Raw genomic sequence first — 46,031 nt, 5'->3', positions numbered from 1 at the left:
CGATGGACCACCGCCTTTGGCTGGCGCGTTTCCTTTGAACTCATCGGCGGCATCAGCCTGGGTATTGCCGCTCTGGTCTGGTTCGTGGTTCGAGACCGCCCCGAAGCCAAGGGCTGGGAACCTCTGACAGCTTCATCGCTGGTCCCCCAGGAAACACAAAATCCGGCTGCGGCCATCTCCCTTCGACAAGGCATCGGGCACGTGCTCCGATCCCCTCAGTTTTGGCTGTTTTCCCTCTGGTCTTTTGTCAACTACGGCATTTTCTTTGGCTTCGGTGCTCTGTGGAGCGGGCCTTATTTGATGCATGTTTACGGCATGAGTCGGGAACAGGCCGGATCCGTCCTGAGCCTCATCGCCTGGGGCACGATTTTTGGCAGCCCTGCCTTGGGATTTCTTTCCGACCGCGTCTTCGGCAGCCGCAAGAAACCGCTCATCGGCTGTGCTTTGGCCATGACGGTGGAACTGGGGTTTCTACGGATCTTTCCTTCAGGCCTTCCCACCTGGGCGCTGATGCTCTTTTTCTTGCTTTTTTCCATCAGCTCTTCATCCACGGTGGTCATCGCCTTTACGGCCGTCAAAGAACTCTTTCCCATCGAAATCGCCGGCACCGCCTTGGGTTCTCTCAACCTCTTTCCCTTTCTCGGAGGCGCCGTGGCCATGCCGCTGCTCGGCCGTCTACTGGACCGCCATGCCAGCACCTCCACGGCCTTCGGCTATCCTCCGGAGGCTTACACTGCGCTTCTATCCTGCCTTTTCTTTTCGTCTCTGCTGGTGCTCGGTTGCACGATGTTCGTCCGCGAAACCTACAAAAACTGAAGGCGGCGCGTTTTTGAGGGGGCGCTCTCAGCCGTTCCGTGCCCACGAGCCTGTTCACGAGCGGCGCTAAAAGGTGCTTTGGGATGGCATGTTTTGCAATCTCGAAGCCTTTTCTGCAAGATCGCACCCCATGAAGGTCGCCGTCGAGACAGTTTAAACCCTTTGTTGAGGATGCACCGTTCAGTCCAGGGAAGGCACTTGCATTCCGTCGCGGTTGGACACCCAAAGAACGCGATGCGTAAGAACAGGCCAACGGTTTTTTTCCTTGACTCAACGGCCGAAATTAGGTAAATGGGCCTTCGGTGAGCGATCAGGTGCCTGCCAAGGGCTTAAAAGGGAACCCCGTGAAAATCGGGGGCGGTCCCGCCGCTGTGACCCGTGCCGCCTTGTAAAGCCGAGCGGAACTTCGATGAGCAAAAGGCCACTGCCGCCACAAAGCGGTGGGAAGGCATCATCGAGGAAGGGGAGCCAGAAGACCTGCCTGATGCGCTGAGGTGACCGCACGGGCCATGCGGCATATCGCCTCATGTGAGGGATAAAAAACTGGGAGTCATCCCCCAAAGCCTTTATGAAGGGCCTTGGGGGATTTTTTTTACCCGATGCGGCGTGGTCGTCGGTCATTCATAGCTTGCGGACAACACACAAAGGAGGAGTCCATGCGCGTATCGGGGTTTTTGGCTGCGTGGTTTTTTTTGTCCATGTTCCTTTTAGTGGGACCTTCAGCGTATGCCCTAGATAATGCCTCCAAACTGGAAGAAATTGTCGTTACGGCAACTCGAACGGAGAAAGAAGTCGAAGGAGCCCCGGGCGCCGTTTCTGTCGTAACACAGGCGGAATTCTCTTATCGGAACGTGCAAAAACCAGATGACATCGTCGTCGAGCTACCGGGAGTGACCGTTCTTCGGTACCCGAACAGTATGGGCGCGCGCATTACTCTTCGAGGCTTTCCTGACCAAAAGAGAACGCTAGTGCTGCTGGACGGCATCACCTTGAACGACCCTTATTCGGGGGCCGTCTTGTTTGACGGGTTTTATCCCGAGGATCTGGACAGAGTCGAAGTGGTCAGAGGCCCCCTCTCGAATCTCTACGGCGGATACGCTATGGGTGGTGTCGTCCATTTTATAACCCGAATGCCGGAAAAACGAGAAATCACGGCAAAGGCCGGGTACGGATCAGGCTTTGAAAGCGGCGATGCTTACGATGACCTTTCAAGGTTTTATTTCAGCTACGGAGACAAGCTTGGGGAGCAATTCTCGTTTCTTGTTCGATACGCTTTTCAGGAATCCAACGGCTACCCTACGGCTTTTAACGTGACCACCAAACCGCCCCCTTCGGAAATTACCGGGTGGCAAAAAACAAAGACTCGCACGGGTGATCCAGCCTATCTCCTGGGAGATCTTGGGGACAACACACAGTGGAACGACGGTATCCTCGGCAAAATCCAATATCGGCTCACTCCCGAAACAATTTTTGGTTTTTCTTTTACGCGAAGCCGCACGGAATACGATTATGACACACCGCATACGTATCTTCGAGACTCCCTCGGAAATCCCGTTTGGTCCTACAAGGGGCGCCCGGAAAACACTTTTCTACCGGGAGGTGGCGGTAAGGTTTGCAATACGTATGCCTTCAATGTGGAATCGCCTCTTGTTGGGGAGTTGAAGACCAAGGCGCACGTGAGCTTTATGGACACAGAAAAAAGCTGGTATGTGAACACCTTTTCCGGAGCGACGCGGTCCGGAGGAGCGGGATCGGTCAGCGACACACCAAGCAGCAACTTTTTGGCGGATATTCAGTTCACGTTCCCCTTCACCCATGCGCCTGTTCCAGGTCTTGAACAGCACTTCGTGACCTTTGGCGGTGCCTTCAACAGAGCTTACGCCCACAGCACAGAAAAAAACCTTCCCAATTGGAAGAAAGAAGAACAAACCACCAGCCTGCGCTACGAATCCAAAGGAAAAGATCGCGGATGGGCCCTATTCTTCCAGGATGAAATTCCCTTGGGAAGCAAGGTGGTGGCTTACGTGGGAGCCCGCTACGACAACTGGCAGACTTTTGACGGCTTTGTCCTTGACATTGACTCAAAGACCGGAAACCCCAAGGACGGCTTCCCTAAAAAGTACGGTACACGATCTCATGGGACCTTATCACCTAAGGGCGCTTTGGTCTATCAACCCTTTCCTCAAACAACGCTTCGAAGCACTGTGGGAAAGTCCTTTCGCCCTCCGACAGTCTACGATCTCTACCGCACCTGGGTGGCCTCTTCAGGCATCACCTATGCTGCCAATCCTGAACTCAAACCGGAAACGGCTTTGTCCTGGGACCTGGGATGGCGACAAGAGCTATGGAACGGCGCCGCCTTTTCGATCACTTATTTTGAAAATTACCTTAAAGACATGATTTACCGAAAGACGGTCAGCCCCACTCTTCAAGAGCACGTCAATGTCGGCAAAGCGGAGTCCCGTGGCGTCGAGGCCGAAATCGAGCAAAAAATGAGCGCATGGTTGACCCTTTATGGAAACCTCACTTACACGGATTCTGAGGTTACCAAGAATGAAGCCAAACCGGAAAGCGAAGGAAAGCGGCTCAACAACCTCCCGCTTTGGCAAGGCAACGTGGGGGCACGAGCGACGAAAGGTCCGGTTCGGGCCTCCGTATCGGGACGTTATGTGGGCAAGCGTTACAACTACGACACGAATGCCGACAAGCAGAATCACGTCTATGGCTCCTACGATCCCTTTTGGGTCACCGATGTCAAAGTGGATTACGCCCTCAGGCCTTGGGCTACGGTTTCCTTAGCGGTCGATAACCTTTTTGATCGCGATTATTACTTATACTACAAAGCCCCAGGGCGCTCTTTTTACATGGAACTCACGATGAAATTCTAAGTCGGAGGAAATGAGATAGCCCTGCGGCCGAGACGGCCCTTGCTGTGGGCGGGCCTCATCGCTCTCATGATAGCGCACAGCCCTGGGGCGGCAACCATCACCGTGCCGGCCAAGCTCGGACGCAGCGTGCACGTGGCCCTGCCCGTGCAGAGAGCGGCGTTAGTAGCCACCGAAGAGCTGATCCGCGCTTTGAATCTTTGGGATCAGGTTGTGAGCGTTTCCCGATGGGCACAGGAAGGATGCGACATTGTCAAAGCCTGGGTGGAACGATACCGGCATCTCAAAAAGCCTGCCGTCGGACAGGGCACGGACGTCAACCTGATAGCCGTCCTGGGCGTTCGCCCTCAGCTGATGATCACCTGTGGGGGTGTATCCTTCCTCTGTTCGATTTCTTGAGAACGAGGGATTCCCACCATCGCCGTCCAGCCTGAAAGCCTTGGCGAACTCCATGAGACCATTCGCCTCCATGGAAAGCTCTTCGGCAAGGAACAGCGCGCTGAGGAAGTCTTAGCGGAAACGGATCGCGTTTTTACCCTGGTCCACAACCATCTTCAACAGTGTGCTGAGGGAGGGGATAAGCCTGTTATTCCAAGTTTGTCAGCCTTGGAGGCTCAAAAGGGGGTTTTCTTTGATCATGCTTATCTAACCATCTTGGAAAACAGATTCATCCCGCCAGCGAGCGGGAAACCTTTCAGTGGTTTCACCAAAGAAGCGCCCTTGAGGAGGTCATGGGCATTGAGCCCAAGCATGTGTCCCTTTCCAGTCTGTACCGGACCTGCGATCGACTGGTTGCCGAAAAGGAAGCCATTGAGCAGTCTTTGGTGCAAAAGGAAAGGGAGCTCTTCGGCCTGGGAGAAAAGATCATTCTTTACGATCTCACCAACACCTACTTTGAGGGCAATCCCTGTGCCCCAGAAGCCCAGCAAGGGGCTTCCAAGGAAAAACGCACCGATCGGCCTCTGGTGACCTTGGCCATGATCTTGGACGAGGAGGGATTTCCTAAAACCAGCAAGGTCTAGCCCGGAAATGTCTCGGAACCCAGCACCTTGGAATCTATCTTAGAGGAATCAAGAAATACGAAAGGGTCTTGGAACGCATCGCCCGTCTGAAGGAAAAGTGCCATCTTGTGGCCCGAACTGGACAACTCTACGAACACATCTCAGCGGCCAGGTCCGTGTCACCACCAGCATGATCAACGACAAGGGGCAAGTTATCCATCTTCGGCACACCTCAGAGCCCGACCCGGTTCACCTAGAAATTTACAATGCTCTCGCCGTCTGGCCTCGGCCCCTCAAAAGGCTGATGTCCATCAAGTGAAAAATTTGTAGTGAAGAACCGAAAATGCCCTTCCTACAGTATCAATACCTTACGCAAACAACAGACAAACTTGGGTTATGGTCACCTGGATGCCTCCGACGACAGTCAAGGGAAAACGGAGCATTATGCATGAAATCATGACGCGCTTGGGGGCGGTCAACCACGCCAAAAACATGGACGTCCGGACAATGGACGTGCCCTTCGAACGCATACTCGAATGGCGACCCGAGTTGATTTTAACGGGGGGATACGCGCATTACGGGCCTGAGTGGTTTCTCCAGCGACCACAGTGGCATGCCATTCCTGCCGTTCGCCATCGCCACGTTTACAAGCTTCCCACTTGGTCTACGGCATCACCGCGCGTCGCCTCGATGTCCCTCTTCATGGCCATGAAGATTTAGCCGTCGGCATTTGAGAATGTGAACTTTGAGAACGAAGTGGATGCCTTTTATCGAAAGGTTTTCGGCATTTCCCTTCAAGAAATGGGGACCAGGGCGCCGTGAGCTCTGAAAGGTTGTTCAAAAGCCTGTGCCGATTTTTCGCTTTTCTTGACAGAGAAATTGTTATAGTATATTTAAAATTCAATGGAGCCAAGAAGGCCGTCCAAGGAGGAAGGACCCTCTTTGGACGGCTTTTTTTTGACATTGGAGCACCCGTGAAAAACTTCAAGATCATGGTTTTGCTCTTCTCTCCGTTTCTCGTAGCGTGGGTCTCCATCTTTTTCGGGGCCTACGCAATGACTCCTGTCACGGTGCTCAAAGTCATTTTGAATCATTTTGTATCTATTGATCATTATGGAGATATACCTGAAAGGGCTATTATCGTGGATGTACGCCTTCCGCGCGTCATACTGGCCGGAGTCGTTGGGGCAGCCCTTTCGGGGTCGGGAACCGTCCTTCAGGGTATATTTCGTAACCCTCTTGTCGATCCCTTTATTTTGGGCATTTCTGCAGGTGCCGCTTTCGGCTGTGCTTTAAGCGTTGGTTTTCTCAGCGCCCTTCCCGTGCAGATCATGGCTTTTGCCTTTGCTTCCCTGGCTGTCTTGCTCGCCTATGTGACCGCTCGCACTCAAGGTGAAGTGTCCCGTTTGCCCCTTATTCTCTCTGGGGTGATTGTCTCGGCTTTCTTCACCGCGTTGGTGTCCATTGTGAAATTTGTTGTGGACCCGTACAAACTGCAAAGCATCGTCTACTGGCTCATGGGCAGTTTCTCTCTGGCTGACTGGAAGATGGTGCGCATTGCCGCCTCGGGTATTGCCATCGGTCTGACCCCCGTTGTTATCATGCGCTGGCGGCTCAACCTCATAAGTATGGGCGACGAGGAAGCCAAGGCGCTTGGCGTCAACATTCAACGAGATCGCCTTGTGTTTGTTTCCTGCACCACCCTCGCTGCAGCAACAGCCGTCTCCGTGTGTGGCATCATCGGGTGGGTGGGACTCATGGTCCCCCACCTCGTCCGCACCCTCGTCGGCCCGGATCATCGGATCCTGCTGCCTCTCAGCTTAACCGCCGGAGCCTCCTTTATGATTGCCGCGGACACGGTGGCCAGAACTTTGAGCTCCATTGACATCCCTGTGGGAATCATCACGGCCCTCACTGGTGCACCCTTTTTTATTTATCTTGTCAAAAAAGGAGTACGGGAGGCATGGGGCAAATGACTTTGGAGGTTCGAAATCTTTGCTTTCGACACAAGAACGCCAAAGAAGATGTTCTAAAAAATGTGAGCTTTTGTGCGGACGTCGGGCGAGTGACGGTCATTCTGGGTCCCAACGGGTCGGGAAAATCCACCCTTTTCAAATGCAGCATCGGGCTGTGGTCGGCGTCCCGCGGTGATGTCCTCACTGGAGGCGTAGACGCAAGAAAATTTTCAATCCAGGAACGGGCCAAAATTTTTTCCTTTGTACCGCAGGAACACGAGCCTCCCTTTCCCTACCGCGTCTTCGATGTCGTGCTCATGGGGCGCGCGCCTCGCATCGGCTTTTTGTCCTCCCCCCAAAAAAGAGACTACGATAAGGCCCGAGAGGCCATCAACTCCGTCGGCATCGGGCCCCTTGCAGACAGGCCCTACACGAAGATCAGCGGTGGAGAGCGACAACTGACCCTCATCGCGAGGGCGCTGGCGCAGGAAGCCCCCATCCTGGTGATGGATGAACCCACATCTCACTTAGATTTTCGAAACCAAATCGATGTGCTGTCGAAAATTCGGGCCATCGCTCGTCATAAAAATCTGACGATTTTGGTCACGCTTCATGATCCCAATATGGCAGCCCTTTTCGCGGACCATGCCGTGGTCCTCAAAGAGGGATCGGTCATTTGCTCCGGCTCGCCCCGCCGGATCATCAATGAGGAATTGATCCGCGAAGTTTATGGTGTCGAGGCCAAGACGATATCTGTCAACGGACACAGAGTCCTCTGCCCAGTGATCAAGGAGGACAGCCTATGAAAACGATCGGCATTCTTTGGCAGTCTCATTACAACTTACTGGTTCAAGCAGCTCCCAACGTGGCCGACTGGGTGGATGTGGAGCTGCACTCCGCCCGTGTGCTAGACAAAAACCCGGAACGGCTGCAGCAGGTTTTAGAGGCTGTGGCCGAAGCGGATTTGGTTTTACTTTACCGTTCCGCCGAATCTTTTTGGGACGTGGTGGATCAGCGGCTGGCCAAAGGGTTTCGTGGACACGTGGTCTACCTGAGTCACGACCCCGCCCACTGGACACTATCCACAGTCGACCCAGAGATTGTCAGTCGGGTCCATAAATATTTCGTCATCAACGGCCTCGACAATCTCATTCACATGTTGAGATTTTTGATGGCTGAAGTGTTGGGCATTCCTGTGGCCTACGACCAGCCCAAACCGGTTCCCTGGGAAGGCATCTACCATCCACGGGCTGGAAAAGTGTTCTGCGACATGGAGTCCTTTGTGTCATGGTATGACGCCTGTTGGGGAAATGGGCCCTCTAGAGGAACCGTCGGTATCCTTTTCTCTCGTCATCATTGGATTACTGGTGTCACGACCGTCGAAGATGCTCTCATTGACGAACTGGAACGCCGATCTTTGCGGGTTATTCCGGTTTTTGCTTATTCGGTCAAAGACGACTCACTGGGCAACAAAGGCAGCGGCGATGTGGTTCTCGAATGGTTTACAACCCATGACGGAAGGTCGCGCATCGACGCCATGGTGAAACTCACCCCTTTTTTTCTCGCTTCACGGCGAGATCACGCCCAGGTAGATCCGCTTCGCTCTCAAGTGGCGGCGGACAGCGTCGAGATTTTAAAAAAACTCAATGTTCCCTGTTTTTCGCCGGTGACTTCCTACTACAAGACCACGGAAGAATGGGAACATGAAGAATTGAATCTCGACATCGGTTGGGCCGTTGCGCTTCCTGAATTTGAGGGCGTCATTGAGCCGATCATCGTCGCCGCGCAAAAGGAAGGGGAGCAGGACATTCGAGAGCGCGAACCCATTGTGGATCGAGTGAAGAAATTGGCTGACCGCATTGAGCGATGGGTTGCCCTGGGTCGAGTTCCCCCGCACGAGCGCCGTGTCGCCTTTATCCTCCACAACAACCCATGTGCCTCGGTCGAAGCGACCGTGGGCGCCGCCGCGCATTTGGATACCTTGCAATCTGTCGCCGAGTTGCTCCACAAGATGCGCCACAGCGGCTATGGCGTCGAAGCCCCCGAAAACGGCAAGGCGCTGATTCATGACATTATGGCGAAAAAAGCCATTTCTGAATTTCGATGGACGACGGTTGAGGAGATTGTGGCCAAAGGAGGAGCACTGGCCTTTGTGGACACGGACACTTATTTGAATTGGTTTGATCAACTTCCGGAAAAGACGCAGCGACGCATGGTGGAAGCCTGGGGACATCCACCTGGTGAATGGAAAGAAGGTATTCCTCCGGCCATGGTCTACAACGGTGCCATGGTCATCACAGGGCTTCGTTACGGGAATGCGGTGGTGTGCGTACAACCTAAGCGCGGCTGTGCCGGGGCCCGTTGCGACGGCCAGGTCTGCAAGATTCTGCACGATCCGGACGTGCCACCCCCTCATCAATACCTGGCCACCTACTGGTGGCTATCGCGAGTTTTTCAAGCCCATGTTCTCGTTCACGTGGGAACCCATGGGAATTTGGAATTTCTGCCAGGAAAAGGCGTCGGCCTGTCCGCGGCCTGTTTTCCCGATATGGCCATTGATTCTGTGCCACACCTCTACATTTACAATGCGGACAACCCGCCGGAGGGCACCATAGCGAAACGTCGTTCCTACGCCACGCTGGTGGATCATATGCAAACGGTGATGACGGCCAGTGGGCTCTACGAAACGCTGAGCGAACTCGATCGTCTGCTGACCGAATACGAAGAAGTTCGAACGAAAGACAAGGGGCGGGCCCACGCGCTTCAACACGTCATTTTGCAGGAAGTGCGCCGATGCCATTTGGATAAAGAGATCCGAGTTCCAGTGGGAAACCGAAGGCGGCCTCTGCACGAACTCAGCCATGAAGAAATCCATGGGATTCCTTTTGAAGACGTGGTGCGTGCCACTCACGAAAAACTCTCGCTGATTCGTAACACGCAGATCCAGGACGGCATGCATGTTTTCGGGCGACGGCCGGAAGGGGAACGCCGTGTGGATTTTATCTATTCCATCCTGCGCTATGACGCTGTCGGCGATGTCTCGCTTCGCCGCGAAGTGGCCAAAAGGCTCGGCTTCGATCTTGCGGCGCTTGTCCAAAATCCGGCCCAAGTGGATGAGCACACTGGCAAATCCTATGGAAAGGTCCTTGAAGAAGTGGACCAAATCTCGAAAACGGTCATTCGATCCATACTGCAGGAACACCACAACGCGGCCGCGCATAGGCAGTCGATGACGGTCACGGTTTCATTTGCACAGGAGGATTAAACCATGGATCTGGACAAGTTCATCGACTGGAATGATCCCGTGTGGCAACACATCCGCCATCGAATCCTCGAAATCAACGAGCGCATTGAGGCTTCACAGGAAACCGAAGCGCTGTTGGAAGGCATGTCGGCCCGATATATTCCCGCGGGCCCCTCAGGGCTGATTACGAGAGGCCGCGACGACATTCTCCCTTCGGGAAGGAATTTCTATTCCATGGATCCTTATCGGGTCCCCTCCAAAGCAGCTTGGGAGGTGGGCCGAAAGCTCGCCGATGCTCTTCTCGACAAACATCTTCGAGAAGAGGGTCGCTTTCCGGAAAACGTGGCCATCTTTTGGATGTGCAACGACATCATGTGGGCCGACGGTGAAGGCTTAGCCCAAATGCTCTCCCTGATGGGTGTTCGACCTCTTTGGCTGTCCAACGGCCGAATCAAAGGTTTTGAAATTCTTCCTCTGACGGATCTTGGCCGTCCACGCGTGGACGTGACGGTGCGGGTTTCCGGCATCACTCGCGATAATTTTCCTAACTGCATCGAACTTCTGGACGAGGCGATTCAAGCGGTCGCGGCTTTAAACGAACCCGAAGAAATGAACTTCGTCCGCAAACATGCTCTCGAAGCCGTTCGTGCCAATGATGAAAATTGGCGAGATGCCACCTTGCGCATTTTTTGTTCCATGCCAGGCACTTACCAAGCCGGTACTCAACTGGCTGTTTACGCATCAGCTTGGAAAAACGAAAAAGACCTTGCTGATGTTTTCTTGTATTGGAACGGCTATGCTTATGGCAAAGGTATTTGGGGCAAAGAAAAACATAGGCAGTTTGGCCGCATACTTAAAAGTGTCGATGTATCCTACAACAAAGTGGTCAGCGACGAATATGATCTTTTCGGTTGTTGTTGCTATTTCGGAACCCACGGCGGCATGACGGCTGCGGCCAGGCACCTTTCAGGCCGGGATGTGAAAACCTACTACGGCGACACTCGAGAAGGAAGCCACGTGGAAGTTCGGGACTTAGCGGATGAGATTCGGCGCGTGGTGCGGACAAAACTCCTAAACCCTCGCTGGATTGAAGGAATGAAACGCCACGGCTACAAAGGTGCAGGGGACATTTCCAAGCGAGTTGGCAGAATCTACGGTTGGGAAGCCACGACGCAAGAGGTGGACGATTGGATTTTCGATGATATCGCAAAAACCTTTCTCATGGACGAAGAAAACAAAAGGTTTTTCGAGGAACACAACCCCTGGGCTCTGGAGGAAATCGGCAGAAGGCTGCTTGAGGCCAGCGAACGAGGGCTGTGGAACCCTGCCGATGACGTTCGCCATCAACTCAAGGCCATCTATCTCGAAATCGAAAGTTGGTTGGAAGAGCGCATGGGGGATGTGCGAGGGGAGTTTCAGGGCGGCTCCATCGATGTGGTGACTCAAGAAGAAGTGGACTTTTGGAAGCGTAAGATGGCCGCCGTCCTCGGGAACATGGCCTCATGACCATGAGTTCGCTGAGTCTATCGGGTCTGATTTCCAAAACCTTTTTCTTGACGGCTCCCGTGCTTCTTATCATGGCAATTGGTCTTGCCGCTTCGGAGATTCTTTGGGAAATGGGGCTGTTGCGGCGCCTTGGGACCGTCGGAAAACCGCTCAGCCGCTTCGCCCGCCTTCCTGAAACCTGCGCGGTGGCGGTCATCACAAGCCTCATTTCGCCGACGGCGGCCAACACCATGCTCCAAAGCCTACGTGAAAACAAAATTCTTACAGATCGCCAAACCTATTTGGCTTCCTTGCTCAATGGAGCCATCGTGCCGGTTAAGGAAGTCTTCACGTATCAGTTGCCTGTGGTCCTTCCCGCCCTTGGTGCGCAGGTCGGGCTTGTCTATATCGGCACCCTGTGGCTCGGCGCTCTCGTGCTCTTTCTGTTTGTGATCGTCTGTGGGCGCCTCATGCTGTCACGCTCAGATAATGGGCATGCAGCGGTCCAACCTGCACCACCAGGCCCCATGTCCCTGCGAAGGGTTCTTTCTAGATGTGTGAAGCGGTTCGGGCGCATTGCGACAATTTTTTTGTCCGTGACCTTATGCGTTTTTGTGCTTATGGACCTTGGAATTTTGGCCCGGCTGGAGCGACTTCTGTCACCTGCCTTTGCGTGGCTTGATTTGTCCCCAATCGTTTTGCCCTCGATTGCCACTTACGTCATTTCTCCACTCGTAGGTACCTCCATGCTAGGGACTCTCGTGCGCAACGATTTGGTAGATCCCCGTGAGGCCATCGTCGCGCTTCTTTTCGGCAGTGTTTTTATGCTGCCCCTGCTTTATATGCGGTTTTACCTTCCACAATGGGTGGCGATCTTTGGATTGCGCCTTGGCGTTCTGCGCGCTCTGACCAGCGCCACCTTGATTATGGCCACGAGATTGGTTGTGCTTGTCTTTTTCCTTTGGTGAGTGGAGGCGCCCATGGGTGTTTTTGACAAAGTGTATCCCTTTACGGCTCTCGTCGGCCAGGAAAAACTCAAAAAGGCCTTGCTTCTTAATGCTGTCAACCCGGCCATTGGAGGCGTGCTCATCCGCGGCGAAAAGGGGACAGCCAAGTCCACGGCTGTGCGGGCCTTAGCCGCCGTTCTGCCGGAAATTCGCGTGATTCGGGATTGTGCTTACGCTTGTGACCCTGAACGACCAGAGGAATGGTGTGAAAGATGCCGAGGTCTCACGCCCCCTGTGCCTGTGGCGCGTCGTCGCATCTCCATCGTGACTTTGCCGCTCAACGCCACCGAAGATTGTGTTGTGGGGGGCATAGATTTTGAGGACGCCATCAAAACCGGCAGGCGTCAATTCCATCCCGGCGTGCTGGCCAAGGCGCATCGTGGCATTCTTTATGTGGACGAAATCAATCTTTTGGACGACTACATCGCCGATCTTATTCTCGATGCCACGGCTTCAGGTTGGAATCGTGTCGAGCGTGAGGGGATATCCTTTGCCCATCCTGCGCGCTTTATGCTCGTCGGCACCATGAACCCTGAAGAGGGTGAATTGCGACCTCAACTTCTGGATCGGTTCGGACTGTGCGTGGAAATCACCGCCGAACAAAGTCTGGAAAGCCGTGTGGAACTCATGGTGCGGCGCGAGTGCTTTGATACGGATCCCGAAGGTTTTTCCGCGGACTTTGAAAAGGAAAACCATGCCTTGGCATGGAGCGTTCTCGCTGCCCGCGAACTGCTTCCAAAGGTGCGGTTGCCTCAGCACTTGCGTTCCTTTATTGCCCAGCTGGCCTCAGAACAGAACGTGGCGGGGCATAGGGCCGACTTGGTCCTGGAACAGGCCGCCAAGGCTTCGGCAGCCCTTGCCAAAAGACTTGTGGTGACGGCGGAAGACATTCGCGATGTGGCTTCGATGGTTTTTCTCCACCGTCGCAGAGAAGCGATGCCGCCTCCCCCGCCACCACCGCCTCAACCGCCCAAGGATTCTGAAGAAGACGAGAAGTCGTCCGAACCCAGCAATCCAAAGGAGCAAGAAAACCAGAAGCCCCAGCCTCCCGAGGATTCCAGGGAAAGTTCCGCTCAACGCCCTGAGGGCCCTGCTGAGGAACCACAGGAAACGGAATCCCAAGAAACGCCCACGACGCCCAATGAAAATGAGATGTCTGCAAACATTGTGGAACGCATTTTCGAAATTGGGGACACCTTTAGAGTAAGACCCCTTACGGCCCCGAAGGATCGCCTCTTTCGCCGAGGCTCAGGGCGTCGCAGTCGAACGCGCACGGGACAAAAACAAGGGCGGTATGTCAAGAGTACCCAGCAAGGAGACGGGCGGGACGTGGCCCTGGACGCGACCTTGCGCGCGGCCGCGCCGCATCAGGTGAAACGTCGGACTGAATTATGCGACTCATCACCTCTGGCGGTTTATTTATCTCCGGAGGACGTTCGGCAGAAAGTGCGGGAAAAACGCATCGGCAATGTCCTCGTGTTTGTGGTGGACGCCAGCGGATCCATGGGAGCTCACGGAAGAATGGCGGCCACCAAAGGGGCTCTCATGTCCTTGCTCGTGGACGCTTATCAGAAAAGGGATCGCGTGGCGTTAATCACCTTTCGCAAAAACGAGGCTGAACTGAAACTGCCGCCCACTTCTTCGGTGGAGTTAGGGGCAAGGCTTTTGCGAGACCTGCCCGTCGGCGGTCGCACACCTCTGTCGGCCGCTCTTGTGAAATCTTATGAGTTGACACGAAACGTGTTGCTGCGGGATCCGACGGCTAAACCCTTGCTCATTCTCGTCACCGACGGCAAGGCGAACGTGCCTCTAGGAAACCGTAAACCCGTGGAAGAAGCCCTTCTTATCGCTGAACGATTGGCTAACGACGGACGCATTCACCCCATTGTCGTCGACACGGAAAAGATGGGCATCGTTCAATTCGGATTGGCAAAAAAACTCGCCGCCGTCATGAACGCCGCTTACTTTCGCATTGAAGATCTCAAAGCCGATACACTCGTGCGCATTGTCAAGGAGGTCATGGAATGAGCTCAGCCAAGTTGTTCCCTTTTGTGGCCATTGTGGGCCAAGAACGCATGAAACTGGCCCTGGTGCTCAATATCATCAACCCGACCTTGTCCGGAGTGCTCATCCGAGGGGAAAAAGGCACCGGCAAATCCACTGCTGTGCGAGCGCTCGCACACATTCTGCCCAAAATCGAGGTCGTGGACGAATGTCCCTTTCAGCTCCCTCAAGGAGATCCTCAAGGGGTGTGTCCCGAATGCCCACGCCTGGATTGCAGCCGCCGGGTGATGGCAGGTGAGCCCGTCCCTACGGTGCAGCGGGAAATCCGCGTTGTGGAACTACCCGTAGGGGCCACGGAAGATCGCGTGGTGGGAACCCTGGATTTGGAGCAGGCTTTGAAGAAAGGCGAAAAACGCGTGGAACCAGGCCTCCTCGCCGCGGCACACCGCAACATTCTCTACGTTGACGAAGTCAACCTTCTCGACGATCACGTGGTGGACGTCCTTCTGGATTCGGCCGCCATGGGCGTCAACACCATCGAACGTGAAGGCGTCAGCTTTTCTCACCCTGCACAATTCACCCTTATTGGAACCATGAATCCGGAAGAAGGCGAACTTCGGCCCCAACTCCTGGATCGTTTCGGACTGTGCGTCCATGTGGAAGGACTTCGCGACGTGGAACGCCGCGTGGAAATTATGGAGCGGCGTGCGGCTTTTGATATAAACCCGGATGGATTCACCGCTCTTTGGGCAGAGGCTTCCCAAAAGCTTGTGGAACGCATCGAAACCGCCCGGACCCTTTACCCTCAAGTCACTGTGGACCGCTCGATCCTGTTCCACATTGCGTCCTATTGTCTAGAAGTGGGGGTTGACGGGCATCGGGCAGACATCATCATGCTAAAAGCTGCCAAGACCAATGCGGCTTATGAGGGCCGAACGTCGGTGGAACGTCAGGATGTGGATATAGCCGCCGAACTCGTCCTTCCTCACCGGCTTCGCCGCCGTCCTTTCATGGACATTATGGAAAGCAGCTCAGAAGTTCAGCGGGGCATTACGGGTACCAAAGGCTAGAAACGACAGCCATTGGAATTGCGCGTGCCTCTTCGGGCGGCCCGGCGTGAAAACCCTTCCATAAAGCCTGTCCAAGAATGGGTTTCCACGGCTGTTCGGCTCGGCGAGGAAGAGCACAGCACCATAGTGACCCCAAACCGGGCCGGGCCGGCAACACGAATTTTGGTCTTGATTCATAGGGCCCGTACAGCACGGCGCAACAATAAATCGCGGCTTGCGCCGCTCCAACAAAAGGCATTTTCGTGCACCCTTTGTTCATGAGAAGCCGTCACGCGGGGCGCGCCGTGAGACGACGGTGATGATTCAAGAGCCAGAGGCCGCAAATTTTCTCGTCACCGCTCAGCAGGGCTTAAACGATGGTTCAAATTAAGATCTCCCAAGGACCTATAGGAAATGCCATAGTAATTTTGATGGAAGGCGTCGATCTCTGCGTCCAGATCCAGGTCGGCGAACATCTCGGGATAGGTTTTTTGGGCCATCCAAAGGGCGGCAAGCGCTAACCGAGGAGACCAGGCCGACCATTTGGGAAGCTTGTAGACGCGGTTTTGACGCACCGCCTCCACATGCTGCCATAAGGGACTGCCGAGAATCTCCTCCTCTCCATATCTGGCATGACCCCAAATAAAAACCACATCGGGTTTCCAGCCAAGGATACGTTCGAGAGGCACATCGACGGTCCTTTGTTTTAGGGACGACGCAGGGTTATCAGCCCCTATCAAGGCGATGACCTCGTTCATAAGGCCCAGGCCGCCCACGACCGTCGTGGGATTTCCATACACATAGACGACTTTACGCCTGGCGCCGGGCGGAATGCGGTCCGTCCGCTCCCGCACCCGACGCAACAAACGCTCCATCCCCGAGAGAACCTCAGCAGCCCTTTGCTCGACACCGAAAAGCCTACCGTGAAGGCGAATCATTTCGAAAAGTTCCTCGAGGCTGTCCGGATAAACGGCAATGATGGGAATGCCCTTTTTCTCGAGAAAATCAATGCCCTTGATTTGCGTGGCCCAGGTCACGACGAGATCGGGGCGTAGCGCCAACATGGTTTCCACATTCATGTCGGCGGCCGTCCCCACGTGCGGGCGCCGCCATTCCGGATGGTTTTCCACGAGGGCGCGGTAGACTTCGCATTCTTGCTCCGCCCAACGAGACACACCGACAATCCGGTCCCAGAGCCTCAAAACCGGAATGAGCTCGTACGTAACGGTCAAGACAGCTCGGGAGACAGGAACGTGGATTTTCACTGTTCGCTGGAATTTATCTGTATACGTTAAAAAACTCTGCTGCCCGTGCCCTATGCCGGGGCTCAACAGCCAGGCTGCGGCCCACAAGACGAGAAAAATGTTTTGACTTCGACACGCCCAAAGCACAGAAAACCTTTCCGAAAAAATCACTAAAATTTTACAGACAACTCTGCGAACCACGAACGGCCTGGCGCCTTGTAATAGCTGTAATAGTCTTCATCAAAGAGGTTGTCCACCAACAGGGACACTTTGGCCCAAGGTTTCACCTGGTATGAAACGGCCACATTGGTGATCCAGTAGGGATCGTAGGAGCCGTACACGTTGTCTTTGCGATCGGCATTGGTATCATCATTGTAACGTTTTCCTACATAATGCTCTTCAATGGAGAAAGTCAAAGGACCTTTAGCGACGCGAGCTCCCAAATTGGTCATCCAGAGCGGCATTTGGGTGAGGCGCTTGCCTTCGGTTGCCGGTTTGGCTTTGTTCTGGGTCACCTCAGAATCCGTATAGGTCACGTTGCCAAAGAACGTGAGCCATTCAAAAAGACGCTGTTCAAGCCCCGCTTCGACTCCACGAGATTCGGCTTTACCGACATTGGCAAGTTCTTGGTAGGTCGAGCTCACCGTCTGTCGGTAGATGAAATCTTTCATGTAGTTCTCAAAATAGGTGACAGAGCCTTTGGCGTTTTTCCAGAGTCTCTGTTCAATGGACAAATCCCAGGAAACCGTTGTTTCCGGCTTTAATGAGGGGTTTCCCGCGTAGGTGACACCCGATGAGGAGGTCCATGTGCGGTAAAGCTCGTAGGGTGTGGGCGGTCGAAAGGCTTTGCCCACGGAAGTGCGAAGGGTCGTGCCGTCTGTCGGTTTATAGACGAGGGCGGCTTTTGGACTTAGGGACGAATGGGAGCGTTCACGATAGGCTTTGGGGTAACCCGGCTTTGGAGTCCATTTATTGGTGTCGTAGTCGACCACGAAACCGTCAAAGGTTTTCCACCAATCCTGGCGGAGGCCCAGATAGGCGGTCACGTTCTCGAGAATGGATATCTCATCTTGAACATACAAACCCCAGAAACGATCTTTTCCTTCGGATTGGTAGCGAAGATTTGTGGTGGAATCTTCGTCACGCCAATCCGTCAGGTTTTTTTCTTTGGTGTTGGACTTTCCGGTCTTGAAGGTCTCGCCCAAGGTTACAGTATGACGACCCCAAAAGGAGCCGCCCGCGATGGAATTAAGGGGAACGGTGAGCTGAAGTTCTTGGGTGAGTGATTCCTGAGGCGTATTGCTGACGTATCCAGGACCGCCAAAGCGTGTGGCTCCTGAAATGGTCGTCACGTACCAGTCTTCATACACCTTCAAGTACGCTACTTTACCCGTGATCTTCAGATCCATGAAGTCTTGGGTCTCAAAGTCGACGCTATAGAGTCCTTGAGCACGCCCCCCGCCTCCAGGAAGAAACCCGGATTCAGATAAACCCTTATAGGACCAGACAGGATTTCCTGACTCATCGCGAAGGAAGGTATGAGGATCATCGTAGTCGTATTCATACCGGTTGTACATGAATGTCATGCCCAATTGTGTTTTCGGTGTCAAAAAGTAAGCCGCTTTGGCCGTAAAACCGTCATCCCACCATGTATTGTCTCCTTTATCGCCCACCAGGTAGGCTTTCTTGTCGTACCTGTCTGTGGTTTCCTTCCAACCGGACACCGACGCAGGCGGGGCTTTGGACGTGAGATTAAGATCCGTCGGATAGCCGTTGGTGTCCTGCCTACCGTAACTGAGGATGAAGCTGAATTTGTCCCACAGCTTATCGCCGTATGATAGGTACAGCCTGGAAAGGTCTTCCATGGCCTCTCCCCCTTGAAAACCGTTTCCATAGCCTGCTTTCACCCATATTTCCCGCTTCTCGGGCATCCTAGTTATGAAATTGACCACGCCGCCCATGGCATACCCGCCATACAAACTGGAAAAAGGACCTCGAACCACTTCGACGCGTTCCAATTCTTCCGGGTAAAATCCGCCGAATTTCACGTTGCCGGTGTACGGATTGTTGAGGGCAATACCGTCCACAAGCACCAGAGTTCGCTTTGGGTCAGGAATGCCGCGCAGACTGATGGAAGAAAGGGTATCCATCAAACCCTTGCCCCGTCGCACATAAACTCCAGGTAAATGACTCAGGGTTTGGTCGAAGGTTTTGGATCCCTTTGCTTCGATCTCCTGAGCCGTGACGACCGAAGCCGACGCTGGAACCTCAGCGGTCGCTTTTTCTGTCCGCGTTGCCGTGACAACGACCTCCTCAAGTACGTTCCAACTAGGTTCTTCAAGAGCCCAGAGGCGTGAGGCACCTAAGCCCAGAAAACCGCCAGCCAGGATCATGACCGCCAAAACAAAACCTTTTGTCAGCCCCATCATGAGACGCCTCCCTCTCGTACCCTTCGAAAAAAAAATGAAAAAGGCCACTGCACGAAGATGCCCTTCGCGCTGTGGCCTTCGCGACCACAATGAGCGTCCACGAGGTGGTTTTGAAATGCCTTTAATGTTAATGTACACAATCCGGTCGCAGGTTGTCAACCCAGTCGGACCACCTAAGTCACCCTGTTCCATCGCAGGCATTTTTGCCCAGCGCATAGGATTGCAAACACTGAGAGGCTTTTGTGGGAGAGTCATTTCGGCTTGACTCCGTTGAGGCCAATGGGCATAAAGAGGCTACCACAGGTGCCTTGAAGGGCCCAAAAGGGAAGCCGGTGCAAATCCGGCGCGGTCCCGCCGCTGTAACCGGGGACGAAACCTGATCAAACAGCCACTGGTGTTTCACGAAACGCCGGGAAGGTGCAGGGAGTAGAAGGATCCGGAAGTCAGAAGACCTGCCTGTGGTCGAAAGCTGTCGCCTCGGCGGCGACTGGGTGATGGCTGTCATGGGGAAACGCACCTCTTTTTCCCGTATGCCAATGGATGAAGAAAAATGGGTGCAATCCTTGGGTCCTTTTCAAGGTCCAAGGATTTTTTTTTGTCCATGGAGCTGCGTGAGGAGATGGTGGCTGCACACTTGCCTAAAGGCGCTTGATGTTTCCTACGGTTCGATACCTCATCCTTTGGCTGACCGAGGGCTGCAACCTTCGGTGCGCCTACTGTTACCGCCCTAACCAAGGGGCGCCCAAGGCCATGAGCCGCGAGGTGGTGGATCAGGCTCTGACATTGGCCGCACGCTCCGGTCGTTTTTTTCATGTTCAGATCAGCGGCGGCGAGCCCACGCTGGAGCCGGATTTGATTGCGTATACCGCTGAAGCGCTGCAGCGGAGAAGGCTTCCGGCCACATTGGCCGTTCAAACCAACGGGACTCGACTTACTTCGGAGTTAATCCATCTTTTTCGACGCTATGCGATTCAAGTGGGCATTAGTTTGGACGGCCCACCGCCGATACAAGAAAATCTTCGGGGCGGTGCGGCGAAGACGGTCGCTGGAATCCGACGTTTAGAAGCGGCGGGAGTTCCTTTTCGCATCACGGCTGTGGTCAGTGAAGCCTCTATAGGCACCCTGGATTTGTTGCCCCTTTTTGTGGGGACGTTTCGGTGGTGCCAGGGAATCGCCCTGGATCTGCTCACCGTCAAAGGGCATGCCCTTCAAGGCCATGTGGCGCCGCCTAAGCACCACAGCCTGCGTGTCGGTCTGCAAAGGTTTTATCGAAGCGTCCTCTTTGTAAACCAGCATCGCCATCAACCCTTGCGACTTCGAGAACTGGACAGACTCCGACGGGCAAAGGCATCGTCCAGCACATCCGTGTTTTGCCCAGCAGCCAAAGGAGAAAGTCTTGCCGTGCGACCAGACGGATCCGTCTTTCCCTGCGGCCAAACATGCGGCGAAAAGGATTGGGCTTGCGGCACCGTGTGGCACCCCGACACCACGCGTTTGCGGCGCCTCTGCGGCCTTGCTCAGCCCCGGGGGGCCGATTGTGCCACGTGTCACATTCGGCGGTTTTGCCCCGGGGAATGTCCCAGTCGATTGATCTATAACACAGCCCACCATGCGTCGCTGGTGTGCACCATGTATCAAACGCTTTGGGAACTATGGGAGAAGCCAAACGGCATTCCGGATGGCTCTAAGGCGCAAAGGGGGAAAGGAGGAGAGAAATGAGTGCCTTGAAAATAGTGTATTTTAGCGCCACCGCCGGGGAAATTCCCAGTTTGAGCCGTGCCGTGACGCGCTATCTAGCTCAAGGCGGCTTGGTGTCCGTGACAGCCCGCACGCGAAGCCAACTTTTTGACAACGCTCGCATTGAAGCCTTCGTGCAAGAGGCTTTAAAAGCCCACATGGTTCTCATCACCCTGCATGGAGGAAAAAACTCGTGCCCGGCGTTGGCGTCTCTTCTCGAGGCCATGCAAGAGCGCCGAGCTCAGGGCTTGACTAGGCCTTATTTACACATTCAGCCTATGGGCGGGGATGAAGAAGCGGTCCTCCTTGCGCACGAACATGCCGATGGGCTTGAAAACGGCGTCTGGAACACCATCAATAATTATATTCTTTTTGGAGGAGTGGAAAACTTTTTACACTTGCTTCATTTCATTCACGACGTCATTAATGGAACCGAATCGTCGGTCCTCCCTCCACGGAAAATCCCATCAGAAGGCATTTATCATCCCGACTTTCCCTACATCCCTTCTTTGGAAGAATATGTGTCCAGGAAAATTGATCCTCGAAAGCCTACTTTAGGTATCTGGTTTTACCAGACCTATTGGGTGAATGGCGACCTGACTTACATCGACGCGCTCATTAGAGAAGCGGAACACCAAGGCGCCAATGTTCTGGCCCTCTTTCACGTTCGCTATCCCAATAAAACCCTGAAAAATATGAGCGTGCATGACCTTGTGGCCCGCTACTTCATGGATGGCCGCCGTTCTCGCATCGATGTGCTGCTGAACCCAATGATGTTTTCCCTGGTCATGGCTCAAAAGGATTATCGCGATATTCTGCCTCGATTGAATGTGCCTTTTCTTCAGGCCATCACCATGTACACCCCCTATGCTCGGTGGCACGAGAGCCCACAGGGTCTTTCCACGATGGAGGTTTCTTATTCCGCCGCCCAGCCGGAATTTGACGGCGCTCTGATCAATGTGCCCATCGCCAGCCGTGAAGAAAACGAACACGATCCCGTCACAGGAGCTTTATTGGCCAAGCTCGTTCCTATTCCAGATCGAGTGAAGAGGTTGATTTCCTTGGCTTTGAACTGGGCGCGATTGCGGCGCACACCCAATAGAGAAAAGAAAGTGGCCATCATCTTTCATCAATACCCGCCACGCAACGATCGCATTGGTGTCGCCGCCGGGTTGGACAGTTTCGCCAGTGTCAAACACCTATTGGACCGATTGGTCGAACGCGGTTATCAGGTGGAAAAAACCTATGAGAGCGGCCAAGCCATGGCGGAAGAGCTTTTGGCCCGAATGACCTACGATCGGCGTTGGCAAGGACCGGATCAACTGGCAGAGCGTGCGCAAATCCATGCCGATCCTGAACATTACCAGGCCTGGCATGCGGCACTGCCGAAAAAGGTTTCCCAAAAAATGACCGCCGATTGGGGACCCGTGCCTGGAGATCTCTTCGTGCACAATGGGCGGCTGCATTTTGCCGGCACCATCAACGGCAATTTTTTCATCACCATGCAACCGCCTCGGGGTTTTTACGAAAATACCTCCGCCATCATTCACGACCCACACCTGTCGCCGCCGCACCTGTACTTAATGAAATACCGCTGGATAAAGGAAGTTTTTAAAGCGCACGCGGTCATTCACGTGGGCAAACACGGCTCTTTGGAATGGCTGCCTGGAAAAGCCCTCGGTTTGTCCCAAGAATGTTACCCAGATTTGGCTATTATGGATCTGCCCAACATTTACCCCTATATCATCAATGATCCCAGTGAGGGAACTCAGGCCAAAAGGCGCAGCTATTGCGGCATCGTCGACCATTTGCCTCCGGCTTTCACCAATGCCGACTTGTATGAAGATTTGGCCAAGCTGGACAATTTACTCAGGGACTACGCCGAGGCCGAGCGTGAAGATCCGAGTAAACTGGAGATTCTACGCAGCCAGATTTTGGAGGCTGTCAAGGAAGCGGATTTAGACAAGGATCTGAATATCGAGCTTGCCAAAGCTCAGGCCGATTTCCCCGCGTTTCTTCAACATCTTCACGCTTACTTGGCCGAAGTCGCAGACACTATGATCACCGACGGCCTTCATACGCTAGGATTAGCTCCGCAAGGGGAACAGTTGGTGGAGTTCTTGGTGCAGCTCACCCGGCTGCCCAACGGTCACGTGCCGTCCCTTAGGGAGGCTGTCGCTGCTGTTTTGGGTTTTCACTACGACGAGCTGGCCACGCACAAAGGACAATGTCTTTCTCATTTTGGAGGGCGAACCGGTGGGCAGATCATTCGGCAGATTCATGAGCTGTGTGTGGAGTTGGTGCGCCGCATGGCCGCAGCCGATTTTCATGCCGATCCCAGGGACGTGGCCATGGCTGTCCTTGGACGTTCCCATAACCAGTTGGAAGCCGTTCTGGAATACATCGCCAAAGACCTGGTGCCTCGAATTCGCGAAACGACAGCCGAAATCGAGTCCATCGTAAAGGCCCTGGAGGGCGGATTTCTGCGTCCCGGACCGTCGGGGGCTCCAACCCGCGGTCAAGCGGAGATTCTGCCGACAGGCCGCAATTTTTACTCTGTGGACCCCCAAAAAATTCCCAGTCCGGCAGCCTGGGAAACAGGCAAAAGGCTAGGCGATGCGCTCATCCAACGATGCCTCAGGGAAACGGGCGCCTATCCGGAAAGTGTGGGCATCATTTTGTGGGGCGGATCCACCATGCGCACCAAAGGTGATGATCTTGCGGAAATTCTGTACCTCATGGGGGTGCGGCCGGTGTGGCACAAAGGCAGCGGCAACGTTGAGGGCGTCGAAGTCATTCCTCTTGAAGAACTTAGACGGCCCCGAATCGACGTTGTCGTGCGCATCTCCGGATTTTTCAGGGATTGTTTTCCAAACCTGATCGAACTTATGGATCAAGCCGTGCACATGGTGGCATCATTAAAAGAAAATCCGGATTCCAATTTTATTCTGCGCCATGTGTGGCGTGATGTGGAACAATACGAGCAAGAAGGCAAGAGCCACAATGAGGCCTGGAGGGAGTCCACTTTTCGTGTCTTTGGCTGCCCCCCGGGCACCTACGGCGCCGGCGTCGCCGAATTGATCGAATCCAAAACATGGAACACCCGGCAGGATCTCGCCGAAAATTACATACGATACTCCGCTCATGCCTACGGTACGGGAAGCTATGGTGCGGCCAAGGCATCCATTTTCAAGCGCCTTTTGAGCCGAATGGACGTGACGGTGAAAAACGAGGACTCACGCGAATACGATTTGCTTTCCTGTACCGACTACTACAACTATTACGGTGGACTGATTGTTGCGGCGACAAACATTCGAGGCTCAGCCCCTTTGGCACTGGTCGGCGACAGCAGCGACCCAAAACGGGTGATTGTGCGCACGACCTTCGAGGAAGCCAAGCACATCTTTCGGTCTCGCATTCTGAATCCAAAGTGGATTGAAGGCTTGAAACGCCACGGGTACAAGGGCGCGGGGGATCTGTCCAAAGTGATGGATATTCTCTTGGGCTGGGATGCCACGGCCGAGCTGATCGACGACTATATGTATGAACGGTTTGCGGCAAAGTACGCTCTGGATCCCGAGATGCAACGATGGCTCAAAGAGGTTAACCCTTATGCGTTGCAAAATATTTTGGACAAACTACTGGAGGCCGTAGAGCGAGGGCTGTGGCACGCTCCACCTGAGCTGGTCGAGCAATTGCAGGAAGCCTACTTGGAAACGGAAGCACTCATCGAAGAAACCACAGCCGAGCCGTAGCGGAAAGCTTTCCCTGAACTCTCGATCCACAAATTCTGCTGCAAAAGAGGTCAAAGCTCAAAAAAACCTCTTCGGCGGACGCCATCCGCCTCATCGAAAACGCTGTGGAGGCCGCCTTTAAGGGCAGGGCCCTGCCGCGGAAAGAGCCTGGGCCTCGAGATTCCGTCGTGCTGATGGGGCCCATTGTGACCTGTGGGGATTCAGGGCGGTGAGCAGGTTGCGATACGCGCCGTCACCCGAGAGCACAGAAGCGACCATGCTCCCGGTAACTGGAGCGAGAAAGATGCCTTTGGTGGCATGCCCGGCGGCCACCACCACGTTGTGAGGTCGGTGCAGACGGCCGATGCAAGGCAAGCCGTCGGGAGTGCACGGACGAAAGCCGCGCCAGATTTCTTTCACGTGAAGCGATCCCAGGCCCGGCAAGATTCTCATAAGGTCACGCTCCATGGCGTCGATGCGTCGAGCGGACAGCCGATCGTCCAGGCCGCACAGTTCCAAAACACCCGCAAGCCGAAGAGCATCGGCAAAGGGGGTCACGGCCACGCGCGCTTCTTCCAAAAGCAAGGGCAGGGAAGGCGTCTCGGCGGGTTTTTCATAAGTGATGCTGAATCCTTTGGCCGCTTCCACGGGCAAGCGGCACCCAAGCATGGCGGCCAGACGCCCTGTCCAGGCCCCTGCAGCCAACACAAATTGATCGGCTTTCACGGACCCCTTTGTGGTCTTAAGGGCCGTAACAGCATGGCCTGCCCAAGAAGCACCGTACACTTCCGTCTCTTCCAAGATGCGCCCACCGGACTGACGCACTTGGGACGCCAGCCATGTGATGAAAGCCATGGGGTTGAGCCGTCCGTCGGGCTTTTGCAGCACGCCGCCGATAATGGAAGACCCGACGGCGGGCACCCATTCTCGAACCTCTCGCGCATTCAGAACCTGAGCCGGTCGGCCGACCCGCGACAGTTCTTCCGCATCCATCGCCGCCGCCTTCAAGGCCTTGTGGGTTTCATAGAGGCACAAAAGGCCGTCCCGAGCGTATTCGTAAGCCGAATCGGCGACTCGGGCCAAGGCGTCGTGAAGTTCCAAGCTTCGGTCCGCCAATGCCCTGTAAATCCCAACGGCGTAGCGCCCATGGGCCGCGGTGCTGTGGCGCACAAAACGTCCCAACCAGACCAAGCGTTGGGGATCCGGCGAGAACCCGATGGAAAAGGGGCCCGTCGGGTTGAGGAGATGGCGCAGACCTTCTTTCACATTGGCCGCAGAACACAAAGGCTGCAGATGGCTCGGCACGATGAGACCCGCGTTGCCATAAGAACTTCCCGTGGGCAACCGTCCCTTTTCCAGAACGCTCACCGCCGCTCCGGCGCGCGTCAGCTCATAGGCGCTCATGAGCCCAATTACGCCGCCTCCCACAATGACCACATCCGGTTTGTGCGTCTCCATCGTCTTGTCCCTCCTCACGCCGGCGTGCCTTGTGCCGCATGCCTCCGCGCTAAAGTTCCTAAAATATACTGCCAGCTTCATGGGCACATGTCGATACCGTCCCCATGGGCCGAGGTCATGCTCACGGCCTCGTTTGGCGCCGAGGAAGTCCGCGCCAAACGAAACAACCGGCAGGGCAAGCCATTTACAGGTCACCCAGGAGCATGTGCCTGAACACCTTCGGTAGGAGCGGCCCAAGCCGCGATGCCTTGCCGCGACTTGCGGCGCTCCGACAGCCTCAAGTCGAGAGGACACGGCTAAACCAAGCCCCGAAGGTTGTCTGAGAATGCCTTTTCGGAGCCGTTTTCGGGCTGTTCTGCAACAGCGCCGTAAATCGCCATTATCACCTGCCACCAGATGCCCAAGGAACCCGCACTAGGTCGGCAGTCGCGACTCTCGCTGCTCCAACAACAAGCATCGCTGCCCTGCACCGCTGCCCCATAAGACACTTTCGCACAGGCTCCAAGGATCCTGTGCGAGAATTCCAACTTTAAGCCGATGCAGCCTTGTAACTCATTGGAATTGCGAGTCGATTGCGGTCAAAAATGAGTTCTCCAACAAGCTCGAAAAAACTGTGCTATATGTGAAAGTCAAGGAGGATGGACGTCATGCATGTGGGGATTATGAAAGAAATCAAACCACAAGAATACCGGGTGGCGTTGTCCAGCCAATGTGGCGGAACTGGTCCGGGCCGGGCACGCCGTGACCATGCAGAGCGGGGCGGGGGTCGGGGCCGGGTTTTCCGATGAGGAATACCAAAAGGCCGGCGCTTCCGTGGCGGCTTCGGCCGAAAAGGTGAGCGACGCGGCGGATCTCGTGGTCAAGGTCAAGGAGCCGCTGGAAGAAGAATTCGGCATCTTTCGATCGGGCCAGATCCTTTTTTGTTACCTTCACAGCGAGACGCGGCCTCGGCTCGTGGACATGCTTTTGGAAAAACGCCTTACGGCCATTGCCTTTGAAAACGTGCGGGAAGCCGACGGGTCCTTTCCACTGCTTCGTCCCATGAGCGTCATCGCCGGGCAGCAGGCGGTGCTTCAAGGCATGACCTTTCTGTGGACACATCGGGGCGGTGTCGGGAAAAGCCTCGTGGCCTATCCCGGACTGGAAGCACCGGTCGTCGTGGTCCTTGGAGCGGGTGAGGCCGGCCGTCAGGCCGCTCGAGTGGCCGCAGCCCTGGAGTGCCACGTGCATGTGTTTGAGATCCAGCAAGACAGGATCCGTTCCTTTGCGGAAACTGCTCCCAAAAACGTGTATCTGCACAATGTCCATGCGGTGGATCCGGCACCCTACGTCCAAGCGGCGGACATGGTGGTGAACACCGCCACCGTGCCGCCGCATAGCGACTGTCATCTGATCGACCGGAACCTGGTGCGGCGCATGAAAAAGGGCAGCATCATCGTGGATGTCACCGCCAACCTTTGTGGAGCCGTGGAAACCATCGATCGCTACACCACCCATGCAGATCCCGTGTGGACTGTGGACGGCGTCCTCCATTACGCGGTCACCAATATTCCGGCAGCGGTCGCCCACACGGCGTCCCGTGCTCTGGCCTTGGAAGTCTTTCCGTACTTGAAGGTCCTGGCCGATCATGGTATCCCTGGTACGCTGCATCTATGTCCGGCTTTGCTGGAAGGCTTGACGGCCGCCCTTGGAACCCTCACCTGGCACCAAGCGGGACAATTCCAGCAGCGCCCCTGGATGCCCCCCGCCGAGGCGCTTCGGCGGTTGTGGCCGTCACCGTGACGCACTGAGGGCTTCACTCATCCTCCCGACGCCATGAGCGGCAGAGGCCGCATTGACCCTAAGTCTTTGATGATTTAGCCGATAAGTGCCGGCGTTGGCACGCTGGCGGCGTCCTAACTGGAAACCCCAATAAGCAGGCGATCATGAAAAGTTGGGGGAGACGGCTGTGGTCTTTGGGCATGGCGGCGGCTGTTGTGCTGGGGCTGCATGCTTCGGCAACGGCTGACACTCTTCAGGAAATCATACAGCGCGGTGAGCTTCGCGTGGCGGTGCAGACCCAGGGTCCGCCGTTTAGTTTCGTGGACAAAAACGGTGTGCGCACCGGAAGCTCCGTGGAATTTTGTAAGCTCATGGCCCAAGAAATGGGTGTCAAGGTCACCTTCTTGGACTACGACTGGGACGGCCTGATTCCCGCGCTTCTTTCCAAGAAAGCCGACCTTCTGGCCGCCGATATGACGGCGACCCTGAAGCGCGCCCTTAAAGTGTCCTTTACCGATCCCTTTTACTACACAGGGGCTGTGGTCTTCGCCAAAAAGGGCAGCACTTTTAAGACCATCGAAGATTGCAACAAGGAAAACGTGACGATTGCCGTGCTCTTGGGAAGCACCGGAGAAGCGGAAGCCACGCGTTTCTTTCCCAAGGCCAACATCAAATCCTATAAGGGCGGCGGTCCGTTGCTCATCAACGCCGTGCTGGCAGGACACGCGGACATCGGCGTGAACGATGAAACCGCTGTGGTGGGCCAGATGCAGGAATTTCCCCCGGACAGTATCGAGATTCTGCCCATTCGCCTCTCCAAGGAGCCATTGGCCTTTGCGGTGCGTCCGGAAGACACACATCTTTTGCAGTGGATCAACTTGTTCTTTCAGTGGATACGCGAAGACGGCCGTTACGATCAGAACATCCACTACTGGGTGAAGTCGCTGGACTGGAAAAAGGACCACTGAGACCTTCGGCGGAGCCGCCATGCTGGAAGCTTTCAACCTCCGCGTGCTCTTGGATTATCTGACGCTCTTTCTTCGAGGGTTGTGGGCGACGGCATGGCTTTCCGCCCTATCCCTGGTGGGCTCACTGCTCGTGGGCATTTTGGCCTGCGGCGCCCGGCTCTCCGCATGGCGGCTCCTTTCCGCGGCGGCGGGCGTCTACATTGCAGCCATTCGATCCACACCGCTTCTGGCACAACTGTACTTTCTGTATTTTGGGCTGCCGAGCCTCGGGGTTCGACTGCCCGAGCACCACACGGGCATTCTGGCTCTGTCTTTGAACAGTGGGGCTTATATGGCGGAAATCATTCGAGCCGGCGTGCTTTCGGTGTCCTGGGGACAAATCGAAGCGGGCATGGCTTATGGGCTCACCTATGTGCAGCGCATGCGCTACATCGTGCTGCCCCAAGCCCTGGGCTTGACGATTCCACCCTTGCTGGGTCAGGCCATCGTGCTCGTCAAGGACAGCGCCCTTCTGTCCCTCATCTCCGTCTTTGAACTGACCCGAGCCGGTCAGATCCTCACGTCCGAGCGCTTCATGCCCGTGGAAGGTTTTTTTACCACGGCCCTGCTCTATCTTTTGATCTATTATGCGCTCAAAGCCTTATCATCCCACTGGCAAAAGAAGCTCATTTTCGTCCCATCCCCTTAGGAGCGTCCGTTCAAAACCATGTGGTTTTACTATCTGCAACAGCTCGTTCAAACGTTCCCGTTTTTCCTCAAGGGCCTGTGGATGACCGTGGCCGTCTCGGGCCTGAGCCTTCTTATGGGAACCATTCTGGGGGCCGCGGCGGGCATGGTGCGCGCCTCTCGAGTGCCGGCGCTGGGAAAGCTTCTTTTTGTTTATGTCGATTCTATGCGCGGCACCCCCTTTCTGGTGCAGGTCTTTATTATCTTTTTCATTCTGCCCGAATGGGGGCTTCATCTGGAAGCCTTCACCGCGGCCGTGATAAGCCTCACGCTGTACGCGGGGGCTTATATCTGCGAGATCGTTGCGGGCGGCATCCTGGCGGTGCCGCCGGGTCAATGGGAAGCAGCCAAAGCCTCGGGCCTCAACTGGATTCAGTGCATGCACTATGTGATTATGCCGCAAGCCATGAAAACCGTTTTGCCACCTCTGGTAGGCCAATATGTGCTGCTCATCAAGGATTCGTCGGTGGTTTCCGTCATCGGAGTCACGGATGTGACCCGCGTGGGTTGGTTCACCGTGCAGCGTATTCCGGAAGGGCTCATGGTCTTTGGGCTGGTGGGGCTTTTATACTTTGTGGTCTGCTATCCTTTGATTCACCTGGCCAACCACTTGGAAAAGAAGCTGCACACGGACTTTGCCGGCCTCTGAAAGCTTGGGGGCATTCGTTATTGTTTGGACGCTGATCATCGACTTGTTGAAGGACCGCAAGGCCCAATGCCCACAAAATTTCGAGCACCCGTTCGATCGTCGTTGACTCGGGTCACGACTTGCTGCCATTTCCCTCTCAGGGTGCGCTTCTGCAGGTCCGCATGCCCAAAAACCGGCAGAATCCGGTACCTGCAACCCGCGGATGGGAAGGATGGATTCCCTGCGTTGGGGCATGCACCTCAGGACTATTGCCAAGAAAGGCATGTCGGACCGGCTCTTATGTGTGGATTGGCACGAGCTCTTGGATAAAGGTGTCGTACACCGCCGCGTCAAAGCGGGTTTGCATGAGGGTATCGAAGTTCTCATATCGGGGATTCCAAAAGCAGCGGTCTTTTTTGAAAACATAAGGGTGGCTCAATAAAATATAGGCCAAAAAGGCTTTAAGGAAAGCTTTTCCAGGGTAGAGACATAGAAGCGAGCACGGCATTCCTGCGGCCACCCGATTGACCCGATGCTCGTACTCAACCACCTGATGAGCCCCAAGGGGATGTGCAAGAAGCCAGAGAGCATCTGAGACCACGCGCGCACTCGTAAATCCCATCTCCAAGGCCGATTGCACACAAGACACGAACAGTGAAAGGACACGGTCGGGATCAAAAACGCCGTGCGGAACATAAATGCTTTCGGCACGGTGAAAGATCACTTGCGCTGCGTTCGAAGGAGAGACCCCGTCGGCAGAACATGCCTTGCGGTAAAGAACAGCCGAGGAATACAAAGATGCGTCTAGGAGCGTTGGCGAGAACGCCTTCCCATTGCGTTCATGCGGGCCCGCAGGTCCCGACGCAGGGACCGCGTGCCCGTCGTTCGTGTCCTTCGGAGGGACCGGCTCCTGCTGGTCCGCAGGTTTCCAGACCCGAAGGGGGCGCTTCGTGGCGAGGGAAGGCCATGGCGGACGCCCAGGAGCGCGTCTCTCCGAGAGCAGGGGATCGCCCCGCTTTTCCCCCGAAACCTTGCCGACAAGAGTTTGGCCGCGTTTTTTCGGCTTCAGGCTGCAGGAGCACCGCAAGGCGCGATCAGGAATCGCGGCTTACGGCGCTCCTACAAAAGCTGTTTTCGAATATGCTTCTGAAGGGACTCCATTTCGAGTCCCGTGTGTTACCCACGTCCGTTTGCCTCAAAGGGATCAGTTTCCCCCGGTCCGCAGGCACGTTCGCGGATGGTCTTCCATCATCTTTATTCGGACTTGGTCAAAGGAAATCTCAGCGTAAAGGTGGTGCCGCGGCCGACCGTTGTGTGAAAGTCCACGATACCCCCCATTTCCTGAACCTGCAAAAGAGCCTCCCCGCGAACGGTGTCCGTGGCGGCATAGACTTCGTAGCCGTTATCCCCAAGAATGGTTTCCATGGCCTGGCAGATTTGAGGATCGTCGTCAATGACCAGGATTCTTTTGGCTCGGCCCATCTTGCCCTCCTTTGCTCCGCCTTTGAGTCCCTCACAAGGTTCCGCCTTGGTCCAAGAAGCTGGTCTGCGTTGATTTCACCATACCCTCAAAAACATGCGGCGCCCAGACCTGCCTGACCTTAAGGGGAAGGACAACGTTGACAAACTGCACTTCCAAGAAAGGACGCGGTTTCTCCGAGGGCAAAGCACGGGCACACGGCCGGCCTCAGACGAAAAGCCTCCTAGAAGCCTGTCCGAGAACCCATTTCTTACGGCTTGAGGTCTTGCAATTTCAATGAGTTACAAAGCCGCATTTGAGCAAAAGCGGCATTCTCGGACGGCTTTCCGGGAGCCTGTCTGAGAAAGGTTTGGCCGCGTCCTTTCGGCATTAGGCTGTAGGAGCGGCGCAAGCCGCGATTCCTCATCGCGCCGTGCGGCGCTCCTACAGAAGGAAATGAAAACAGCCATGAAACACCATTCTCGCACACGCTCCCAGAGGTCTGCCGAACGTGCGGACCGGCAAGAGCCGGTCCCCCTCTTGGGACATGCTGGCCCGCTGATACGCCAAGAAAAGGCATTCCCGGATAGGCTCTTTGGGGAGCTTTTCCAAGAATGCCGTTTTCGGCCCAATGCGGCTTTGTGAGTCATTGAAAGGTTTAGATCGTCGACAGGCGTACAGGGGTTCTCAGACGAGCTCCTACAGGTAGAACAGCTTGATCATGCCCAACATGACCGCAATGTACAGGATGGAGAGCCCGGAACCGGCTTTGAGATAGTCGGCGGTGCGATAGCCGCCGGGACGCATCACCAGCGCGTTCACCTGGTGGGTGGGCAAAATGAAGCTATTGGAGGCGGACAAGGCCACCACCATGGCCGTCATGCGAGGATCCGCCCCGGAAAGAACGGCCATGTTCATGCACAGCGGGACCAGCAAGACCGTGGCGCCCACATTGGAAATGACCAGAGTAAAGCCCGTGGTCAGCAGCGCCACCAGAGCCATTAAGCCGATAGGCGGCACGTTCCCCACCGCCTCCAGAATCTTGTTGGCAATATAAGCCGCCGTACCGGTCTGTTCAAAAGCGACCCCCAAAGGAATGAGGCCGCCCAGTAGAAAAACGGTCATCCAGTCCACGGATTGATACGCTTCATCGATGGTCAGCACCCCGGTGAGAATCATGCCCAAGGCGCCGGACATGAGGGCCACCGAAAGGCGCACGTCAAGAAAGACCGTCTGGGTCAGGGCCAAGGCCAGCCAAAAAACCGCCCATTTGGCTTTTTCCGGCCGAAGGATCTCCCCTTCCAAGGGGGTGGCAAAGGTCAAGGCTCGAGGTTGGGGCATGTTGCGAAGCACGTGGAAACGTCCCCACGGTCCTTGCAAGAGCAACACATCACCGACTTTGAGGCGCACATAATTCACGCCCGAGTAATAGATGCGGTCTTTCGTCTGGACCGCCACCGGGTTGAGGCGAAAGCGTTCTGCAAAGTTCACTTCGCTCAACGTCTTTCCAATAAGTTCAGACCTGGGGGACACGATGGTTTCCGCTAAACCGGCGTTGGTTCGCGCCAGGTCGTCGGCAAAGTAATCCAAAGAGGGTTTGACCTTCCATCCAAAATAGGCGGCCATTTTGAGCACGCGCTCCTTGTCCCCCAAGACCGCGAGGACATCCCCGGGACCCACGGCGTCACGGCCTCGAACAAAAAACCGGCGTGTGCCCGTGCGCGGGTTTCCGATGGCCACCACGGAAATAAGAAAATCGTGACGCAGGCGCAGGGCCGCCAGGCACTGGGGGCCCGAAAAGGTCTCCGGCACCTCCACCTCATACGGCACGTCCAAGGCATTGTACACAGCGATCAGCTTGGCCGTGATGCCCGCATCCTCTTCGCCCTGGCCGGCAGGAAGGATTTTTCGCCCAAAGAGCGCAAAATAGGCCAAGGCGCTGCCCAAAAGCCCGATCCCGATGGGCGTCTGCGTGAAAAGCTTAAAAGGTTCCAGTTTCTGGCCTTTGACCACCAAAAGATCGTTCAAGAGAATGGTGGGGCTGGCGCCCACCAGCGTGAGGGTGCCTCCAATGATGGCGCAAAACCCCATGGGCATCAGCAACCTGGAAATGGGTATGCCCAACCGCTTGGAAACCCTTTGCGTGGCCGGCATAAAGAGCGCCGCGGCACCAATGTTTTGCATCATGCTGGAAATGATACCGACCGTGCCGGCAACAAGGCACATGATGCGCGCCTCACTGCGTCCGCCAAACTTGATGATGGGCGAAGCGACCTTGTTCATGACGCCCGTCTTGTCCAAGCCCGCTCCGATGATAATGACGGCGATAATGGACACCACAGCGTTGCTGCTTAGGCCGTCAAAAGCTTGCTTGGGGCTGACAAGACCCATAAGGGGCAGAATGACCATCATGATGATGCTGACTACATCCACCCGAACCCACTCCGAGACGAAGAGAAACACCGCCAAAAAGAGCACCAACAAAGTCAGAATCATGTCCTGCGTCATGCATTCTCCTTCGCTTGCACGATCCACGCGGCCTTTTTGTCACCGACGACGGTTCTCCTTGCGAAACATCAAGCATAGCCCAAAGACGATGGCGACCAGTCCTACAGACAACACAAAGTGTGCCGACATGCACTTTCCTTTCTGTGCGAGCCCACCCGCTCAATGCCGTGTGAGCGCCCTGGGGCGCGTCACGGATCGACGCCGCCCACCTCTCTCACTCCATGTCTTGCCGAACTCGCTGCGCCCCTTGCCCCCAGCTCAGCAAAGCCCCTTCTCTTTTACACAGAGCTCTTCCCGAAAACACGACCTTAAACTCTCCTTATTTGAGAGGCCGCGCTTCCAAGAAGAGCCGTGTTGTCGAGACCATGGGCCCTTCGACGCTCAATGAGCGAGCGAGTACACAGGAATCACCCAGGTCTCCCCGCGGCCTAAAGCGTCTTCGGGCACATCGTGCTCGCTGATGACAAACTCGATGCGCTTGATTTCTCTGTGCACCTCCCGCACAGCATCTTCCACGGAACCTGTCTTGAAAATGTGGGTGCAGGTAACACCTCTGGCCTTGCACAGATCCTGCAGCTTTTTCACAGCGGCCGCACAGGAACGCTCGTATTCTCGAATGACACTTTTCAAAGCCGCCGGCGTGCGTGACAAATCCCGAGGAAGCGGCACCACATTCAAGGCCACGATTTCATATCCCATGCGTTCGGCAAAACCAACGGCGTAATGCATCACCGCGTCCGATATCCGATCTTCGCGGCCCACCACCAGAACCTTGCGCCGAGCCAATTGCCCTTCACGAAGGATGTCCTGAGCCTCCGCCGTCAGGCCGGCTTCAGCAAAGCTTGCCGCCACCATTTGCTCCTCAACGCGCTCCCGCACAAGATCCTTTTGCTTCACCACAGGACCTTGTCCCCGCGAAATATCTCTTTTCATCATTTTCTTGATCTTTTTCAGCATGTTGACCCCCCTTTTTTCTTCATGCACATCCACGTCGCTCTTGCCCTCGAGCCCTAGGTTCGATACAGTCGAGCGCGAGGACGATCGGACGAGCGCGAGCGCTTTTTCGGACGCACCGTCGGGCGCTCGCGGACCTCATTTCGCATCAGTTCCCGGGCAGTCTTCCAGTCGCCCGCTTCGGCAAAGGACACCGCCGCCGCCATGGCCTCCAGTTTTTCTTTCCACCGTTTCATGGTTTCCTCCTTGGTTCGAGGATTGCCGGCATCGCTACGCAACGCCCTTGGTTACCCCCATGCCTTGTCAAGGACCGTGCCGGCCGTCCATGTCGTCGCAAGATACGGAGTTTGCTAGGCATTTTGCGTTCCCGCGATGTGCACCTTTGGCGCCAAAGTGTTACATGATGCAACGCGACCGCGAGATATCAAGATAAATAAAGCAAGATCGGGATGTTAGAATGTGTTGCATCCAGAAAGTAGATATTGCACAATGCAACATCTTGAGCGCTACGGAACGAGACCAGGGCGGCATGAAGGAGCCGCCGGCAGGAAAGGACAGGGCGGTGATTTTTTTTCGCAAATCCCAGGACGATTTTGACGGACCGGGCACCAAGCTCGATGCGCTGCGCACGGCTGCCGAAAAGGCGAATCTGCCGCATCACGTGCACCGGGTGGTCTTCAGGGAGCTGGAACTTCTGGAAAGCCTGGATCCGTCCGCGGCGGAATATGGTCTTGGTATCAACTACCTCGATTACCTGGTCTCCTTGCCCTGGTCGCATTTTACGGAAGACGATCTTCGACTGGATCACGTGCAGGAGGTGCTGGAAGCGGACCATTATGGGTTGCAGCCCGTAAAGGAACGCATTCTGGAGTACCTTGCGGTGCGCACGCTCTGTTCCCTACAGCAGTTTCAGATCCTCGTGGTGGACGATGAGCCCATTGCCCGCACCAATCTGGAGTACATTCTGCGCAAGGAAGGCTACAGCGTGGACACGGCCGCCAATGGGGAGGAAGCGCTGCACAGAATCAGGGCCTGTCACTACGATCTCATTTTGACCGACCTTAAGATGGAAAAGATGGACGGGTTGCAGCTCTTGGAACACGCCCGCAAAGAAGCGCCGCACACGGAAACGGTCATCATCACGGGCTATGCCACGGTGCATACCGCTGTGGAATCGTTGAAAAAAGGAGCGGTGCACTACTTGTCCAAGCCCCTGCAACTGGACGAACTTAGAGCTTTGGTGCATTCCATCAAGGAAAAGAAGCGGCACATGCAGATGACCCGAGACCCCGTCTTGTGCTTTTCGGGACCTCCGGGAACGGGCAAGACCTCCATCGGCCGCTCCATTGCCAAGGCTCTCGGACGACGTTTCACCCACATGTCCCTGGCCGGCCTGAGGGACGAGGCGGAGCTCCGAGGCCATCGGCGCACCTATGTGGGAGCCATGCCGGGGCGCATCATTCAGGAATTTCGCCGGCTGGGGGTTCGAAACCCTGTGATCATGCTGGACGAGATCGACAAAATTGGAAGGGACTTTCGCGGGGATGCCACTTCGGTGCTTCTCGAGATTCTTGACCCGGTACAGAACACCCTTTTTGTGGATTACTACCTGGATGTGCCCTTTGACCTTTCCGCGACGATGTTTATCGCCACAGCCAACGTGGTGGAGCGGCTGCCCGGTCCATTGCGGGACCGCATGGAAATCATTGAATTTTCAGGCTACACGGAAAAGGAAAAGCTGCAGATCGCTCAGCGCCATTTGATTCCCAAGCAGCTTCGCGAAAACGCTCTGGAAGGCCGTAAAGTGCATTTTACGGATGAGGCCGTTCGGGCCGTTGTGCGGGATTACACGAGGGAACCCGGGCTGCGGCAACTGGAACGGGAAATCGCCTCGGTTTGCCGAAAGCTTGCCAGGGCCTATGTGCAAGGGACACGAATTCCCGGCGAACCAGGATCCATTGATGCCACGGCCGTCAGAGAACTCCTTGGGCCGCCGCGCTACCTGCCCATTGTGGCCGCCACCGAGCCTCGAGTGGGTGTCACCACGGGGCTGGTGTGGAGTGAAACGGGCGGCGAAATTATTTTCGTGGAAGCGACGCGCATGCAGGGCGCTCGGCAACTGATCCTCACAGGTTCTTTGGGCACCATTTTGAAGGAATCGGCCCGGACGGCCTTAAGCTTTGTGCGAAGCCACGCTGAGGATCTAGGGATCGATCCGGAGTTCTTCAAAGACACCGACATCCATATTCACATTCCAGCCGGCGCCATTCCCAAGGACGGTCCGTCGGCGGGGGCCACCATCTGTTTGGCTCTGGTGTCCTTGTTGACCCGACGGCCCGCTCGAAACGATGTGGGCATCAGCGCTGAAATCACCCTGGGTGGACGTTTGCTGCCCGTGAGCGGGGTTCGGGAAAAACTCTTGGCGGCCCAAAGAGCCGGGTTGCAGACCGTCATTTTGCCCCACGCCAACCGGGCGGACGTGGAAAGCCTGCCCACGGACGTCTCTGAAGGTTTAAGGATTCTCACTTGCGCGGAAATCCTCGACGCCGTGCCCCATGTTTTGGCACCGGAGCCAGTGCATGCTCCCCGAGACTCCGAGCCGTCGTGCCGCTTCTGACGCAGCCCCCCTCAAGCCTATTCGGCCGCGTTGTACGACTTCAGCTTCCGCCACAGGGAGGCGCGATTGATGCCTAAGATTTCCGCCGCTCGCGTTCGGTTCCCTCGAACCTTCTTGAGCACCCAGAGGATGTATTCTTTTTCCGCTTCTTCCAAAGTGAGGAATTCCCGAAAAGGCGGGTGACTCATGCGCAGCGTGATGTACTGAAGGTCCGGAGGAAGATGTTCCGGTAGGATGGTGGGCCCTTGGGCCAGAGCGACCGCCCGTTCCATAATGTTTTCTAGCTCCCGCACGTTGCCGGGAAATTCGTAACGCAACAGAATGTCCAGGACCTCCGGCGCGATTTCACGCACATTCTTTCCCTGAGCCGCCGCTGCTTTATTAAGGAAATGCCGGCACAACAAGGGTATGTCATCCTTACGTTCGGCTAAGGTGGGCACGTAAAGGGTCACCACGTTGAGCCGATAGTACAGATCCTGGCGAAACTTCCCGGTAGCCATTTCTTTGGACAAATCCTTGTTGGTAGCCGCCAGGACGCGGATATCCACGGGGATTTCTTCGGTGCCGCCCACGCGCAAAAGTCGTTTTTCCTGAAGAACACGCAAGAGCTTCGCTTGCATGGATAGAGGCATGTCGCCCACTTCATCCAGGAAGGTAGTCCCTCCCGAAGCCGCTTCCAGTAAGCCGACTTTGACGTTTTTGGCTCCCGTGAAGGCTTCCTTTTCATGGCCGAAAAGCTCGTTGGCCAAAAGTTCCTCGGAAAAAGCCGCGCAGTTGAGCGCCATAAAGCGTTTGTCCGCCCGTGGGCTCAGGCGGTGGATGGCACGAGCCACCAATTCCTTTCCGGTTCCTGTTTCCCCGAGGATCAGGACGTTACAATCGGTGGGAGCAATCTGCTCGATCATCCGCTGAAGCGCTTGCATCTTGGCACTCTTGCCCACCAAAGCCACCTTGGCGGCCCCTTCCGCCACCTGTCGGCGTAATTCCTGCACTTCATGGTGCAACCGCCGCCGCTCCAAGGCGTTGCGCACCAGGTGGCGCACCTCGTCCAGCTTGAACGGTTTCGGCAGGTAATAGTAAGCTCCTTTTTTCATTGCCTCCACCGCCGAGGAAACACTGGCATAGCCGGTGATCATGATCACTTCCGTCGTGGGACTCAATTCCTTACATCGTTCCAGGACCGCCATGCCGCCAAGGCTTTCCATGCGAAGGTCTGTCAAAACCAAATCAAAGGTTTGTTTTTCCAACTCGCGCAGCGCCTGTTCGCCGCTTTCCGCGACTACCACATGGTAGCCTTCCTTGGTGAGCACGTGGGCCAGGTTTTCTCGAGCGATCCGCTCGTCGTCCACAACCAGAATATCCGCCGCCGTCATGTCTTCCCACCTTCTTGCACCGCTACAGGGGATTTGAGGGGCAGGGCGATGGTGAAACACGTGCCTTCCCCCACGTGGCTGACCACCGTGATCAACCCCCGGTGTTGCTCTACGATGCCATAACAGATGGACAGTCCCAGCCCCGTTCCCGAACCGACTTCTTTGGTCGTGAAAAAGGGATCAAAAATCTTGCTCAGGTTTTCCGGCGCAATGCCGCAGCCTGTGTCCTCGACACTGATGAAAACCTTCTCCCTTTGCGGATCCACCCAGGCTCGCGTCGTGATTTTGCCGGTCCCGTCTTTGATGGCATCAATGCCGTTCATATAAAGATTTAACAAGACCTGCTGCATCCGCTGCGAATCCAGGGGGACCACAAGGTCATCGGGTATCTCGGTTTCCATGGAGATTCCGGCTGGCACCTGGCTGGATATGAGTTTGATCGTGCGTTCCACCAATTGCTTCAGCGGCGTGGGAACGATGGTGAATTGCTTGACGCGGGCAAATTCCAAGAGCCCTCGAACAATGTCGCGCGCTCGCGACACCTCCTGTTCCACATTGAGCAGAAGGCGACGCAGGAATTCCTTATCCCCAGACTGAAGCTCTTCCAAGGCGATCTGGCACGATGTGGAGATGTTATGCAGCGGATTGTTCAATTGATGCGCGACGCCGGAGGTGAGAGTACCCAAAGAGGCCAATTTCTTCGTTTGCACCAACTGGTCCTGACGCCGCTCCAACTCCTCCACCATGCGGTTGAGGGCCTCAAGAACCTGCTGGGTCTCATCATGGGTTTCCCGCACATCCACAAGCCGAAAATCACCGTGGATAATCTTTTGGGTGCTCTCTTCAATGATGCGCAATGGACGAATAATCTGTCGCTCCACCAAAAACATCACGAAAGCGCTGAAAACGATTAAGCCAGCCAGGGACAGAACCAACTGGGCTTTCAAAGACCGAATGATGTCCAAGATGCGTTGCCTCTCAAAGGCAACCAAACCGTTGGCGAGATCCACCATGCGCTTGCCCTTCTCGCGAATACCGTTCTCCAAGTCCTCCGATACAATCGACGAAGGGTGATCGTGCAGCTGGGCCATGAGCCTTTGATACCCCGTCAGTTCGGCACGAAGGGATTCCAAGTGCACGGCCCCGTGCAGCCGTCGCATGCGGGGAAACCAATCCTGAATCATGGACAAAGCCTTGCTCAAGTAACGCTCATTTCCCTGCAAGGCGTCTTCCGCATGATACAAGAAGAAGTTCTTCTCATACCGGCGCATTTCTAAAATGGTGCTGCTGAGGTCGTCGGCAAACTCCACAAAGTTGATCTTTTGTTCAATATCCAAAAGATACTTGAACGAGAGGCCTCCTACGGCCGCGACGCACACAGCGAACACGCCAAGGCCAAGGGCGATCTTTTGGCGAATGTTCAATTTTATTTTCAAAGGCAGGCGCATGGCTCTCCCTCCGCACTAAGGTATTTCTTTTATAACATTCAGGGGAAAAGCAGTGGAAGCCGATCGGCCACAAGCCATCCTTTGCGCGTGGGTACCACAAAGCCGTCTTGAAGCCGGACCACACCGTCCGCTTCAGCTTCTTGAACGGTCGAGACCGCGGTTGCTCCAAAGCCTACAACCTCCAAGGGAACGCCTTCGCGGGTGCGAAAGCCGAGAAAAAGCCGCTCCAGACGCTCTTGCTCAGGAGAGATCTTTTCGATAGAGTCCACGCACGATGTGCCGTCTCGAAGCTGCGCCACGTAGCGGGAAAGGGAGCGCACGTTGGCCCAGCGCCTATGGCCGTCAAAGGAATGGGCTCCCGGCCCTAACCCCAGATAGGGAACGTGCCGCCAATACTTGACATTGTGGCGCGACATCCACGCCGGTGAACGGGCGTAATTGGAAATTTCATAACGGGGTATCCATGGGGCCGAAGCGGTCGTGGTACCTATCCGCCTCCTGCAACACCGCCTGCAGATAGTCGGACAGCCGGCTTTCCTGCACTGTGAAATAAAACCCGCAATATACGCATCGGCCTCGACAAAAAGGCACATGGACATAGAGCCCCGCGCTTTCGACCACCGCCTCTTGGCCCTTCGTCATGCCTTGGATGTAGCCCACTTGCCCCGCTTCCGGCACCGGCCGCGGATCGCGCTTCAGGCGAAAGAGCCCCACCTCTTCCACTTTGGAAACGGCGCCGTTGGAGAGAAAACGGATTCGATCCCCCGAGCGCACCCGCCCGTCAAAAACGCGCCAGGCCACAACCGCTCCTCGAAACGGGTCGTAAATGGCATCGAAAACCAAGGCGGCCAGGGGCTTGAACGCATCCCCTCGAGGCGGCGGAATGCGCTCCACAACGGCTTCAAAGACATCCTGAATCCCCAGGCCCTCCTTGGCCGAACATAGCACGGCGCGCTCCGCCTCAAGGCCCAGTTCGGTTTCGATTTCCACCTTGACCCGGTCCACATCGGCCGAGGGCAGATCGATCTTGTTGATCACCGCCACAATGACCAGATCGTGCTCCATGGCCGCGTACAGGTTGGCCAAGGTCTGAGCCTCCACGCCTTGGGAAGCGTCCACCAGCAGCAGCACGCCTTCGCAGGACGCCAAAGCTCTCGACACTTCATAGGAAAAATCCACATGACCGGGCGTATCAATGAGGTTCAACTGATAGGTGCGCCCGTCACGGCTCGTGTAGGGAGCGTCACCGTGTTACTCTTGATGGTGACGCCGCGCTCCCTTTCGAGATCCAGAGTGTCCAGCATCTGGTCGCGGAATTCCCGCGCATTCACCAGTCCGGCCGCCTGAATGAGGCGGTCGGCCAGAGTGGATTTGCCGTGGTCGATGTGCGCGACAATGCTGAAATTGCGAAAGTGTTCCATGAACACGTCTTTCCTTGCGGTTCAGTAGAACATGCCGATGACCGCACCGGTCATGCAGGTGGCCAAAGTGCCGGCCACAATGGATTGCATGCCCAGGGCCACGATTTCCGAACGCCGCGCCGGCGCCATGGCGCCCAGCCCGCCGATCATGATCCCCAAAGATCCCATGTTGGCAAAGCCGCACAAAGCATATGTCATGATGAGCCGGCTGCGCAACGTCAGGGCTCCTTCAGGCAAAGCCGCCAAGTCCAGGTAGGCCACAAATTCGTTCAGGACCGTTTTGACGCCCATGAGGCGCCCCGCCACGAGGGCCTCGTTCCAGGACATGCCCATGAGCCATGTGACGGGGGCCATGACGGCCCCCAAGAGGCGCTGAATGGTCCACGGCGCCCCATGCCAAGGGGGCACGAGAGCGAGCACGGCGTTGGCCAGATGCACGAGGGCCACAAAGACAATGAGCATGGCCACAATGTTGAGAAAAAGCGACAAGCCCGCCACGGTGCCCTGAGTGACGGCATCCATGGCACTGCGGGCGTCCGAAACCACCTCGAAAGAGGCTTCGTCGATCTCAGCCGAAGCCTCGGACGGCGGCACCATGAGTTTGCTTACCACCACGGCCGCCGGTGCGCTCATGAGCGAAGCCACCAAAAGATGCCCCATGGCGCCGGGAATCGCGCTCTGTAAAATGCTCGCATAAAGCACCATCACCGTGCCGGCAATAGTGGCCATGCCGGCCGTCATCAGCGTAAAGAGCCCGCTGCGCGAAAGGGTTTCCAAATACGGGCGCACCAAAACCGGGGCTTCCACCATGCCCACAAAAATGTTGGCACAGGTGCCCAGGGCTTCGGCACCTTCAAGCCCTGTGGACTTTCGAAGGGACCACGCCAAAACGCGGACCACCCATGGAATGATCTTCCAGTAAAACAGCAAAGAAGACAAAGCACTCATGACCACCACGAGGGGAAGCCCTCGAAACGCCAAAATATAGGCCGAGCCTTCCGATTTCAGCTCAAAGGGCAACGCCGCGCCTCCCAGGTAGCCAAAAACCAAACCCGTTCCGGCTTCAGTGGCTTCGGAGACCACCTGCACCACGCGATGCAGCACAAAAAAAACCTCTTGCATCTTTGGCACATGGAGCATGACCACAGCGATACCCAGCTGCAGCCCAATGCCCCCCCAAAGCGCCCTCCAGGCAATCCGCCGCCGGTTTTCTGAAAAACACCAGGCCAAAAAGAGCAACACCACCAAGCCCAACGCGCTCTGCAGTCGAAGCATGCATCCCCCTCCATCCCACCAAGGCGTCAGCGCGACATTATCAACGGCGCCGACAGGGGTCAACGCATCAATGGGCTCCCTACGGCTTTAAAAAGCCCGTGTCATGTGGGCCATTCATATATTTGATCGCTCACATACCTTTCGATTTGTGACGTCTTCAGAAAACTGTGGATTCATCTGCGTGTGTGTGAAATAATAATTATGTTTGAGGTTCGCGGACCTGAAGGCGTGGCGCTGCCATCTGCCGCGCTGAAGAAAGCACACGAACACAGGAGGTCGAGCGATGAAGAAGGTCGCCATTGTGGGATGCGGGGCTTACATGGACAGCGGCTATGGGTGTTCGGGTGAATGGCGCTGCCTTAAAGCGGCGGCTCTTGGGGAAGGCCGATTTGACGAACCGGTGCACGTGACGGCTTTCGTGCGCTGTGAGTGTCCTGGGCGAACGACGGTTCCCAATGTGGGCGTGGCCATAAAGATGTCGGACATCAAGCCCGACGCCATTTATCTGAGCTCGTGCCTGGTCAACGCCAAACCCGGATGCCCCTACGCCACGGCCGAACAGATGGCCGAAATGCTGCAGGCCAAATTCGAGGTTCCCGTAGTTTTAGGCACCCATGATTACCATTGAGGGATCTATGGCGCTGAAACCTCAGATGGTTGTCCTGACGAGGGGGCACCCCCCCACGATGCATTCCCGACTCCGTGACTTCAGGGCACGATAACGGATACAATCCGTGCCCCTTTTCCCAATGCTCTTTCAAGGCTTCCACGAAAACACCGGCATAGGTGGCCAGTGGATAGACTTTTGTTTGAACTTTTCAAAGGCGGTGGCACACCACCAAAAGACGCCAGGATCGTTGCAAAATTTCCTCCTCAACGAAAGCCTTTCCTTGTCAGTGGGTAACCCCTTGATAAGCGACCCACCTAAAAGGTTTTTTCATACAATAAACAGATAACGCATCAATGCAGTCGTCGTTATTTTCGATGGCGCGCATGGGCCAAAGGCGGCGAAAGCCGCATTCCCTGAAGGCAAAAGCCCGCTTCTCAGGCGCGGAAGATTTTGAAAGAATGGACTTAAGGGGCACTCTTGCCGGCACGCAGAGGGTCGAGGAGCCCTTTGGAGAAGGGCTTTTGGGCGCCGTTTTTGTTCCTTTCAGTCGGAGCGCAGCGCGATTTTTACATGCACCCAGGTGGGCATGGGAGCCGTTCCGGCCCAGGGTCGCGCTGTGCGGCGCTTCACCAGCATCGAACCCAAAGGAGGCGCCGAACCACCGGTGGATATTCCGCCTTGCCCGCGCGCTTTGCAAAACAATGAGGAGCACTTTTTGGTTTAGTGCGGGAAACACAACGACCCAAAAGGAGGAAAAAAATGGCGTTGATTCGAGTGGATCAGGAAAAGTGTCATCGGGATGGAACGTGCGCTCGCGTGTGTCCCGTGGGGATCCTCGCACTGGATGCCCAAAAGGGGCCCACGGTGCGACGCGGCATGGCTTCCTTGTGCATCGCGTGCGGCCACTGCGTCGCAGCATGCCCTCACGGCGCCTTGGACCATGTGCGGGCCCCTCAAGCCGCCCAAAGACCTTTGGAACGCTTTCCCGTGGTGGATCCGGAAACCGCCCTGCTGTTCCTTCGCGCACGGCGCTCCATTCGATGCTACCGCCCCGAGCCGGTTCCGCAACCCGTATTGGAAAAACTCCTGCAAGCGGCGCGCTACGCTCCATCCGGCCATAACTCCCAAGGTCTCTCGTTTACCGTCGTCGCCTCGCCTGAAGCCATGGACGCAGTGCGCCGCCTGGTGGTCCAGTGGATGCGCCGCCTGGTGGACAGCGGCTCACCCCTGGCCGCTCAATGGCACATGCAGGGAATCGTTCATGCCCACGACAAAGGCCAAGACCCCATACTGCGAAACGCCCCGCACCTCATCGTGGCCTCGGCCCCCCAAAGCCACCAGGCCGCCCGCGTCACCAGCTTCCTGGCCTTGGAATACGTGGAACTCTACGCCACCAGCCTGGGCCTCGGCACCTGCTGGGCGGGTTACGTCCAAACCTGTGCCATGGATCAGCCGGATCTCGGCCGCCTTCTGGAACTGCCCGAAGATCACCGCATCACGGGCTGCCTTATGGCCGGCTTTCCCGACGTGACCTACCACCGACTGCCCGAACGCAACCCTTTGCAGGTGCGATGGTGGCCCAAGGCGGACTAAATTGTGCATTTTGTGCAAAAATGCTTGCACACTTTTTTGCCAGGGCGTAAGTCCCCCCCGATGTGGCGGTACAGCCGCCAGCCGAGTCTCGGGCACGGCCATGAGGGATCGAACCTCGGGGGGGGCTGCCCTCCACCTCAAGGCCTATCTCAGCCCGCTGCCCCTTGTCGATGCGCGCCGCGATGCCTGCGCGCAGCTCCATGGGGGCTTCGGGTCTGGAAGCAGGCAGGGCGGCCGGCGCCGGGTGGACCATGACCACTTTAGCCGCACGTCCACGGTGCTGGACCTCCGGTGCCAGGACAGTTGCGGATCGGGAACCGCTTCAGCGGTTAAAAGACGCAGCGGCTTCGACAGTACACGAAGGGAGGAAAAGGTATGCATGCGAAGCCCCTTGGATCGATCATGGTGGTGGGAGGCGGCATAGCCGGCATTCAAGCCACGTTGGATCTGGCCGATGCCGGCTATCAAGTCATTCTTGTGGAAAATCCTCGGGCATCGGCGGTGTCATGGCCCAACTGGACAAGACCTTTCCCACCAACGACTGTGCCATGTGAATTATCGCTCCTAAGCTGGTCGAGGTCGGCCGCCATCTGAACGTCCAACTGCTCACCCTTTCCGAAATCGTCAACGTCTCCGGATCCT

31 protein-coding genes, 3 pseudogenes and 2 riboswitches are annotated in these 46,031 nt (G+C 55.9%); of the genes and pseudogenes, 21 read left to right on the top strand and 13 right to left on the bottom strand.

Features of this window, described 5'->3' with window-relative positions; translation table 11 throughout:
• From ACUVSA_RS10375 to ACUVSA_RS10325, 11 genes and pseudogenes are all read left to right on the top strand, one after another.
• Positions 1-816: MFS transporter (locus tag ACUVSA_RS10375; RefSeq protein WP_445894751.1), on the top strand; the 816-nt coding region annotated here is incomplete at its 5' end.
• Positions 817-1,112: 296 nt separating this feature from the next.
• A riboswitch (cobalamin riboswitch) is annotated at positions 1,113-1,315 on the top strand.
• Positions 1,316-1,472: 157 nt separating this feature from the next.
• Positions 1,473-3,704, top strand: coding sequence for a TonB-dependent receptor (locus tag ACUVSA_RS10370; protein WP_445894750.1), 2,232 nt, complete (start codon positions 1,473-1,475; stop codon positions 3,702-3,704).
• A 39-nt stretch (positions 3,705-3,743) separates the two neighbouring features.
• Positions 3,744-4,100: a hypothetical protein gene (locus tag ACUVSA_RS10365; protein ID WP_445894749.1), complete on the top strand. Its 357-nt coding sequence runs from the start codon at positions 3,744-3,746 to the stop codon at positions 4,098-4,100.
• Between the two features lie 332 nt (positions 4,101-4,432).
• Positions 4,433-4,723 carry a hypothetical protein gene (locus tag ACUVSA_RS10360; RefSeq protein WP_445894748.1) on the top strand — a complete coding sequence of 97 codons (291 nt, stop codon included), beginning with the start codon at positions 4,433-4,435 and terminating at the stop codon, positions 4,721-4,723.
• Positions 4,724-5,098: 375 nt separating this feature from the next.
• The gene (locus tag ACUVSA_RS10355; protein ID WP_445894747.1) at positions 5,099-5,422 is read left to right on the top strand and encodes an ABC transporter substrate-binding protein; all 324 of its coding nucleotides are present in this window, start codon (positions 5,099-5,101) and stop codon (positions 5,420-5,422) included.
• Positions 5,423-5,694: 272 nt separating this feature from the next.
• Positions 5,695-6,678, top strand: a complete 984-nt coding sequence (locus ACUVSA_RS10350; RefSeq protein WP_445894746.1) for a FecCD family ABC transporter permease — start codon at positions 5,695-5,697, stop codon at positions 6,676-6,678.
• Positions 6,666-7,463: an ABC transporter ATP-binding protein gene (locus ACUVSA_RS10345; protein WP_445894745.1), complete on the top strand. Its 798-nt coding sequence runs from the start codon at positions 6,666-6,668 to the stop codon at positions 7,461-7,463. The genes ACUVSA_RS10350 and ACUVSA_RS10345 overlap by 13 nt, the downstream gene beginning before the upstream one ends.
• Positions 7,460-11,407 (top strand): annotated as a pseudogene (gene cobN, locus ACUVSA_RS10340) (cobaltochelatase subunit CobN). The gene ACUVSA_RS10345 and the pseudogene cobN (ACUVSA_RS10340) overlap by 4 nt, the downstream one beginning before the upstream one ends.
• Positions 11,408-11,478: 71 nt before the next feature.
• Positions 11,479-12,354 carry a nucleoside recognition protein gene (locus tag ACUVSA_RS10335; RefSeq protein ID WP_445894744.1) on the top strand — a complete coding sequence of 292 codons (876 nt, stop codon included), beginning with the start codon at positions 11,479-11,481 and terminating at the stop codon, positions 12,352-12,354.
• Positions 12,355-12,366: 12 nt separating this feature from the next.
• Entirely contained in the window at positions 12,367-14,421 is a 2,055-nt protein-coding gene (locus tag ACUVSA_RS10330; protein WP_445894743.1) for a putative cobaltochelatase, read from the top strand.
• Positions 14,418-15,467, top strand: coding sequence for an ATP-binding protein (locus ACUVSA_RS10325; protein WP_445894742.1), 1,050 nt, complete (start codon positions 14,418-14,420; stop codon positions 15,465-15,467). Before ACUVSA_RS10330 ends, ACUVSA_RS10325 begins: the two co-directional genes overlap by 4 nt.
• A gap of 332 nt (positions 15,468-15,799) precedes the next feature.
• Here ACUVSA_RS10325 and ACUVSA_RS10320 read toward each other — a convergent pair whose 3' ends face one another.
• Together ACUVSA_RS10320 and ACUVSA_RS10315 are read right to left on the bottom strand one after the other, a co-directional pair.
• Positions 15,800-16,891 carry an ABC transporter substrate-binding protein gene (locus tag ACUVSA_RS10320; RefSeq protein ID WP_445894741.1) on the bottom strand — a complete coding sequence of 364 codons (1,092 nt, stop codon included), beginning with the start codon at positions 16,889-16,891 and terminating at the stop codon, positions 15,800-15,802.
• Entirely contained in the window at positions 16,861-19,119 is a 2,259-nt protein-coding gene (locus tag ACUVSA_RS10315) for a TonB-dependent receptor (RefSeq protein ID WP_445894740.1), read from the bottom strand. Before ACUVSA_RS10315 ends, ACUVSA_RS10320 begins: the two co-directional genes overlap by 31 nt.
• Before the next feature lie 284 nt (positions 19,120-19,403).
• A riboswitch (cobalamin riboswitch) is annotated at positions 19,404-19,593 on the top strand.
• Between the two features lie 177 nt (positions 19,594-19,770).
• Here ACUVSA_RS10315 and ACUVSA_RS10310 point away from each other — a divergent pair.
• On the top strand, positions 19,771-20,838 hold the full coding sequence (locus ACUVSA_RS10310) for a radical SAM protein (RefSeq protein ID WP_445894739.1): 1,068 nt from the start codon (positions 19,771-19,773) through the stop codon (positions 20,836-20,838).
• Positions 20,835-24,611: a cobaltochelatase subunit CobN gene (gene cobN, locus ACUVSA_RS10305; protein WP_445894738.1), complete on the top strand. Its 3,777-nt coding sequence runs from the start codon at positions 20,835-20,837 to the stop codon at positions 24,609-24,611. The genes ACUVSA_RS10310 and cobN (ACUVSA_RS10305) overlap by 4 nt, the downstream gene beginning before the upstream one ends.
• A 117-nt stretch (positions 24,612-24,728) precedes the next feature.
• On the opposite strand, the gene ACUVSA_RS10300 is transcribed toward cobN (ACUVSA_RS10305), so the two are convergent.
• Positions 24,729-26,048, bottom strand: a complete 1,320-nt coding sequence (locus tag ACUVSA_RS10300) for an NAD(P)/FAD-dependent oxidoreductase (protein ID WP_445894737.1) — start codon at positions 26,046-26,048, stop codon at positions 24,729-24,731.
• A gap of 711 nt (positions 26,049-26,759) precedes the next feature.
• On the opposite strand from ACUVSA_RS10300, the gene ACUVSA_RS10295 reads away from it, so the two are divergent.
• The 4 genes from ACUVSA_RS10295 to ACUVSA_RS10280 all read left to right on the top strand — a co-directional run bounded on the left by ACUVSA_RS10295 (position 26,760) and on the right by ACUVSA_RS10280 (position 30,152).
• On the top strand, positions 26,760-27,830 hold the full coding sequence (locus ACUVSA_RS10295) for an NAD(P)-dependent oxidoreductase (protein WP_445894736.1): 1,071 nt from the start codon (positions 26,760-26,762) through the stop codon (positions 27,828-27,830).
• Positions 27,831-27,973: 143 nt separating this feature from the next.
• The gene (locus tag ACUVSA_RS10290; protein WP_445891014.1) at positions 27,974-28,777 is read left to right on the top strand and encodes an ABC transporter substrate-binding protein; all 804 of its coding nucleotides are present in this window, start codon (positions 27,974-27,976) and stop codon (positions 28,775-28,777) included.
• Positions 28,778-28,796: 19 nt separating this feature from the next.
• Positions 28,797-29,465, top strand: coding sequence for an amino acid ABC transporter permease (locus tag ACUVSA_RS10285; RefSeq protein WP_445891015.1), 669 nt, complete (start codon positions 28,797-28,799; stop codon positions 29,463-29,465).
• Positions 29,466-29,483: 18 nt separating this feature from the next.
• Positions 29,484-30,152, top strand: coding sequence for an amino acid ABC transporter permease (locus tag ACUVSA_RS10280; protein ID WP_445894735.1), 669 nt, complete (start codon positions 29,484-29,486; stop codon positions 30,150-30,152).
• Between the two features lie 277 nt (positions 30,153-30,429).
• Here ACUVSA_RS10280 and ACUVSA_RS10275 read toward each other — a convergent pair whose 3' ends face one another.
• The 5 genes from ACUVSA_RS10275 to ACUVSA_RS10255 form a co-directional block, all read right to left on the bottom strand.
• Positions 30,430-30,855, bottom strand: coding sequence for an MEDS domain-containing protein (locus ACUVSA_RS10275; RefSeq protein ID WP_445894734.1), 426 nt, complete (start codon positions 30,853-30,855; stop codon positions 30,430-30,432).
• Between the two features lie 530 nt (positions 30,856-31,385).
• Positions 31,386-31,613: a hypothetical protein gene (locus ACUVSA_RS10270; protein WP_445894733.1), complete on the bottom strand. Its 228-nt coding sequence runs from the start codon at positions 31,611-31,613 to the stop codon at positions 31,386-31,388.
• Positions 31,614-32,289: 676 nt separating this feature from the next.
• Positions 32,290-34,098 (bottom strand): SLC13 family permease, encoded by a 1,809-nt coding sequence (locus tag ACUVSA_RS10265; protein WP_445894732.1) that lies wholly within the window; start codon positions 34,096-34,098, stop codon positions 32,290-32,292.
• Between the two features lie 381 nt (positions 34,099-34,479).
• On the bottom strand, positions 34,480-35,055 hold the full coding sequence (locus tag ACUVSA_RS10260; protein ID WP_445894731.1) for a universal stress protein: 576 nt from the start codon (positions 35,053-35,055) through the stop codon (positions 34,480-34,482).
• 53 nt (positions 35,056-35,108) lie between these two features.
• A complete protein-coding gene (locus ACUVSA_RS10255; RefSeq protein WP_445891023.1) occupies positions 35,109-35,288 on the bottom strand; it encodes a hypothetical protein in 180 nt (59 codons plus the stop codon).
• A gap of 326 nt (positions 35,289-35,614) precedes the next feature.
• Between ACUVSA_RS10255 and ACUVSA_RS10250 the strand changes: the two genes are divergently transcribed.
• On the top strand, positions 35,615-37,669 hold the full coding sequence (locus ACUVSA_RS10250) for a S16 family serine protease (RefSeq protein WP_445894730.1): 2,055 nt from the start codon (positions 35,615-35,617) through the stop codon (positions 37,667-37,669).
• A 17-nt stretch (positions 37,670-37,686) separates the two neighbouring features.
• Here ACUVSA_RS10250 and ACUVSA_RS10245 read toward each other — a convergent pair whose 3' ends face one another.
• The 5 genes and pseudogenes from ACUVSA_RS10245 to ACUVSA_RS10225 form a co-directional block, all read right to left on the bottom strand.
• Complete coding sequence (locus ACUVSA_RS10245) at positions 37,687-39,042, bottom strand: sigma-54-dependent transcriptional regulator (protein ID WP_445894729.1); 1,356 nt, start codon at positions 39,040-39,042, stop codon at positions 37,687-37,689.
• Entirely contained in the window at positions 39,039-40,490 is a 1,452-nt protein-coding gene (locus ACUVSA_RS10240; RefSeq protein WP_445894728.1) for a sensor histidine kinase, read from the bottom strand. Before ACUVSA_RS10240 ends, ACUVSA_RS10245 begins: the two co-directional genes overlap by 4 nt.
• A gap of 38 nt (positions 40,491-40,528) precedes the next feature.
• Positions 40,529-40,906 carry a hypothetical protein gene (locus ACUVSA_RS10235; protein ID WP_445893006.1) on the bottom strand — a complete coding sequence of 126 codons (378 nt, stop codon included), beginning with the start codon at positions 40,904-40,906 and terminating at the stop codon, positions 40,529-40,531.
• 232 nt (positions 40,907-41,138) lie between these two features.
• Positions 41,139-41,911 (bottom strand): annotated as a pseudogene (locus tag ACUVSA_RS10230) (GTP-binding protein); the annotation flags it as partial.
• A 21-nt stretch (positions 41,912-41,932) separates the two neighbouring features.
• On the bottom strand, positions 41,933-43,186 hold the full coding sequence (locus tag ACUVSA_RS10225; protein WP_445894727.1) for a NupC/NupG family nucleoside CNT transporter: 1,254 nt from the start codon (positions 43,184-43,186) through the stop codon (positions 41,933-41,935).
• Positions 43,187-43,469: 283 nt separating this feature from the next.
• On the opposite strand from ACUVSA_RS10225, the gene ACUVSA_RS10220 reads away from it, so the two are divergent.
• The 3 genes and pseudogenes from ACUVSA_RS10220 to ACUVSA_RS10210 all read left to right on the top strand — a co-directional run.
• Entirely contained in the window at positions 43,470-43,814 is a 345-nt protein-coding gene (locus tag ACUVSA_RS10220; protein WP_445894726.1) for a CGGC domain-containing protein, read from the top strand.
• 741 nt (positions 43,815-44,555) lie between these two features.
• The gene (locus ACUVSA_RS10215) at positions 44,556-45,389 is read left to right on the top strand and encodes a nitroreductase family protein (protein ID WP_445893009.1); all 834 of its coding nucleotides are present in this window, start codon (positions 44,556-44,558) and stop codon (positions 45,387-45,389) included.
• 375 nt (positions 45,390-45,764) lie between these two features.
• A pseudogene (locus ACUVSA_RS10210) lies at positions 45,765-46,031 on the top strand (FAD-dependent oxidoreductase); the annotation flags it as partial.

Source organism: Desulfosoma sp. (assembly GCF_052743555.1).
The sequence above is the reverse complement of the archived record's forward strand: the minus strand, read 5'-3'. Positions and strand labels throughout refer to the sequence as shown.

What these genes read in the sequence shown, in the direction of transcription:
- ACUVSA_RS10240 (WP_445894728.1), bottom strand. Translation starts at nt 40,490, where the DNA reads ATGCGCCTGCCTTTGAAAATAAAATTGAACATTCGCCAAAAGATCGCC.
- ACUVSA_RS10300 (WP_445894737.1), bottom strand. Translation starts at nt 26,048, where the DNA reads ATGGAGACGCACAAACCGGATGTGGTCATTGTGGGAGGCGGCGTAATT.
- ACUVSA_RS10220 (WP_445894726.1), top strand. Translation starts at nt 43,470, where the DNA reads ATGAAGAAGGTCGCCATTGTGGGATGCGGGGCTTACATGGACAGCGGC.
- ACUVSA_RS10270 (WP_445894733.1), bottom strand. Translation starts at nt 31,613, where the DNA reads ATGGGCCGAGCCAAAAGAATCCTGGTCATTGACGACGATCCTCAAATC.
- ACUVSA_RS10255 (WP_445891023.1), bottom strand. Translation starts at nt 35,288, where the DNA reads ATGAAACGGTGGAAAGAAAAACTGGAGGCCATGGCGGCGGCGGTGTCC.
- ACUVSA_RS10265 (WP_445894732.1), bottom strand. Translation starts at nt 34,098, where the DNA reads ATGACGCAGGACATGATTCTGACTTTGTTGGTGCTCTTTTTGGCGGTG.
- ACUVSA_RS10335 (WP_445894744.1), top strand. Translation starts at nt 11,479, where the DNA reads ATGGCAATTGGTCTTGCCGCTTCGGAGATTCTTTGGGAAATGGGGCTG.
- ACUVSA_RS10235 (WP_445893006.1), bottom strand. Translation starts at nt 40,906, where the DNA reads ATGTCGCGCCACAATGTCAAGTATTGGCGGCACGTTCCCTATCTGGGG.
- ACUVSA_RS10290 (WP_445891014.1), top strand. Translation starts at nt 27,974, where the DNA reads ATGAAAAGTTGGGGGAGACGGCTGTGGTCTTTGGGCATGGCGGCGGCT.
- ACUVSA_RS10245 (WP_445894729.1), bottom strand. Translation starts at nt 39,042, where the DNA reads ATGACGGCGGCGGATATTCTGGTTGTGGACGACGAGCGGATCGCTCGA.
- ACUVSA_RS10285 (WP_445891015.1), top strand. Translation starts at nt 28,797, where the DNA reads ATGCTGGAAGCTTTCAACCTCCGCGTGCTCTTGGATTATCTGACGCTC.
- ACUVSA_RS10225 (WP_445894727.1), bottom strand. Translation starts at nt 43,186, where the DNA reads ATGCTTCGACTGCAGAGCGCGTTGGGCTTGGTGGTGTTGCTCTTTTTG.
- ACUVSA_RS10350 (WP_445894746.1), top strand. Translation starts at nt 5,695, where the DNA reads ATGGTTTTGCTCTTCTCTCCGTTTCTCGTAGCGTGGGTCTCCATCTTT.
- ACUVSA_RS10315 (WP_445894740.1), bottom strand. Translation starts at nt 19,119, where the DNA reads ATGATGGGGCTGACAAAAGGTTTTGTTTTGGCGGTCATGATCCTGGCT.
- cobN (WP_445894738.1), top strand. Translation starts at nt 20,835, where the DNA reads ATGAGTGCCTTGAAAATAGTGTATTTTAGCGCCACCGCCGGGGAAATT.
- ACUVSA_RS10355 (WP_445894747.1), top strand. Translation starts at nt 5,099, where the DNA reads ATGGTCACCTGGATGCCTCCGACGACAGTCAAGGGAAAACGGAGCATT.
- ACUVSA_RS10215 (WP_445893009.1), top strand. Translation starts at nt 44,556, where the DNA reads ATGGCGTTGATTCGAGTGGATCAGGAAAAGTGTCATCGGGATGGAACG.
- ACUVSA_RS10280 (WP_445894735.1), top strand. Translation starts at nt 29,484, where the DNA reads ATGTGGTTTTACTATCTGCAACAGCTCGTTCAAACGTTCCCGTTTTTC.
- ACUVSA_RS10370 (WP_445894750.1), top strand. Translation starts at nt 1,473, where the DNA reads ATGCGCGTATCGGGGTTTTTGGCTGCGTGGTTTTTTTTGTCCATGTTC.
- ACUVSA_RS10330 (WP_445894743.1), top strand. Translation starts at nt 12,367, where the DNA reads ATGGGTGTTTTTGACAAAGTGTATCCCTTTACGGCTCTCGTCGGCCAG.
- ACUVSA_RS10310 (WP_445894739.1), top strand. Translation starts at nt 19,771, where the DNA reads ATGTTTCCTACGGTTCGATACCTCATCCTTTGGCTGACCGAGGGCTGC.
- ACUVSA_RS10325 (WP_445894742.1), top strand. Translation starts at nt 14,418, where the DNA reads ATGAGCTCAGCCAAGTTGTTCCCTTTTGTGGCCATTGTGGGCCAAGAA.
- ACUVSA_RS10345 (WP_445894745.1), top strand. Translation starts at nt 6,666, where the DNA reads ATGGGGCAAATGACTTTGGAGGTTCGAAATCTTTGCTTTCGACACAAG.
- ACUVSA_RS10360 (WP_445894748.1), top strand. Translation starts at nt 4,433, where the DNA reads ATGGGCATTGAGCCCAAGCATGTGTCCCTTTCCAGTCTGTACCGGACC.
- ACUVSA_RS10260 (WP_445894731.1), bottom strand. Translation starts at nt 35,055, where the DNA reads ATGCTGAAAAAGATCAAGAAAATGATGAAAAGAGATATTTCGCGGGGA.